Origin of the sequence: Bradyrhizobium sp. 22, from assembly GCF_000482425.1 — a bacterium.
Lineage (GTDB): Bacteria > Pseudomonadota > Alphaproteobacteria > Rhizobiales > Xanthobacteraceae > Bradyrhizobium > Bradyrhizobium japonicum_B.
Window position 1 is genome coordinate 1,241,598 of record NZ_KI519399.1, and the last position, 55,903, is coordinate 1,297,500.

Consider the following 55,903-nt stretch of genomic DNA (forward strand, 5'->3'; position numbering starts at 1 on the left):
CGGCGCCGGCCTGTCCGAGGAGGCCAAGACCCGGATGGCCGAGATCAACGAGAGGCTCGCCCAGCTCGGCACCGGCTTCAGCCATCATCTGCTCGGCGACGAGCAGGACTGGGTCATGGAGTTGGGCGAGGCCGACCGCCAGGGCCTGCCGGAGAGCTTCGTCGCCGCCGCCAAGGCTGCGGCGGAAGAGCGCGGCATGGACGGCAAGGCCATCGTCACGCTGTCGCGTTCCTCGGTCGAGCAGTTCCTGAAGAGCTCGGCCCGGCGCGACCTGCGCGAGAAGGTCTACAAGGCCTTCATCGCCCGCGGCGACAACGGCAATGCCAACGACAACAACGCAACCATCGTCGAGATCCTGAAGCTGCGCGAGGAGAGCGCGAACCTGCTGGGCTATCCGACCTACGCCGCCTACCGGCTCGAGGATTCCATGGCCAAGACGCCCGACGCGGTGCGGGGCCTCTTGGAGCGGGTCTGGAAGCCGGCGCGCGCCCGGGCGCTTGCCGATCGCGACGAGATGCAGGCGCTGATCACCGCGGAGGGCGGCAATTTCAAGCTCGCCCCCTGGGACTGGCGCTTCTATGCCGAGAAGCTGCGTCTTCAGCGCGCCAATTTCGACGATGCCGCGATCAAGCCGTACCTCGCGCTCGACCACATGATCGAAGCCGCCTTCGACTGCGCCACGCGCCTGTTCGGCGTCACCTTCGAGGAGCGCAAGGACGTTCCGGTCTGGCACCCTGACGTCCGGGTCTGGGAGATGAAGGACAGGGACGGCAAGCACAAGGCGCTGTTCTATGGCGACTACTTCGCCCGGCCGTCGAAGCGCTCCGGCGCCTGGATGACCTCGCTGCGGGACCAGCAGAAGCTCGACGGCGAGGTCGCGCCGCTGGTTCTCAACATCTGCAATTTCGCCAAGGGCGCCGGTGGCGAGCCCTCGCTGCTGTCGCCCGACGATGCCCGCACCCTGTTCCACGAGTTCGGCCACGGCCTGCACGGCATGCTCTCCAACGTGACCTATCCGTCGCTGTCGGGCACCGCCGTGTTCACCGATTTCGTCGAGCTGCCGTCGCAGCTCTACGAGCACTGGCAGGAGCGGCCCGAGGTGCTGCAGAAGTTCGCCCGCCACTACCAGACCGGCGAGCCGCTGCCGGACGACCTGCTCCAGCGCTTCCTTGCCGCGCGCAAGTTCAACCAGGGCTTTGCCACGGTCGAGTTCGTCTCGTCCGCGCTGATCGATCTCGAATTCCACACCCAGCCGGCCGCCGCCGCGCAGGATGTCCGCGCCTTCGAGCGCCGCGAGCTGGAGAAGATCGGCATGCCCGAGGAGATCGCGCTGCGTCACCGCCCCACGCAGTTCGGCCACATCTTCACCGGCGATCATTACGCCGCGGGCTATTACAGCTACATGTGGTCCGAGGTGATGGACGCCGACGCCTTCGGCGCATTCGAGGAGGCCGGGGACATCTTCGATCCTGCCGTGGCAAAACGCCTGCACGACGACATCTACGCCTCCGGCGGATCGCTCGATCCGGAAGCCGCCTATGAGGCCTTCCGTGGCCGCCCGCCCGAACCCGACGCGCTGCTGCGCCGGCGCGGCCTGCTCGACAACGCCAAGGCTGCCTGATGAGAACGACGATGCGCCATCTGTCTGGACTGCTGCTGGCCGCTGGCCTCTCGCTCGCCGCCGGCGCGGCGAGCGCGCATCCGCATGTCTGGATCACCGCCACCAGCGAGCTGCTCTATGCTGCGGACGGCACCATCACTGGCGTCCGCCACGCCTGGACCTTCGACGACATGTTCTCGACCTATGCGGTGCAGGGGCTCGAGAGCAAGACCAAGGGCGCCTATACGCGCGAGGAGCTGGGGCCGTTGGCGCAGACCAATGTCGAGTCGCTGAAGGAATATGCCTACTTCACCTTCGCGCGAGCGGACGGCAAGAAGGAGCGATTTCAGGAGCCGGTCGACTATTTCCTCGACTACAAGGATACGGTGCTGACCCTGCACTTCACGCTGCCGCTGAAGAACCCGGTCAAGCCCAAGCAGCTGGTGCTCGAAGTGTTCGACCGTTCGTTCTTCATCGACTTCAAGATGGCCAAGGACCATCCGGTCAAGCTGGTCGGCGCGCCCGCCGGCTGCCAGATGAAGCTTGACCGGCCGGGCGACGGCACCGCGACCGCGCAGAAGCTCAACGAGCAGACCTTCATGAATGGCGAGAACACCAATTTCGGCGCGATGTTCGCCAACAAGATCACGGTGGATTGCCCTTGAAGCCGCCACTCCCTCCGCTTGCCCGCTGGCTGCTCGCCTGCACCGCCGTCCTGCTGGCGATCAGCGTGGCCGATGCCGCGCTCCATCACGTCCTCGCGCAGAATCCGTTCGGCGCGCCGCGCCCGGCGCAGGCCGCCGAGCCCGAAGCCAGCGGCATCATCGGCTGGCTGCTGGCCAAACAGTCGGAATTCTATCGGCAGATGTCGTCCACGATCCGCGCCGCGAAATCCGACGGCTCGGCGGTGTGGACGCTGCTCTTCATCTCGTTCGCCTACGGCATCTTCCACGCCGCCGGCCCCGGCCACGGCAAGGCGGTGATCGCGTCCTATCTCGTCGCCAACCGCGAGACCGCACGGCGCGGCATCGCGCTGTCGTTCGCCTCGGCGCTGATGCAGTCGCTGGTGGCGATCCTCATCGTCGGCATCTCGGCCTGGGTCCTGAATGCGACCGCCAAGACCATGTGCAAGGCCGAAGGGGTGATCGAGATCGCGAGCTACGCCCTGATCGCGCTGTTCGGGCTGCGCCTGGTCTGGGTCAAGGGGCGCACCTTCATCCGGGCGCTGCAGGCGGCCCAGCCGGTGCCGGCGATCGCCGGCGTGCCGCACCATCATGATCATCACCATCATCATGATGCCCACGATCATCACGGCCACGATCATCATCACCACGATCACGGCCATGCGCACGCCGATGCCCATCACGGACATGGCCACGTTCATGACGAGCATTGCGGCCATTCCCACGGCCCCACGCCGAGCGAGCTCTCCGGTCCCGGCGGCTGGCAGCGTGGATTTGCCGCGATCCTCACCGTCGGCATCCGTCCCTGCTCCGGCGCCATCCTGGTGCTGGTGTTCGCGCTCGCCCAGGGCCTGTTCTGGGCCGGCATCGCCGCGACCTTCCTGATGGGGCTCGGCACCGCGATCACGGTCGCGGCCATCGCGGTCGTGGCCGTCTCCGCCAAGGACATCGCCGCGCGCCTCAGCGCCGGGCGCGACGGCGGCGGCGCGCTGTTCATGCGCGGCATCGAATTCGCGGCCGCCGGCGTCGTGCTGCTGTTCGGCGCGGGCCTGCTGTTCGGCTACATCGCCGCCGAGCGGACAACGTGTTTTTGAGGGTGCTCTTTCTTACCCTCCCCTGGAGGGGGAGGGTCGCTGCGCATGAAGCGAAGCGCAATGCGTAGCGGGGTGGGGTGACGGTCTCTCCACATCCAACAGTGCCCGAGGGGAGAGATCACCCCACCCCGCTCGCGCTGCGCGCGATCGACCCTCCCCCTCCAGGGGAGGGTAGAAGCGCGGCGCAGCGTCGTAGCTCCGCCTTTGCGAAATCCCTCCGGTCCGCTATTCAGTCTTTCAATCAACAAGAACGCTCGGGGACTCCATGTCGCGCGAACAATTCTGGTTCTTCCACCCGTTCCGGGTGCGCTATTCCGAGATCGACGGGCAGGGCGTCGTCTTCAACGCGCATTATTTGACCTATTTCGATACCACCATCACCGAATATTTCCGCGCGCTCGGCTTTGACCAGTATGCGGATGCGCAGGCGAGCGGCATCGATTTCCACGTCGTCAAATCGCTGATCGAGTACAAGGCGCCTGTTAGGTTCGACTGGGAGCTCGACGTTGGCGCGCGCGTGGCGCGGATCGGCAATTCCAGTCTCGTCTTCGAGCTCGCCATCTTCCTGAAGGGCGGCACCGAGGCGCTGGTGACCGGCGAGATCGTCTGGGTCTACACCAACCAGGAGACCCACCGTCCCGTCACGATCCCGGCATCCATGCGGGCGCTGATCGCGACGCGGGAGCGGCATCTGGCGGCGAGAGACCTCACACCGGCAGGAACCGCTTCAGGGCCGGCATGAAGAAGATCCCGAGATTGATCGCAAAGCCGGCGGTCCATAGGATCGAGCGCAGCGTCGGCCGGTTGCCGAGATAGGTCAGCACATAGGCGAGGCGGACGATGAGGAAGAGGGCTGCGAGTTCGTCGACGAGGCGTTGCGGCGAATCTCGGTATTCGGCGAGCAGCACCGCGAAGGCGAAGAACGGGAAGGTCTCGATGCCGTTCTGGTGCGCGCCGAGCGCGCGCTGCGAGAGGGGATCCTCGTAGAAGGCAGGGTCGCGCGGCCGGGAATTGTCGAAGCGGCGAAACCTGATCCATTTGACCGCGGCGATCGTAGACAGATAGAGCAGCAGCGCTCCAAAGACGCACCATTCCGCGAGTGTCATCGTCGTTCCTCGGCCTGGGTGCGACCCTAACGAAATCGGCCTCATCTTGACAAGTTCGAACCAAAGCGCGACCCACACAGCCATGACCAGCGTCGTCCCCATCGAGACCGGAAGATCAGCCGCTCAATCCGCGTTGCCGCGCGTCGGCGTGCTCCTGGTCAATCTCGGCACGCCCGACACCGCCGATGCGCCGGGCGTGCGGGTCTATCTGAAGGAGTTCCTCAGCGACGCCCGCGTCATCGAGGACCAGGGCCTGATCTGGAAAGCCGTGCTGAACGGCATCATCCTGCGCAGCCGCCCCCGCACCAAGGCGCTCGACTACCAGAAGATCTGGAACACCGAGAAGAACGAGTCGCCGCTGAAGACCATCACGCGGTCGCAAGCCGACAAGCTGGCGGCCTCGCTGTCCGACTACGCCCACGTCGTGGTGGACTGGGCGATGCGCTACGGCAATCCCTCGATCAAGTCGGGCATCGACGCCCTGATCGCGAAAGGCTGCGAGCGCATCCTGGCGGTGCCCCTGTATCCGCAATACTCCGCCTCGACCTCGGCGACCGTCTGCGACGAAGTGTTCCGCGTGCTCGCGCGCCTGCGCAACCAGCCGACGCTGCGGGTGACGCCGCCCTATTATGAGGACGCGGCCTATATCGAGGCGCTCGCGAGCTCGATCGAGACCCATCTGGCGAGCCTGCCGTTCAAGCCGGAGCTGATCGTGGCGTCCTTCCACGGCATGCCGAAATCCTATGTCGAGAAGGGCGATCCCTATCAGCAGCACTGCATCGCCACCACCGAGGCGCTGCGCCGCAGGCTCGGCATGGACGAGACTAAGCTGCTGCTGACCTTCCAGTCGCGCTTCGGCAATGCCGAGTGGCTGCAGCCCTATACCGACAAGACCATGGAGCGGCTCGCCAAGGAAGGCGTGCGCCGCATCGCGGTGGTGACGCCGGGCTTTTCCGCCGACTGCCTGGAGACGCTGGAGGAGATCGCGCAGGAGAACGCCGAGATCTTCAAGCACAATGGCGGCGAGCAGTTTTCCGCGATTCCCTGCCTCAACGACAGCCAGCCCGGCATGGACGTGATCCGCAGCCTGGTGCTGCGCGAGCTCCAGGGCTGGATCTGACGTTGCGCCTGGGTGGTGATGCCGACGTTACTCGCGACCGCTGAACCGGTAGGGTATCGATCCCGACCAATGACAACGCGGGAAAGGCCTTTTCCTGCCTTGGAGGAAATATGAGCGGTTTCGATATTTTCGCGATTGTTCTCGTCCTGCTCGTCATCGTCACGCTGGTGGCCGGCGTCAAGACGGTGCCGCAGGGCTATGACTGGACCATCGAGCGGTTCGGCAAATACACGCAGACGCTGAGCCCCGGCCTCAACCTGATCGTGCCCTATTTCGATCGCGTCGGGCGCAAGATCAACATGATGGAGCAGGTGATCGACATTCCCGAGCAGGAGGTGATCACCAAGGACAACGCCACCGTGACGGTGGACGGCGTCGCCTTCTACCAGGTGTTCGACGCCGCGAAGGCGAGCTACGAGGTCGCCAACCTGACCCAGGCCATCACGGTGCTGACCATGACCAACATCCGCTCGGTGATGGGCTCGATGGACCTCGACCAGGTGCTGTCGCATCGCGACGAGATCAACGAGCGCCTGCTCCGCGTTGTCGATGCCGCGGTCTCGCCATGGGGCGTCAAGGTCAACCGCATCGAGATCAAGGATATCGTGCCGCCCGCCGACCTGGTCGAGGCCATGGGCCGGCAGATGAAGGCCGAGCGCGTCAAGCGTGCCGACATTCTCGCCGCCGAAGGCCAGCGCCAGTCCGAGATCCTGCGCGCCGAGGGCGCCAAGCAGGGCCAGATCCTCCAGGCCGAAGGCCGCCGCGAGGCCGCCTTCCGCGACGCCGAGGCACGCGAGCGTTCGGCGGAGGCGGAAGCGAAGGCCACGCAGATGGTGAGCGAAGCCATTGCCAAGGGCGATGTTGCCGCGTTGAACTATTTCATTGCCGACAAATATATCAAGGCGTTCGGCCAGTTCGCGGAAGCGCCGAACCAGAAGATCATCATGCTGCCGATCGAGGCCACGAGCATGCTCGGTTCGCTCGCCGGCATCGGCGAGATCGCCAAGGCGACGTTCGGCGAGAGCGCGGCCTCGGGGTCCGCCGCCGCCCGCCGCCCCGGCTCGGTGCCTCCGACCGGCAGCACGCCGCCGGCGGTGCCGCCGCGGCAGGGATAGTCACCGGCGCATGACCCTTCGCCAGGGCCTGCGCCAATGATGGAAGGTCGCGTCATGACCGACATGTTCGTATCGCTCGGCACCTGGAACTGGCTCATCTTCGGCTTCATCCTGATGGCGCTGGAGGTGCTGGCGCCGGGCATTTTCCTGTTCTGGTTGGGGCTGGCCGCGCTGCTGGTCGGGCTGATCTCGTTCGCCGTGACCACGTCCTGGCAGCTGCAGCTGGTGATGTTCGCTTTGTTCACCGCCGCCGCCGTGGCGGTGTGGCGTCGCCTGGCCAGGCCGAAGCCGGATGCGAGCGCCAGCCCCTTCCTCAACAAGCGCGCCGAGGCCTTGCTCGGGCGTGAGTTCACGCTGGAGAAGCCGATCATCGACGGCAGCGGCACCATGCGCATCGGCGACACCGTGTGGCGCGTGGCAGGCCCCGACACGCCCGCGGGAACGCGGGTGAAGGTGGTGCAGGTCGATGGCGCCAACCTGACGGTCGCCGCGGCGTGAGGATTCTTCGCCTCTCCCCGCGCGCGGGGAGAGGTCGGATTGCATCGCAGATGCAATCCGGGTGAGAGGGACTCTCCGCGAGTCCATCTTTCACCGTCTGCGCGGAGGCTTCCCCTCACCCCGACCCTCTCCCCGCAAGCGGGGAGAGGGGGAAGAGCTCTTCCACCTCTCCGCAAACCGGTGCAGCGGCATGACCATCTCGCACAAGTCCTGCCCGAGCGCCGTCAGCCCATAACCTCCGCCTTCGCCAAGCTCGACGAATCCCGCCTCGCGCAGCTCCGTCAGCCGTGCCTGCAGCACCGTCGGCGAGGCCTCGTCGCAGGCGGTGCGCAATGCGCGGGAGGTGAGGGGCCCGCCGCGCAACTCCCACAATATCCGCAGGCTCCAGCGCCGGCCGAGCAGGTCGAGCAGCGCCATGATCGGTCGTCCGGTGCGCGAGCCCCGCACCGGGGGCGTCCTAGTGTCTGCCTGCTTGGCCATCCTGCCCTCTTGCGGTTTGCTACAAATAATGTAGCGTTATGCTACGGTAATTGTAGCAACGAAGGACGGCTGATGTCCCCATCCACGCCGCGCATTGCGCCGCTCACTCCGCCTTATCCCCCGGAGATCCAGGCGCAGTTCGACCGCATCATGCGCGGCGCGCCGCCGCTGCTGCTGTTCCGGGTGATGGCGGCCCACGGCCGCGCCTGGGACAAGTTTCGTGCCGGCGGCCTGCTCGATCCCGGCCCGCTCTCACTGCGCCAGCGCGAGATCGTCATCGACCGCACCTGTGCGCTGAACAAGTGCGAATATGAATGGGGCGTGCATGTCGCCGTCTTCGCCGCGCCGGCGAAGCTCACCGAGGACGAGATCTGCGCGACCGTGCACGGCGATGCGATGTCGGCCTGCTGGTCACCGGCGGAGCAGGCCCTGATCGCAGCCGTCGACGCGCTGCACGCCCGTGCGACGCTGGATGACGAGGAATTTGCCGCGCTCTCCGCCCACTATGACGAGGCGCAGATCCTGGAGATCATGCTGCTGTGCGGCTTCTATCGCACGGTGTCGTACCTGGCGAACGGGCTGCGGCTGCCGCTGGAAGGCAACGCCGCGCGGTTTCCGGCGCCGCTCTGACCGCCGTCATTGCGCTTGCAATGCCGAGAAAGGAGCTGCGGCGGCCATACCTCGCTGTCATTCCGGGGCACGCGGAGCGTGAACCGGAATCTCGAGATTCCGGGTTCGATGCTTCGCATCGCCCCGGAATGACGGTTCTTGAACTACGCCACGCCCGCCCGCAGCAGGTCGTGCAGATGCACGATGCCGACAACCTTGCGGGCCTCGGTGACGACCAGCGTCGTGATCTTGCGGGTGTTCAGCACCTCGATCATCTCGGTGGCGAGCATCGAGGGCGGCACCGTCTTCGGCTGCCTGGTCATGATGTCGTCGACCGCCATGGTCAGCAGGTCGGGCCGCATGTTGATATGGCGGCGCAGATCGCCGTCGGTGATGATGCCCGCGATGCCGCCGGCCTCATTGACGATGCAGACGCAGCCGAGGCCCTTGGCCGACATCTCGACCACGGCGTCCGACATCTTGGTGCCGAGCGGCTTGACCGGGATTTCCGCGCCCGTGCGCATGTAGTCGCGGACGAATTTCAGCATCGCGCCCAGCTTGCCGCCGGGGTGGAAATGCGCGAACTCCAGCGCGGTGAAGCCGCGGCCTTCGAGCAGCGCGATCGCGAGCGCGTCGCCGATCGCCGCCTGCATCAGCGTCGAGGTCGTCGGCGCCAGATTGTGCGGGCAGGCCTCGCGCGCCTTTGGCAGCTCGATCACGATGTCGGCGGCCTGGCCCAGCGACGACGACGCGTTCGAGGTCACCGCGATCATGGGAATGGCGAAGCGCGCCGAATAGTTCACGAGGTTCTTCATCTCCGGCTGCTCGCCGGACCAGGACAGCGCCATGATGACGTCGTCGGTGGTGATCATGCCGAGATCGCCATGGCCGGCCTCGGCGGCGTGCACGAAGAACGCGGGTGTGCCGGTCGAGGCCAGCGTCGCGGCGATCTTGCGCCCCATATGGCCTGATTTGCCGAGCCCGGTGACGATAACGCGGCCCTTGGCGTTGCGGATCAGCTCGACCGCTCTGGCAAAGGTCTCGCCCAGCGGGCCGCGCAGAGCGGCTGCGAGCGCGTTGATGCCGCTGCTCTCCGTCTCCAGGGTGCGGAGTGCGGATTCGACGCTGTCGGGGAGAGGGCCGGATGATGCGGTCATCAGCGGTTTCGAACTCGGCATGCTCTGGTCCAGGAAGGAGGGGGCGTTCGCCCGTCGGCGCCTCATTAGCACGCCGGGGCTCCGGAGGCGACGCGCGCGCCTGGGCCCTCAACCGGTCATTAACCATAATTGTTTTAACTCCATTAACGATGGTTCCCGCCAGCCGGTGGGCGCGATCGCGAAAGTATTTGATTTCGTTGGAGTTATTCCATCGTGGGGTCGTCTCCTGGCACCGGCCGGAGCAAACGCGCGCAATTCCTGCGCGCGGCTTTGCCGTGTCTTGTCCCCTGCCTTGCGCTGACGGCTCTCGAAACTGCCCCCGCGGTTGCCCAGAGCCTCACGCCCGATCTGTTCAATCCCAACCGCGGCGGCTTCGCCTCGCCCGAGACGCTGCCGACCCGCCGCACGGCGGGCGTGCCGCAGGCGCCGTCGGATGCGTTGCCGGCGTTGCCCGATCCAAGTGCCGATCCGCGCAAGGCGCGCGAGAGGCCGGCTGCCTCCCGCATCGGCCAGGTCCCGACTTACGGCCTTCCCGCCGCCACCGGCGCGAGCGGCTCCGGCTACGATTCGCTCAACCGCAAGCGACAGCAGCCCAAGCTCTATCCCGGCCAGCCGAAGCCGAAGCGCGCGGCCGGTCCCGGCTCGCCGGTGCCGACCACGGCGCCGCCGCCGCCCACACTCGGCCTGCCGAAGATTGCACCGCCGCCGTCTGCGTCCGCGAACAAGGCGCCGGTGCCGGCGGCGATGGCGGGCACCGTGCCCGGCCAGCCGCTGCGCCGCCGCCTCAAGGCGGATGACGATCCGTTCGGAGCCGTCGGCGACTATGCCGGCAGCTTCCTGATCAAGGGCGGGCTCGAACTGTCCACCGGCTACGACACCAATCCGACGCGCCTCAACAAGCCCGTGGGGTCGCCAGCCTATGTCGTCGCGCCGGATCTCCTGGTGATGTCCGACTGGGAGCGCCACGCGCTGGTGGCCGACCTGCGCGGCTCGTTCTCAGGCTACACCAACAATATGCCGGCGACGATCAACGGTCTTGCCTCGCCTTCGCCGGTCGAGGCCAACCGCCCGGATTTCACCGGCCATGTCGACGGCCGGCTCGACGTCGACCGCGACCTCAAGCTGACCTCGCAGCTGCGCCTGCGCCTCGCCACCGACAATCCCGGCAGCCCGAACGTGCAGGCCGGCCTGCAAAGATATCCCGTTTATGCCGCCTACGGCACCACGGTCGGCTTCGACCAGACCTTCAATCGCTTCCAGGTCGCCGCCGGCGCCACCGTCGATCGCACCGCCTATACGGATTCCAAGCTCACCGACGGCTCGACCTTCAGCAACGACGACCGCAACTTCAACCAATATGGCGGCGTCGGGCGTTTCTCCTACGATCTGAAGCCGGGGCTGAAGCCGTTCGTCGAGATTCAGGGCGACACCCGCGTCCACGACCAGGCCGCCGACCGCAACGGCTACTTCCGCGATTCAAACGGCGGCTACGCCAAGGTCGGCTCGTCCTTCGAGTTCTCGCGCATCCTCACCGGCGAAATCTCGGTCGGTTATGCCGCGCGCAACTACACCGACCCGCGCCTCAGCCAGCTCGCAGGCTTTCTCACCACGGGCTCGCTGATCTGGAACGCGAGCGGGCTGACCACGGTGAAGTTCTTCACCGACACGCAGATCGCCGAGACCACGGTCGCCGGCTCCTCCGGCGTCCTGGTGCGCACCTATTCGGCCGAAGTCGATCACGACTTCCGCCGCTGGCTCACTGCCGTCGGCAAGTTCACCTACGGCACGCTCGACTACCAGGGCCAGAACCGCAACGACAAGACCTACTCGTTCGAGAGCAATTTGATCTACAAGCTCAACCGCAACATCTGGGTCAAGGGCACGCTGCGGCATGACATCCTGGAGTCGAGCGTCGCGGGCTCGAGCTCGCAGGGGACGGTGGTGCTGGTCGGGGTGAGGTTGCAGAATTAGGGGCGCCTGCTTGCGCGTGAGACGAAGCCGAAGGCACCGCTTTCTCCGATCGTCATTCCGGGGGCGCGCCATTTGGCGCGAACCCGGAATCCATCGAGCGTCGGCGTATGTGGATAGATGGATTCCGGGCTCGCGCTTCGCGCGCCCCGGAATGACTGGGTCAACTACCTCGGCAGGTCCGTCTTCCCCATCAGGAACGTGTCGATCGACCGTGCACACAGCCGGCCCTCGCGGATGGCCCAGACCACGAGCGACTGGCCGCGGCGCATGTCGCCGGCGGAGAACACGTTGGGACGCGAGGTCTGGTAGTCCAGCGTGTTGGCCTTGACGTTGCCGCGCGGGTCAAGCTCGACCGAGAGCAGCTTCAAGAGGCCCTCGTGCACGGGATGGACGAAGCCCATCGCCAGCAGGACCAGCTCGGCCTCGAGCTCGAACTCGGTGCCGGCAATCGGCTTGAACTTGTCGTCGACGTGCACGCAGTGCAGCTTCTTGACCTTGCCGTCCTCGCCGGAAAACTTCTGCGTCAGCACGGCGTATTCGCGCACCGCGCCTTCGGCCTGACTGGAGGAGGTCCGCATCTTCAGCGGCCAGTTCGGCCAGGTCAGGCCCTTGTTCTCGCGCTCGGGCGGGGCGGGCATGATCTCGAGCTGGGTCACCGAGAGCGCGCCCTGGCGCAGCGAGGTGCCGATGCAGTCAGAGCCGGTGTCGCCGCCACCGATGACGACGACGTGCTTGCCGCCGGCCAATATCTCCTGGACGCCGCCGAGCGGCTCATTCGAGACGCGGCGGTTCTGCTGCGGCAGGAAGTCCATGGCGTAGTGGATGCCGGCGAGCTCGCGGCCGGGGATTGGCAAATCGCGCGGGGCTTCCGCACCGCCGGTCAGCGCCACCGCGTCGTACTCGTTGAGCATCTCGCGCGGATCGACATTGCCGTCCGCGCCGACATGGCTGTTGTAATGGAAGGTGACGCCTTCGGCCTCCATCTGGGTGATCCGGCGGTCGATGACGCCCTTCTCCATCTTGAAGTCGGGGATGCCGTAGCGCAGCAGGCCGCCGGCCTTGGCGTACTTCTCGTAGACGTGCACGTCGTGGCCGGCGCGTGCCAGCTGCTGGGCGCAGGCCATGCCGGCCGGCCCTGCGCCGATCACGGCGACCTTCTTGCCGGTCTTGTGCGCGGCGACTTCAGGCTTCAGCCAGCCATTGTCCCAGGCGCGGTCGACGATGGCGCATTCGATGGTCTTGATGGTGACCGGGTTGTCGTCGATGTTGAGCGTGCAGGACGCCTCGCACGGCGCCGGGCAGATGCGGCCCGTGAACTCCGGGAAATTGTTGGTCGAGTGCAGATTGCGCGAGGCTTCTTCCCAATTGCCCTGGTAGACGAGGTCGTTCCAGTCGGGGATCTGGTTGTTGACGGGGCAGCCGGGCGTGCCGGGCGCGACCGAGCCGGTGCCGTGGCAATAGGGAATGCCGCAATTCATGCAGCGCGCAGCCTGGTCGCGCACCTCTTTCTCGGAGAGGGGAACGACGAATTCCTTGTAATGCTTCACGCGCTCGGCAACCGGGGTGTACTTGCGGTCGCGCCGTTCGATTTCGAGAAAACCCGTGATCTTGCCCATTAAACCCGAAGTCCCTGCCGCTTAGTTTTCTTTACCGTCGTTCCGGGATGCGCGCGTCGCGCGCAGACCCGGAACCTCGAGGTTATCTTTGCGAGATTCCGGGTTCGCGCTGCGCGCGCCCCGGAATGACGCGAGTTGGAAACTACGCCCCGATCGCGATTTTCGGCTCGGCGTCCGCGTTGGCGGCCATTTCGCGCAGCGCGCGCCGGTACTCGACCGGCATCACCTTGCGGAATTTGGGCAGCCATTCCTTCCAATTGGCGAGGATGTCGGCGGCACGCTTGGAGCCGGTGGCCTTCGCATGGCGCGAGATCAGCACGTGCAGCCGCTCGACGTCGGAGGCGAGCAGGTTCTTGAACACGTCGACCCGGCCGTGCGCCTCGAGGTCGCCGGCGTGGTGATAGGTGCCGGCGTTGATCAACTCCTCGGACAGCACCGGTTCGAGCTCAACCATGCTGAGATTGCACAGCTTGTCGAAGTCGCCGGTCTCGTCGAGCACATAGGCGATGCCGCCGGACATGCCGGCCGCGAAGTTGCGCCCGGTCTTGCCGAGCACGACCACGATGCCGCCGGTCATGTATTCGCAGCAATGATCGCCCGCGCCCTCGACCACGGCGACCGCGCCCGAATTGCGCACGGCAAAGCGCTCGCCAGCGATGCCGCGGAAATAGCACTCGCCCTCGATCGCGCCGTACATCACGGTGTTGCCGACGATGATGCTCTCCTCCGGCACGATGCCGGAGTTCTTCGGCGGCTTGACGATGATCTTGCCGCCCGAAAGGCCTTTGCCGACGTAGTCGTTGCCTTCGCCTTCGAGCTCGAAGGTGACGCCGTGGGCGAGCCAGGCGCCGAAGGCCTGGCCGGCGGTGCCCTTGAGGCTGACATGGATGGTGTCGTGCGGCAGGCCGGCATGGCCGTAGATCTTGGCGACGGCACCGGACAGCATCGCGCCCGCCGAGCGGTTGGTGCTGTTGATGCTGGCCTCGATCTTCACCGGCGCGCCGCGGTCGAGCGCAGGCTGGGCCTGCTCGATCAGCGAGCGGTCGAGCACCGCCTCCAGATGATGGTTCTGGCGCTCGGAGTGATAGATCTTCTGGCCCTTCTCTTCCTTCTGCTTGACGAACAGCTTGGAGAAGTCGAGGCCCTTGGCCTTCCAATGTGCGACCAGCTTGGTCTGGTCGAGCAGCTGCACCTGGCCGACCATCTCGTTGAAGGTGCGGAAACCGAGCGAGGCCATGATCTCGCGGACTTCCTCCGCGACGAAGAAGAAGTAGTTGATGACGTGCTCGGGCTGGCCGGTGAAGCGCTTGCGCAGGACGGGATCCTGGGTCGCGACGCCGACCGGGCAGGTGTTGAGATGGCACTTGCGCATCATGATGCAGCCGGCCGCGATCAGCGGCGCGGTGGCAAAGCCGAACTCGTCGGCGCCCAGCAGCGCGCCGATCACGACGTCACGGCCGGTGCGGAAGCCGCCGTCGACCTGGACCACGATGCGGCTGCGCAGCCGCTCGCGCACCAGGGTCTGGTGGGTTTCGGCGAGGCCGATCTCCCACGGCGAGCCGGCATGCTTGATCGAGGTCAGCGGCGAAGCGCCGGTGCCGCCCTCGAAGCCCGCGATGGTGACATGGTCGGCGCGCGCCTTGGCAACGCCCGCGGCCACCGTGCCGACACCGATCTCGGAGACCAGCTTGACCGAGACGTCGCCCGTCGGGTTGACGTTCTTGAGGTCGTAGATCAGCTGCGCCAGATCCTCGATCGAATAGATGTCGTGGTGCGGCGGCGGCGAGATCAGGCCGACGCCCGGCGTCGAGTGCCGGACCTTGGCGATGGTCGCGTCGACCTTGTGGCCGGGCAGCTGGCCGCCTTCGCCGGGCTTGGCACCCTGCGCCATCTTGATCTGCATCATGTCGGAATTGACCAGATATTCCGTGGTGACGCCGAAGCGGCCCGAGGCGACCTGCTTGATCGCCGAGCGCATGGAATCGCCGTTCGGCATCGGCTTGAAGCGGTCGGCTTCCTCGCCGCCTTCGCCGGTGTTCGACTTGCCGCCGATCCGGTTCATGGCGATCGCGAGCGTGGTGTGTGCCTCGCGCGAGATCGAGCCGAAGCTCATCGCACCCGTGGCGAAGCGCTTGACGATATCCTTGGCCGGCTCGACCTGGTCGAGCGGGATCGGCTTGCGCTTCTCTTCCTCCGCGTTCTTGATCCGGAACAGGCCGCGCAGCGTCAGCAAACGCTCCGACTGCTCGTTGAGGATCTTGGCGAAGGCGCGGTAGCGCTCCTGCGAATTGCCGCGGGCGGCGTGCTGCAGCAGCGACACCGACTCGGCGGTCCAGGCATGGTCCTCGCCGCGGCTGCGATAGGCATATTCGCCGCCGACATCGAGCGCGTTCTTGTAGACCTGCGCCTCGCCGAACGCGTCGGCATGACGCCGCACCGCTTCCTCGGCGATCTCGGCAAGGCCGACGCCCTCGACGCGGGTATGCGTGCCGGCAAAGAACTTGGCGACGAAGTCGGCCTTGAGGCCGACGGCGTCGAAGATCTGAGCGCCGCAATAGGACTGGTAGGTCGAGATGCCCATCTTGGACATCACCTTGAGCAGGCCCTTGCCGATCGACTTGATGTAGCGCTTGACGATTTCGTAGTCGTCGAGCGAGCCGGGCAGGCGATCCTTCATCGCGATGATGGTCTCGAACGCGAGGTAAGGATTGATCGCCTCCGCGCCGTAGCCCGCCAGACAGGCGAAGTGGTGCACTTCGCGCGGCTCGCCGGATTCGACGACGAGGCCGACCGAGGTGCGCAAACCGGTGCGGATCAGGTGATGATGCACCGAGGCACAGGCCAGCAGCGACGGGATCGGCACCCGGTCGGTGCCGACCATGCGGTCGGACAGGATGATGATGTTGACGCCCTCGCGCACCGCGCTCTCGGCGCGCGCGCAGAGCTCGTCCAGCACCTGGTCCATGCCGGCCGCGCCGAGACCGGCGTGGAAGGTCGTGTCCAGCGTCCGCGACTTGAAGTGGGTGTCGGCCACGTCGGAGATCGAGCGGATCTTTTCCAGGTCCGCGTCGGTCAGGATCGGCTGGCGTACTTCGAGACGCTTGGTGGTGGCCATGCCCTGCAGGTCGAACAGGTTCGGCCGCGGTCCGATGATGGAGACAAGGCTCATCACCAGCTCCTCGCGGATCGGGTCGATCGGCGGGTTGGTGACCTGCGCGAAGTTCTGCTTGAAGTAGGTGAACAGCGGCTTGGCCTTGTCCGACAGCGCCGAGATCGGCGTGTCGTTGCCCATCGAGCCCGCCGCCTCTTCGCCGGTGGCCGCCATCGGCGTCATCAGGATGGCGATGTCTTCCTGGCTGTAGCCGAACGCCTGTTGGCGGTCGAGCAGCGACAAATTGGAGCGCACGCCTGTGGTCGGGACCTTCGGCAGCTCTTCCAGCACGATCTGGGTCCGCTCCAGCCACTCCTTGTAGGGATGGCTCTTGGCGAGCTCGGCCTTGATCTCGTCGTCGGGAATGAGGCGACCCTGCTCGAGGTCGACCAGCAGCATCTTGCCGGGCTGCAAGCGCCACTTGGTGACGATCTGGTCCTCGGGGATGGTCAGCACGCCCATCTCGGACGCCATCACGATGCGGTCGTCCTTGGTGACGAGATAGCGCGCGGGCCTGAGGCCGTTGCGGTCGAGCGTGGCGCCGATCTGGCGGCCGTCGGTGAAGGCGATCGCGGCGGGGCCGTCCCACGGCTCCATCAGCGCGGCATGATATTCGTAGAAGGCGCGGCGCTTCTCGTCCATCAGCGGATTGCCGGCCCACGCCTCCGGAATCATCATCATGACGGCGTGCGGCAGCGAGTAGCCGCCCTGCACCAGGAATTCGAGCGCGTTGTCGAAGCAGGCGGTGTCCGACTGTCCCTCATAGGAGATCGGCCAGAGCCGGTTGATGTCCTTGCCGTACAGCTCGGAGCTCACCGAAGCCTGCCGCGCCGCCATCCAGTTGGTGTTGCCGCGCAGCGTGTTGATCTCGCCGTTGTGCGCGATCATGCGGTAGGGATGCGCCAGCGACCATGCCGGGAAGGTGTTGGTCGAGAAGCGCTGGTGCACCAGCGCGAGCGCGCTCTCGAAGTCCTTCTCGTGCAGATCGGGATAATACTTGCCGAGCTGGTCGGCGAGGAACATGCCCTTGTAGATCACGGTGCGGCAGGACATCGAGCAGGGGTAATAGCCCGCAAGCCCGCGGTCGCGCCGCTGGTAGATCGCCTGCGAGATCGACTTGCGCAGGATGTAGAGCCGGCGCTCGAACTCGTCCTCGGTCTTGGCGGTGCCGTTGCGGCCGATGAACACCTGCATGCAGGCGGGCTCGGTCGGCTTCACGGTGACGCCGAGCGAGGAATTGTCGGTCGGTACGGCGCGCCAGCCGAGCAGGGTCAGGCCCTCTTCCTTGATTTGGTCGGCGATGATGCTCTTGATGACGGTGCGCCAGGCCGTGTCGCGCGGCATGAACAGCGCGCCGATGGCGTATTCGCCGGGCGCCGGTAGCGTAAAGCCAAGCTCCTTGGCCTTGCGGCTGAAGAAGGCGTGCGGGATCTGCACCAGAATGCCGGCGCCGTCACCGGCGCGCGGGTCGGCGCCGACGGCGCCGCGATGCTCGAGATTGCAGAGGATGCTCAGCGCGTCCGAGACGATCTCGTGCGACTTCTTGCCCTTGATGTTGGCGATGAAGCCGACGCCGCAGCTGTCCTTCTCCAGGCTCGGATCGTACAGGCCTTCGGCTTCGGGGCGCCAATTGTGCTCCTGAATCGGTGAGGTGATCGGATCGGTCGTTTTCGAGGCGACCGTCGCCGACAGCTGTTCTGCCACGATGTTTCCGCGCTCGAATTGCGACCCGTTCATTGTTCCTGTCCTCTCCGTGCGGCAAGCTGTCTCACCGCCATCTTCGGCGCACCTTGGGCGTTCCGCGGCACCCGCCTCTGGGTTACCGCTCGTCCTTTGCGAGCCGCATTTTCTTAAATTCAGGCCTAGGCGTTCTTCGTCCCCGAGAACGGCTTTGCCTGGTACCTTCCTGGGTCCCGAGAGCACCAGAATTCGCTGCAATCCCTGTGCCGGGATCGCGAGCAAAATTGAGACAGTCTTCCTGTCCTAACCATCACCTTGCCAAATTTTTGTCTAGCACACAAGCGTGCGGAAGTCCCGATTCCCCTCAAGTCGATCAATCGCTTTCCAAAAGTTGCGCGGCCGCGGTTTTGAAGGGAACGCGCCCTGATCCGGCCCTGTAGACGCCGAAATCCTCAATGAAGCTTCGCCTTGGCCCTTCGAACCGAGCGCCGCGCCGTCAGAAGCGAAAGAGCGCGAGGCATCCGGGGCCTGACAGGAGCGTATCGACCATGAAGTTTTTCACAGGATGTGTGGCCGCTGCCGCGCTGGTGCTGGCTGCAACCACCGCTCGGGCCCAGGTTCCAGCCGTCGGTATCGGGGGCGGGGGCTATATCGCGGTGTCGGATTTCGACGGACCGTACGGGCCGGGCGAAGCCGCGCCACTCCCGCCGCCGCGTTACGGCTACGGGTACGGCTATGAGGAGCGCGGCCCGGCGCCTGCGCTGTTGCCGGCCACCGAGGTCTATGCGGTCCTGCGCGACAACGGCTTCTCGCCGCTCGGCATCCCGCGCCTGCGCGGCAGCGTCTACACGATCGCGGTGGTCGACCGCCGCGGCGAGGATGGCCGGCTGGTGATCGACGCCCGCGATGGCCGGATCATCCGCTTCCTGCCGGCCACTGACGCCTACGGCATGGCACCCGCCTATGAGGAACGCGCGGTCGCCCCTTACGGGCCGCAAACCGCGCTGCCGCCGCCAGCCATGGTCCGCAGCGGCCCGCCGCGCCCGCCGGCCGCGATCCCGCATGTGGCATCTCGCACCGTGCCGCTGCCCAAGGCCGCCCCACGACGCGGCGAGACGCCGGCCGCCGTCGCCAGGCCGGCCGAGCCCGCGCCGCAGCAGGCTCGAGCGCCGCAGGCTTCCGCACAGCAGGCCGCTGCCGTGCAAGCAAAGCCTGTTGAGGCCGCTCCGGAAGCCGGGCCGACCGTCGGCCAAGCCAAGCCGGCCCCACCGATCCTGCCCACGCAGAGCATGCCGGCCGCACAGGGGCTGGACTAGCGCTGCAAGTTTGGCGCGACGCTCGCGGGGACGACCTCGGGAGAGATTGAGCAAGACAAGAAGCGCCCGAAAATATCGGGCGCTTCGGTATAAAGGCGGCCTCACCTCAGCTCCGCGGATAGCCCGCCGCTTCCAGGATCAGATTGGCCACCTGCTTCGGATGCGACACCAGCGAGAGATGGCCGGCGTCGAGCTCGATCGTGGTGGCGTGCATGCGCTTGGCGAGGAAGCGCTCGAGATCGGGGTTGATGGTGTCATCGTTCTTCGACACCGCGTACCAGCTCGGCTTGCTGTGCCACGCCGCTTCCGTGGTGCGGCCGGCGAAGATCGAGGCCGCGGTCGGCCATTGCACGGCATAAAGCTCCTTGGCCTGCTCAGGCTTCACGCCATTGGCAAAGTACTTCAGGAAGGCGTCTTCCGAAAGCTTGGTATAGCCATCGCGCTCGACGATGCCGGCGCGGACCGGGCCGGTCGGAAACTGCTTCGACAGCGCGACGAAATCCTCGTTCGCATCGGGCGCGCGCGCGGCGACATAGACGAGGCCAGTCACTTTCGGATCGGTGCCGACCTGGCTGATCACGGTGCCGCCCCAGGAATGCGCGACCAGCACCGTGGGACCATCCTGCTCGGCCAGTGCGCGCTTGGTCGCCTCGACAGAGTCGGCCAGCGACGACAGCGGATTCTGGACCGAGGTCACGTGCAGGCCAGCGGCCTGGAGGATCGGGATCACCTCCGACCAGCTGGAGCCGTCGGCCCAGGCACCGTGCACCAGCACGACGTTCCTGGCCTTCACCGTTTGCGGTGTCTGCGCCTGCGCGAGGCTGAGGGGAGCCGCCAGAAGGCTCGCGGCGACGAAAAGGCTGCGCCAAAGTGACATGGTCGTTCTCCGTCTCGTTTTTTGGGGTCGATGCCCAAAGGACGGAGCGCGCGGCGGCCGCGTTACGCGTCCTCACCGCTCTGTGATGCAGCGCAAAATAAAACGCCCCGGGGCACCGGGGCGTTTCGTAACCTGGAAGTGACGCGCGGTTTACGCGGCGGCTTGCGCGGCCGAGTTCTCGATCACCTGCGCCTTCGGGGCGCCGGTGTTGATCGCGATCTGGCGCGGCTTCTTCGCCTCGGGAATCTCGCGGACGAGATCGACGTGAAGCAGCCCGTTCTCGAGCGAGGCGTCCTTCACCTGCACGAAGTCGGCGAGCTGGAAGGCGCGCTCGAAGGCACGCGCGGCGATGCCGCGGTACAGCACTTCGTTCTTGCTGTTCTCGTTGGCGACCTTTTCGCCCTTGATCGTCAGCGTGTTTTCCTTCGCGACGATGGAGAGCTCGTCCTTGGCGAAACCCGAAACCGCAACGGTGATGCGGTAGGCGTTCTCGCCGGTGCGCTCGATGTTGTAGGGGGGATAGCCGGGGCTGCTGCCGTCCGAGCCGGCCTGGTCGAGCAGGCTGAAGAGGCGGTCGAAGCCGACGGTGGAACGATAGAACGGGGTGAGATCGTAGCTACGCATGGTCAAGTCCTCCATTGAGCGACTGTTGGGTAACCCGCCCGCCAATCGGGCCGGGCTTTCATCTGTGTGCAGCCTGATGTTCCGGTTCCGAAACACTGGTAGCGGCCTGCACGAAGGTGATATGGGTGGAACGAGACGGCGTTCAAGAGGGCGGCATTTGCGCCTTTTCGGCGCTTTGGCCCCTTGATTTGCAGCACTTCGCGCCCAAGCACCTCCAAACATGACGCTGGTCTCGATCCCGTCCAACCCCGTCCCCGAAGACGTTGTCAGCGGCACCATTAAGACCCCCGATGGCGTCGAGCTGCGCTTTGCGCGCTGGGCTCCGCCGGCGAACCGCAAGGGCACGGTCTGCGTCTTCACCGGGCGCAGCGAGCAGATCGAGAAATATTTCGAGACCGTGCGCGACCTGCGCGACCGCGGCTTTGCAGTGGCGATGATCGACTGGCGCGGGCAGGGCCACTCCTCGCGCCGCCTGCGCGACCCGCGCAAGGGCTATGTGCGCGATTTCTCCGATTTCGAGATCGACGTCGAAGCCTTCGTGCAGCAGGTGGTGCTGCCGGATTGCCCGCCGCCGTTCTTCGCGCTGGCCCATTCCATGGGCGGCACGGTGATGCTGCGGGTGGCGCATGCCGGCAAGCGCTGGTTCGATCGCATGGTGCTGTCGGCCCCGATGATCGACCTGCCCGGCCGCACCACCTCGTTTCCGGTCCGTGCGCTGCTGAAGACGATGCGCCTGCTCGGGCAGGGCGGCCGCTATGTCCCCGGCGGCAGCGACCGTCTTACCGGGCTCGATCCCTTCATCAACAATCCCGTGACCAGCGATCCCGTGCGCTATGCCCGCAATGCCGCGATCCTGGAGGAGGACCCGACGCTCGGTCTGGCGTCGCCGACGGTGGCCTGGGCCGATACCGCCTTCCGCGCCATGCACACCTTCAAGCGCGCCAACTATCCCTCCGAGATCCGGCAGCCGATCCTGATGCTGGCGGCCTCCAACGACACCGTGGTCTCGACCGCGGCGATCGAGGAGTTCGCCTATCATCTTCGTGCCGGATCCCATCTCGTGATCGCCGGCGCCAAGCACGAGATTCTGCAGGAGCAGGATCGCTACCGTTCGCAGTTCTGGGCCGCCTTCGACGCCTTCGTGCCGGGCACGCCGCTGTTCAAGTGAGATAGACCCGCGAAGGCGGTGCGCTCCTCGCCCCGTTCTTACGGGGAGAGGTGACGAACAGCTACAGCGTCTTCAGATACTCGATCAGATCGTAGCGCTCGGCGTCGTCCTTGAATGCGCGGCCGATGACGCCCGGCCGTTTCGGCTCGCCGTCCTTGCGCTCGAAGGAATGGCCGAGCACGCTGTTGCCCTGGATCGGCTTGCCGTCGGATCCCGTCGCAGAGAACTCCGTTTCACCCGTCTTGCAGGTTTCGTTTGCGGTGACCGCAAAGCCGACGGTCACGGGATCATAGTCGCGGCGGCCCATGCAGAACCTGGTCGGTCGCTCGCTTGCGGGCTTCAGCAGCCAGTACAGCGAGGGCACCGAGCCGTTGTGCAGATAGGGAGCCGTGGCCCAGATCCCGTTCAGCGGCCGCGCGCGATAGCGCGGATCGGGCGCCGGATTGAGACAGTTCTTGCGCGCCAGATTCCACAATCTCGCCCGCTCGGCGTCCGAGACCTTCTCGTCGTCCATCCATTTGCGGGCGACGAGGTCGACCACCGTCATGAGGCCGAGCGCATAGACCATCTCGTTGGGCGATTTGCTCGCGGTCGGGACCTCGCATTGCCACCATGTCTGGAGGTCGGCCGTGTTCACCTTCAGGAAGGCGGGCACGTCGACGACCCTGTTGCTGAGAATCAGGGACTGCTCGGGATCCGTGTTGATCTCCTTGAGTGGAATCGTCACCGCGTTCAGGACCTTGCTGTCGCCGCTCGGCTCCCAATGCTTCGATGACCAGAAAGCGTCGGTATTGACGGCCGGCAGGTGACATCCGGAACACATCTCCTCGTAGATCTTGCGGCCGTTGTCGGCCTTCTTCTGATCGATCCTCCAGGCGTCACCGAGGATCTGTGACGGCCATTGCGGCGCAAGCAGACCGCCGAACGTCTTGTTGGGCCCGGGCGACTTGAACGGATCGGGGCCCCTCAGCATGTCCTCGATCCAGCCCAGCGTCCTGATATTGACCGAGGAGCGCCAAATCCTCTCCTCCGGATAAGCGTCGGACAGGTTGAGCAGCGCCGTCACGCCGAGCGCTTCGCCGGCATTGCGGATCAGCGGCTGCTCGATCGAGGCGTCGTATTGGGCGAACTTGAACCATGGCACGGTCCAGATCGCGGGGTAGCTGACCGGCGCGTCCTGGGCGTGCAGGTTCTTCTCGAAGCCCTTGACCCCGCTCAGCGCCAGATCCTGCGAGAACACCTGGTTGCCGATGCGGTTGAGGGCATCGAGGCGGCCGAACCCTTCGACGGTGTCCTGCTGCTTCTTGCCGTCCCAGGTCTTCTTGCCCTCGATCGTCGCCTCATAGGTCTTTTGCCAGTCGATCAGGAACGTGCCGATCGCGCTGAGCTTCTGCTTGAGCGCGGCGCGGTCCGTCTTGCTGGCATTGGGGCCGAGCACGCGATCGGCGAAGCGCTGGAAGCGGAACGGGACGTACAGCGTATAGGCGATCGACAGGCCGGTGGAGAGCTCCAGCTTCTTCAGGTCGGTCATGGCCGGGCCGCCGTCGAAGCGGACGTCCACGCCCTGGTAGTGGATCTGGCCGGTGTGGCAGGCCGCGCAGGTCAGCCCGATCATGTCGTCCTCGCGGCGGCCGGTCGCGGGATCGACGACGCCGGTCATCCGCGCGAAGCCGACGGGCAGGCCGTCAACGTTCTCCGCTGGCGTCCACCTGGTCGACCAGTCCGGCACCTGCGTCGTCTCGTAGACATTGGCGTAGCCGAAGCGGCGCAATGTCGTCGTGTCGGTCTGGATCGACTGCGGACTCGGAATGAAGCCGAATCCCTCGAGATAGCCGCTGTCCTTCATCAAGCCTGGCTTCGAGAACAGATGCAGGCGCGGCTGCTCCAGCGCCACGAACCACTCATAGGGAACCGGAAAGGTCGCGGTGCCCTGGCTGGCATGATGGAACCAGTGCCGGTCCTTCAGCGACCAGTTCTGCTCGAGCCAGAAGGCGGCCTTCGTTTCCGGGACTGCAGGCAAAGGCGGCGGCAGGAGGTTCACGAGGATGCCCTTCTGGGGCAGCATGGCGCGGACCTGGTTGGGGAATTCGGCGACCGCGACGAGGGCGACGAGGCCAATGGCGATCAGCACGGCCGCCAGCTTGAGGGCGCCCCGCACCACGCGCTGGCAGGTCGACCGCACCGGCGGGACCAGAAGCCGGTTGATGCGCGCAGGGAATTGGCGCTCGTTGAACAGCGTGCGCACGTCGGCGACGCTGAGATAGCGATCCTCGCCTGTCCCCTTGCCGATGATCTTCAGGAGGATCGGCCATTCGAACTTCATCAGCAGCGGGTAGTACCAGCGCGCAGCGCTGCCGGCGCGCTTGAGATTGTCGCGCATGAAGAGCTTGATATCCGAGGCGTTGAGGCCGAGCTCGGCGCCGCCGTTCGGATCGGTGTAAGTCCGGCCGAAGCTCGCGAACCGCGTAATCTCGTCCTCGTTGACCTTGCCGTCGACGCCGAGGATGCGCGAGCCGGCGCCGCGCTTGTCCAGCGGACCGCCGCGTAGCGCGTCGAGCTGCGCGCCCGAGAAGATGCTCTTCAGGATGTGCTTGAAGCCGTTGGCGATCAGCGCAACGCCGCGGACCTGGAGGCGGGCAGAGGCCTTCTTCAGCCCGGTCTCGCCGGTCGCATTCGCGATCGTCTCCGAGAGCTTGCCGAGCGGGACAGTGCCGCCCGCGACGAAACCTTCACCGACGAGGCCGCGCAGGAACGGGCATGGATTGTTCGGCGACACCGGGATCGAGGGATCGAAGGGAGGCTTCGAAGCGGGATCGTGCATGGCCCAAATCCTGAAAACAGCGAATCGTGAAATGGCGCGCCGATCAAGCGCGGAAAGTCCTAACAAACCGACAGCACAATATACTACTTCAGCGTGTGACGAAGTGTGGCCGATTTCACTGTCGTGTCAATAAGAGCAGGCGTGAGGCCGCCAAGGACCGGAATGGTGTCCCCCGGGCGCCCGTCAGGACTCGGCGGCGCGTTTGACGTCGCTCTGCACCAGGGTCAGCTTGCCGAGCGGCACGCCGGCCTTCAGCAGGCCCTCGCGATAATGGGCGAGATGTTCGGGCTTTTTCCAATGGAAATTGCGCAGGTGGCGGTCGACGTTGAGAGTCGGGTAGTTGCTCATCAGCACGTGGGCGGCTTCGCTCGCCTCGTCGCCACGCCCCAGTTGCGCCAACGCGGCGGCACGAATCGCCAACGCCTGCATGTGGTTGGGGTTGATGTAGAGCTGCTCGCGCGCCCATGACAGGGTCGCGTCATATTGGCGCAACAGATAGTGGCTGAAGGCGTTCAGCGCCGCCCATTGATAGCGCGGGTCGCTGTTGTCGCGTTGCGACGCCATTGAAAACAGCTCGATCGCCTCGCGGTGCTCGCCGATGACGAAATGGCAGATACCGAGCACGCCGCGTGCGCCGTTGTCGTAGGGGTTCAGCGCGACGGCACGCTTGGCGGCGTCCATCGCGGCCTCGTAATGGCCCTCCATGGCGTGGACCCAGGACAGGATCGAGAACGCGAAGGAGGAGCGCGGATCGAGCCGGACGCTGGTTTCGGCGAGATTCATCGCCTCCGCCCACATCTCCCGGGTGCCCTTGACCCAGCCGAACTGGATGCTCTGGATCTGGATCGTGGCGAGATAAGCGTGCGCGATCGACAGTTTTGGATCGAGGCGGATGGCCTCGCGAAACAGGTCGATGGCGGCGGCCGAGTCTTCCTGGGTCAGCCGGTAATAGTGCGACAATCCCTTGAGAAAACGGTCCCAGGCGGTCACATCCGTCGACAGGCGCGCCGGCGCGGAAGCTTCGGCCCGGACGATCTCGGTGGCGATGGCGGCGGACAGGTTGGTGGTGATCTCGTCCTGCATCGCGAACAAGTCGCCGATGTCGCGGTCGTAGCGGCCGGTCCAGAGCTGCTCGCCGGTTTCCGGCGCGATCAGCTCGGCGGTGACACGGATCTTGGCGCCGGCGCGACGCACCGAGCCCTGGATCAGATAGGTGGCGTCGATCTCGCGCGCGATCAGGCGCGTGCTGGTGTTCTTGCCCTTGAAAGCGAAGGTCGAGTTGCGGCTCAGCACGCGATAGAAGGATTGCAGCGACAATGCGTGGATCAGATCCTCGGTGAGGCCGTCGGAGAAATATTCGTCCTGGGCGTCGCTGAGATTGGCGAAGGGCAGCACGCCGACGATCGCCGTCCGGTACTGCTGCGAGAGGGCGGATGCTTCGCGGAGCTCGGGGGCGAGCGCCGGCGCGCCCTCGGGCGTCCAGGTAAAGACGCCGATCGGATCCTTGATGTTCTTGAAGCGGTGGTTGCCGGCATCGACCAGCGGCACGGTGAGATGCTTGCTGGCCTCGCGGAAGGCCTTGGCCGAGATGGCGAAGCCGCCCGGGCTCGCCACCGATTCCAGGCGGACGGCGATGTTGACATCGTCGCCGAACACCTCGTCGTCGTCGGCGATGACGTCGCCCATGTGGATGCCGAGGCGGAACTGCATGGCGCGGTCGGCGGGCAGATGATGGTTGCGCTCCGCCATCAACGTCTGCATCGCGATCGCGGCCTCGGTGGCGCCGACGATGGAGGCGAATTCCAGCAGGAAGCCGTCGCCGGTGTTCTTCACGACGCGGCCGCCGTGATTGAGGATGATGGGGTGGATCGCGGCACGATGAGCCTTGAAGGCAGCATGGGTACCGGCCTCGTCGCTGCCCATCATGCGCGAATAGCCGGCGACATCGGCGCAGACAATGGCAGCCAGACGTCTTTCCATATTCTCGCAGCTCCAAGGGAGGACAGACCGGCCACGGCGTGGCAGTCGCCTCGAATCCCGCATTTCAAGAACCCTGCCTTTATAGAGCAGATGCAGCCGGGCGATAGTAGGATCCGCATTGCAAATTCGAGGTAAATCCCACCCAGTTCCGGCGGTGGACGGCGCGGGACGAACCGACTAAGTGGTGGCGACCGCCCGGACGGCGGCAGGGATACTTCGCATGCTGGGCATTCACGAGATCTGGCTGTTCATCCTGTCGGGGGTGCTGCTCAACGTCACGCCCGGGCCCGATTCCGTCTACGTCATCGGCCGCAGCATGCAGATGGGCTGGCGGGGCGGCGCCGCCGCCGCCTTCGGCATCAGTTGCGGCTGTTTCGTCCATGTTGCGGCCGCGGCGATCGGCCTTTCGGCCCTGCTGATGGCCTCGTCGACCGCCTTCTCGATCCTGAAGCTGGTCGGTGCGGCCTATCTCGTCCTGACCGGGCTTCAGATGCTGTGGTCGCGCCCGGTGCTGGCAGCGGCGATCGACGAGCCGATGCGCCGCTCGCTGCGGCGGGTCTTTCTCCAGGGCGTCTTCACCAACGCGCTCAATCCCAAGGTCGCGCTGTTCTTCCTGGCCTTCCTGCCGCAATTCGTCGCAGCCGATGCGCCGCACAAGCCGCTCGCCTTCCTGACGCTCGGCCTGATCTTCATCTTTACGGGAACGCTGTGGTGCCTGGTGCTGGCGGCGTTCGCGGCGAAAGCCGCCCACCGGCTGCGCCAGTCCGAGGGCGCGATCGCCTGGGTCAACCGCGCGCTCGGCGGCCTGTTCATCTATCTTGGCATCCGCGTCGCCATGTTGGAGCGCCGGTAACTCGTTCGAACGGATGCGACGCGGCCCCGATCGAGGCCGCATCTCGGGAGGTTTCGATGATTCGTGGAAGCTGCCTGTGCGGTGCCGTGCGTTTCGAGATCGACCAAGTGCGTGCATTGACGCACTGCCATTGCGTCAATTGCCGCAAGCTGGCCGGCGCCGCCTTCGCGACCTACGCCCATGTCGATGCCGACAAGTTTCGCTTCGTGGCGGGCGAGGACATGACGGCATCTTACGAATCCTCGCCGGGCAGCATCCGCTATCGTTGCAGGACCTGCGGCTGCCCGACGCCGGGCAAGGCGAGCTATCTCCCGACCGTCAGCATTCCCGCTGGCCTGCTCGATGACGACCCGGTAGTCCGGCCTCGCCTGCACGTCTTCACCTCGTCGCGCGCGTCGTGGTGGACAATCCAGGACGACCTGCCCCAGCACGAAAAATGGGTGCCGGGCTACGGGCCGAAATCGTAAGGCGTTTAAGCGAACTCCTTCGCCAGCGCGCTGCCGGCGAGATAGAGGCCGAGCAGGATCATCGCGATCAGGAACCAGCGACGGAACGACTCGGCCGGCATCCGCGCCCGTACCGACTGGCCGACGAACATGCCGGCAAAGGCCATGGCGAGGCCCACGGCGCCCGGCACGGCATTGCTCGGCGTCAACAGCCCAACGGCGGTGAGGTTGAAGGCGAGCGCCAGCGTCGCCGTCGTGAAGAACACGCCGAGCGCCTGCACCAGCTCGTCCTTTTCCATGCCGATGGCCTGCATGAACGGCATCGAGGGGATCACCTGGACCCCGGTCGAGGCCGAGATCATGCCGGTGACGACACCGACCACGCCGCCGACCCATTTCTCGTTCCTGGGCGCGACGTGGAATTTGAATTTGTTCAGGCCGATCACCGCATAGACGACGAGCAGGACGCCGAGCACGATCGTGCCGTAGCGCGCATGCGGGCCGGTCAGCGCGCCGGCATTGAGCCAGCAGCCGATCACGGTGCCGAGCATCAGCGGCCACAGCCGCCGCAGGATGTCGCGCAAATACGGGCCGACGAAGGTCTGCCAGATGTTGGTGACGATGGCGGGCACGATCACGATGGCGATGGCGCGGCTCGGTGTCATGCTCACCGCAAGCAGGCCCATGGACACCGTCGGCAGGCCGAGACCGATCACGCCTTTGACGAATCCGGCGATCAGGAAGACGGCGGCGATGAGGATGAGGAGCGGGTCGATCATATCGGGCACATTGACCGAAGCCGCGCCGGCGCACAATCTGGAGGTTACGGAGGAAGCCTTCGCTTGAAGCGAAGGCTGGGAGACCTGCCATGCGCTTCGACCTCATCGACCTTCAGCTCTTCATCGCGGTCGCCGACCAGCGCAGCATCACCCGCGGCGCGGAACGCTCGCATCTGGCCCTGGCCTCGGCCAGCGCGCGCATCAAGGGGCTCGAGCACGCGCTCGGCGTCGCTCTGCTCAAGCGCGGCCGCAGGGGCGTCGAATTGACCGCGGCCGGCGAGAGCCTGCTCGATCATGCCAGGCTCGTCATCCACCAGATCGAGGCCATGCGCGGCGATCTCGCCGGCTTTGCCTCCGGCATGCGTGCCAGCGTGCACTTTCTCGCCAACACGTCGGGCCTGTCCGAGCATCTGCCCAAGGCGTTGGCCGGCTTCCTGCGCGAGCATCGCGATGTCGCCGTCGACATCGAGGAGCGCGAGAGCACCGACATCGCGGCGGCGATCACCGCGGGCGCGGCCGATCTCGGCTTCGCCGCCGAGCACGCGCTGCCCGACCATATCGAGCGCTTCGTGTTCAGCGAGGACCGCCTGACGCTGGTGACTGCGCGCCGCGGCCCGTTCGCCGGCCGGCGCCAGATCGATTTTCAGGAGGCGGGAGCCTGCGATTTTGTCGGGCTGACCAGCGCCACCGCGTTGCAGATGCACATTTCGAAGCATGCGGCGCGTCTCGGCATGCGCCCGCATTTCCGCGCGCGGCTGCGTGATTTCGACGCGATCTGCCAGATGGTGGCGGCCGAGGTCGGGGTCGCCCTCGTGCCCGAGGCCGCCGCCCGTCGCTGCGCCAAGCTGATGCCGCTCGCGGTCGTTCGGCTGCGCGATGCCTTCGCCAACCGCCGCCTGGTGATCTGCGCGCGCAGCTTCAAGGCGCTGCCCCGGCCGGCGAAGATGCTGGTGGAGCATTTGAGGGCAGAGGCGGTGTAAGGCGGCGCTTATCCTCTCCCTCCAGGGTAGGATGAGACCCACCTACCGCGCCGTCTCCGCTCCCGCGTCGGTCATGCAAGCTCGCGCTCGCGACTGTTACTGGTTCAAAAGCTTCAGCGCTTCTTCGTGCACCCTGGCGTCGCCGGCCGCGATGATCCGGCCGCCGCCCGGGGCCGGCCTGCCTTCCCAGGTGGTGACGACGCCGCCGGCGCCGGTCACGATCGGGATCAGCGCTGCGATATCGTACGGCTTCAGCTCGGTCTCGACTACGAGGTCGACGTGACCTGCGGCCAGCATGCAATAGGAATAGCAGTCGCCGCCATAGCGCGACAGCCGCGCGCCCTGTTCGATGCGGCCGAAGATGGCGCGATCGCTCTCGTTCATCAGCAGGGGGCTCGTGGTGTAGGACGTCGCTTCCGCGAGCGAGGCGCAGCGGCGGACTTGGAGCCGGCGCTCGCCGGAGGGTCCCTTGTAATTGGCCGAGCCGTTGTCGCCGGAGAAGCGCTCGCCGATGAAGGGCTGATGCATCATGCCGAACACCGGCGCGCCCTTGTGCAGCAGCGCGATCAGCGTCCCCCAGATCGGAAAGCCGCCGATGAAGGATTTTGTGCCGTCGATGGGATCGAGCACCCAGACATAGTCGGCGTCCTCGCGCTCGCTGCCGAATTCCTCGCCGACGATGCCGTGCTGGGGGAAGTTGGCCTTGATCAGCCGGCGCATCACCGCCTCCGCGGCGCGGTCGGCTTCGGTGACCGGATCGAAATCCTTGGTTTTGCTCTTGTCGTCGATCGACAGCGAGGTGCGGAAGAACGGCAGGATGGTTTCGCCGGAGGCGGTGGCGAGCCGTCCGATGAAGGCGGAGAAGTCGATCACCGTCACAGGCCAGGTCCTCGAAGCGAAAGTGGGATGAAGCTCGCCTCCTGCCTAGCTCAATTCGCCTCCCGCGGGCAGCGCTGTCTTGGCTTTGCACCCTGGTATTTTGGATGCCGCAGCGCGTCGCTCCTCATAGCCATCCCTTTCAGTCATCCCTTGGCCAAATATCGATCACAACGTTGAAAACTTAGTTCCGCCCCTGCCTCGTTCGTATGCAAACATCTATCAACCCATTGAAATTCCTTATCAAAGAAACTGAATCTGGGTTTCCCTGGAAGCAACTGAGCCATGTGCGTATTGCATGGGAAATGGCTCAAAAGTCCTTGCACTTTGTGCGGCGCGGTCGCATATTGTTGCGGTGCGGTAGCGCTTGGCGTTACCGCTGCCCTCCTTGGGCGTTTCCTCCCTAGACTTGGGCCGCTTGCGTCATTCGCGAGCGGCCCTTTTTTCTTGCCGCCGCCGTTTTCGTTTTGGGCGCGCAAGCTTGCGAAGCGAAAACGCGATCGCGCTCAGAACATCGTCATTGAAGAGAGAGGCCGGCGACTATTCCGCCGCCGCCTGGAACGGGCCGAGATCGCCGAACGGAATCGTGGTCGCCAGCACGTCGGCAAGAACGCCGAAATCGGTCGCCACCTGCGCAAAGCGCGGACCGCGCTCGCGCCGCCGCTCGTCCATGTAGATTGCGCGGTTGAGCTCGAGCTGCACCGCATGCAGGCCGCTCGCGGGATTGCCGTAATGCTCGGTGATGAAGCCGCCGGCATAGGGCTTGTTGCGGCCGATCGAATAGCCCAGGCCGGTCAAGGTCTCCTCGACCCGGTCGGGCAGAAGCGGCGTGCAGCTGGTTCCGTAGCGGTCGCCGATCACGACGTCGGGCCGGCGCGGCTCGTCGCGGGCCACGCCGACCGAGGGCATCGAGTGGCAATCGACCAGCACCACGGTGCCGAACATCTGGTGCACCTTGTTGATCAGCCGGCGCAGCGCGCGATGGTAAGGCTTGTACAGCGTCTCGATCCGCCCCAGCGCGTCGTCGACGAGAATGCGGTCGCGGTAGATCTCCTGGCCGTCGCCGACCACGCGCGGAATGGTGCCGAGGCCGCCGGCGACCCGCATCGAGCGGGTGTTTGCGAAGCTCGGCAGCCGCCCGGTGAACATGCGCGGGTCGAGCTCATAGGGCTCGCGATTGACGTCGACATAGGAGCGGGGAAAGTTGACCCTGACGGTCGGAAAACCGCGCTCGCTCAAGTGGCCGATCAGCTCGTCCATGAAGGAATCTTCGGACCGCCGCAGCGTCAGCAGGTCGATCCTGGACGCCGCGAGGAATTCGTCCGGATAGGTCGAGCCGGAATGGGGCGAGTTGAAGATGACCGGCGCGCGCCATTGCGCGGGCTCCACGATCTCGAAGGCTGGCGACGTCTCGCCGTCAAACCGGGTCATCTTCTCAGGCTTCGTCCCTTCGCGCCGGGATCTGGCAGGGAGCCAGACCGCATTGATTCGGCCGACGGATGCGGCTCTTATGTGTCGCCATTGTCCGGAATCGCAACCATTCTGCCAAGCGAAAAGATGTACCGGTCCATTGGAACACGTCTTAACCGTGCGGGCAGGGAAGCGGGGACGCGGCGGCGCGGCTCGATTGATTCGAGCCGCTTTCCGGTTCACAAGAGTGCGGCAGCGCAGCCGGCCCAGGGTAAAGATTTTCACCCCAAATTTACCCTCTGTCGGGCTTAGTGACCTCTGCTGATATCCTCTGGGGATGCGACGATTCCTGCCATGCCAAAGATCCTGCTCGCCGAAGACGACAACGACATGCGCCGTTTCCTGGTCAAGGCGCTGGAAAACGCCGGTTTTCAGGTCTCGTCCCATGACAACGGCATGGCCGCCTATCAGCGGCTGCGGGAAGAGCCGTTCGAGATGCTGCTGACCGACATCGTGATGCCGGAGATGGACGGCATCGAGCTTGCCCGCCGGGCTTCGGAACTCGACCCGGACATCAAGATCATGTTCATCACCGGCTTTGCCGCAGTCGCCCTGAACTCGGATTCGGACGCTCCCAAGAACGCCAAGGTGCTGTCCAAGCCCGTGCACCTGCGCGAATTGGTCAGCGAAGTGAACAAGATGCTGGCGGCCTGAATAGGCCCCGTTCCGTCCTTGCACAGGGTCCCTTGAGCCGTTATAGGGACCCCACCCGACGCAAGTGGACTATTAGGGCGCGTAGCTCAGCGGGAGAGCACTACCTTGACATGGTAGGGGTCACAGGTTCGATCCCTGTCGCGCCCACCACGCTTCGCCAAAAGGCTTCGCGTGGCGCAGCCACGCCCAATAACGGCGAAGCGTGTCCGGCGTAGCTCGAAGAGCGAAGACGGACTGGTGCGGGCTTGCTCGGTCTGGAACACGCCCTACCGCCAGGCATTGGTCCGTCATGCCAAAGCCCCCCACAAAATCCTTCAAGCGCGGCGATCACGTCAGCTGGAATTCCGAGGCCGGCCGTGTGCGCGGCCATATCCAGCGCGTGCACAGGAGGGACGTCGACTACAAGGGCTACACCCACCACGCCAGCCCGGACGATCCGCAATATGAGATCAAAAGCGACAAGACGGATCACGTCGCCTTGCACAAAGGGCGCGCCTTGCGGCTGTTGAAGAGCTGACGGCGCCGTGAGCCGAGTCGGCGAGGCGTCCATGGCTCATCCGTTCTTCACCATCGGTCATGCCACACGTTCGATCGAGGAATTCGCCCGATTGTTGCAGGACAGCTCGGTCACGTTCGTGGCCGACGTTCGCACCGTGCCCCGCTCCCGCACCAACCCGCAGTACAATCGCGAGACCCTCCCTCAGTCGCTCGCGGCCGTTTCGATCGGCTACGAGCACATTGCCTCACTTGGCGGCCTGCGCAGCCGCAAGCGCGAGGTGCCGCGCGAGACCAATGCGTTCTGGCAGAACGGCAGCTTCCACAATTATGCCGACCACGCCATGAGCGCGGCCTTTCTTGAAGGGCTGGCGCATCTGCTGGCTCTAGGGCAGGTGCAGCGCTGCGCCATCATGTGCGCGGAGACGTTGTGGTGGCGATGCCACCGGCGGATCATCACGGATTACCTGATCGCAGCCGGCGAGACGGTGTTTCACATTCTCGGACCCGGGCAGGTCAAACCGGCCGAGATGAATCCGGCGGCGCGGGTCGCAGCTGGCGGCCATCTGACCTACCCTGCCGAGAGTTAGCCAATTCTCGCCCACGAGGTTATGCTGACGCTGCACCCTGGCTACGATGTGGCCATGCGACACGAGCCCGGCCATGAGCATATCCGTCATCGAGCAAGCCAAGATCCAGGCGCAGGTGCTGGTGCCGCTGGTTAGGGCGCTCCAGGCCGAGCTCGGCGAGGCGCGCGCCAACGCGCTGGTGCGCAAGGCGCTCGGCGATCTCTATCGCGGCTTCGGCGAGCAATTCTGGAAGGCCAAGAATCAAGACGAGAACGACGCGGATCTCGGCAGGGCGGTCTCATCGGCCTTCAGGACCTACGCGCGCGACGACGCGCTCGCCTATGATGTCATCGAGCAGTCGCACGACGTCTTCGCCTTCGACGTGACGCGTTGCGCCTACGCCGAGTTCTACAAGGCGCTCGGCGAGCCGGAGCTGGGCTTTCTCCTGGTCTGCACCGCCGATTTCGCCACCGCGGAAGGGTTCGGTCCCGACGTCAGGCTCACGCGCACGCAGACCATCATGCAGGGCGCGCCTCATTGCGATTTCCGCTACCGGCGCGATGGAGGCGGATCGCAGTGAGGGGAAAGACGCGGACGATCTGTCTCGCCGTGGCGATACTGGCGCGGAGGTGTGGTAGCGTTGAGCGCCATGTTGTCGCCTCACATTCCGTCATTGCGAGCGCAGCGAAGCAATCCAGAATCTTTCTGCGCTTCGTCCGAATCCGTAACTGTCACCCTGAGGTGGCCGCTTCTTCAGCGGCCCTTGAGGGCAACGGCCCCCGCTATATCGGGGGTCGTTCATCCTTCGAGGCTCAGCGCAGTGCGGACGCACTGCGCTGCTCACACCTCAGGATGACGAAGTTGAGAGTCTGCTCCCGAGCAGCATGTCCTTCAGCCCGGTCGGATAGAGGCTCGGACCGCCGTCTACGTCGAGATCAGCAAGGTCGAACCAGCGCGCGACAATTTCTTCGCCATTGTCCTCGCGGAAGTCGATGCAGTCCTGGCCGGCGAATGCGCCATCCGGAAACGCGACCTCCGCGATGAACATCACTTCGTGCCCGGTCGAGCCTTCGTGCACAAAGATGTTCTCCATCGCCCGCGACTCGCTCGTGATGGCGACGTCGACGCCGAGCTCTTCTTTGAACTCGCGCACCAGCGCAGCCTGCCAGCCTTCGCCGAACTCGATCTCGCCGCCGAGCGGCCGCACGCCCTTGATCCGGCCCGCATCGTCGCGCACCTCGGCCGCCAGCAGCCGCCCGTCCCGCCAATGCAGGCCGAGTGCGACGACGCGGATGTGGGGATGGGGGCGCCACGTGGTCATGGAGGCATGGTTAGGCCGTCTCATCAGCTTTCGCAACGAGGGTAGAGCGGGTTTGAAAGCGAGGCGGCTGCTGCTTGCTCCGCCATTGCGAGCGCAGCGAAGCCATCCCCTTTGCGGCACAGCTCCGTCGCTGGGATCAATGCGTTGATCCTGATCAAGGTAGTCGCAACCAGATGGGGCAAGCTCAACGAGAAGGTGCAAACCGGGGGATTGACCGTGCGAGCCTGTCTCTTTGCGCTGACGTTCGTGATCGGCCTTCTCGGATCGTCCGTGGTGCATGCGGGTTGCTGGCCGAGCGATAGCTTCAAGATCTTCTGCTGGATCGACACCAAGGGTGTGGATTGTTCGGCGCACCACGCGCTGACTAGCGCCAAAGTAGTGACGTCCTCATATCCGAGCCAATCCATCTATGAGTTCGAAACCACGCATTGGTGGACTGGTCCTGCCATCACGGCGTGCCCCCCGAGCAAGACGATCAAGTACATCAGCGTTTGGGACCGCGCGACGGGCAAAGCGGAGGAAAAGGCGTCAATCGGCGGCTGGTCGTCATGGTCACGCTACATCTATTGCAGCAATAACCCATGGACCGGGCAAGGCCCGTCGACGGTGCCTATTTGCTCAGGGCCCGCCGACGACCCAAATGTGGGGCAGCCAGTGACCTCGGCGATGCTTTCGCAAAGTCAGAGACTGAATCTGCTTCAGGTCCAGGAACCGCTCCACACGAGGTGCCTGCAGGTCGAACCCGATCCATTCAGTCCGACATGGCTTACGGGAAAGCCATTGTCGAGGTCGTCGTTTCGCACCATGAATATCAAAAAATCGAATGGCATCGCTTCTTCCAGGAATTCTATTCCTCCGACGGTTGGAAGGAAGTTCCCGCGCCCAAGACGAAGATCCCGTTGTTTTCGACAAAAAAATACACCGAGCGCCGCGTCGCGACCACGACAGGACGGTTCTGGCTCAACAAGCAGGGACGTTGGAAGATCGTCGCAATCCCGAAGCCGACCTCGTTCGCCGCCCAGCTGGTCGCAACGACCGAAACCAACGAATGCCCGGGGGCTCTATTCAATATCCAATAACGGCAGATCGACGAAAAGGCCGCTCCCGAAGTGCGTGTTGTGACGTCGACAGCCATGTCCGGGCCCGCAAAGGCCCCCAGCTCCGCCAGCCTGTCTGTTGTGAAGGGCCGGTCTGCGCAATGACGTCGCAGCAGAAGGTCGTGGTCGGCCGCAGCCTCTCATAGCCAGGGAGCAAGCCGCCGGTACTCTGAGCTAGATCAAGCTGTCCGGAACTCGCGTGAATATGCTCAGTCAGCATCAGTTCGGAGAGTTCAAATGGCAGTCCAGGACGTCTTGCTCGCTCTCACCAGCTATCCTCACCCGACCCCAGTCGCGGTGATCGACCGCGCCGTATTGCTGGCTTCTCTCCTCGACGCCCGCGTCGCGACGATCTCCTGTGAAATTCATGTCCAGGTGCCTGGCAGCTTCGGGCAGATAAACCGCTGAAGGCGGCGAGCGGATTATGCCCATGGACGCCCAGCCGTTCGAGCAGGAGAACAAGAAATCCCCGGTGTTTCATGCCAGGGGTCTTTCGAAGACCTATCGAATGGGTGAGATCGAGGTGCATGCGCTACGCGACGTCGACCTCGACATCTTCGAAGGCGAGTTCGTCGTGCTCCTCGGGCCGTCCGGATCGGGCAAGTCGACCCTGCTGAATATCCTGGGGGGCCTGGACAGCCCGACGTCGGGCGAGGCTCATTGGCGCGATCATAATCTGGTCGGCGCGACTGATGCGGAGTTGACCCGGTACCGGCGTGAACACGTGGGCTTCGTCTTTCAGTTCTACAATCTCATTCCCAGCCTGACGGTGCTCGAGAATGTCGCGCTGGTGACTGAGATTGCGGACAAGCCGCTCGAGCCGCGGGAGGTGCTTGCGCTCGTCGGGCTCGAAAAGCGGACCGATCACTTTCCCTCGCAGCTGTCCGGCGGCGAACAGCAGCGCGTTGCGGTTGCCCGTGCCATCGTCAAGTCGCCGGATGTGCTCTTGTGCGACGAGCCGACGGGCGCGCTGGACTACGAGACCGGCAAGGTGGTGCTGGCGGCGATCGCGCGAGCCAACGAGCGCCTCGGCACCACAACGATCATCATCACGCACAATGCTGCAATCGCGGGCATGGCGGATCGCGTCCTGCGGCTCGGCGGCGGGCGGATCGTCGGCGAGGAGCGCAATGCGCATCGGCTCTCGGCAGACGAGGTGCACTGGTGAGCCTGCTCGATCGAAAACTGCTGCGTGACATCGGCGCGATGCGGGGCCAGGTGCTGACGATCGCGCTGCTGGTCGCAGCCGGCGTCGCCGTCTTCATTGGGTCGGTCTCCACTTACGAATCGCTCAATGCGGCCGTGGAGCGCTTCTACGGGGCTGCGCGGTTCCCGCAGATCTTCGTGACGCTCAAGCGGGCGCCGCTGTCGATTGTGCCGCAGCTCGAAGCGATTGCCGGCGTTGCCACGGTCGAGCCCCGCATCGTCCGTGAGGTCATCGTCGATTGGCCCGCTGTATCCCAGCCGGTGTCGGCGCGGTTGGTGTCGCTCAGCCGTGCGGGCGACGAAAGGCTCGCCCGCCTTCATTTGCGCCGTGGCACGGCGCCCGAGCCGGGCTCTGCGAGAACTGCAGCGATTAACGAAGCGTTCGCGGAAGTCAACGGAGTGAACCCCGGAGACGACGTCCGCGTCCTGCTCAACGGGAAGGTGGAAGCCTTTCACGTCTCCGGCATCGCGCTTTCGCCCGAATATGTCTATGCGGTCAAGCCGGGCCTGCCGATTCCCGACGATCGGCTCTATGCGATCCTTTGGGTCGACCGCAGTGCGGCGGAAGCCGCCTTCGATATGAAGGCAGCCTTCAACGACGCCGTCATTTCGCTGGCGCCGGGCACCGATCCGAAGCCGGTTATCGATGAATTGGACCGGTTGCTTGAACAGTACGGATCGGTCGGCGCCGTCCAGCGGCGAGATCAGCCTTCCAACCGCTTCCTCGAGGATGAACTGAACCAGCAGAAGGTGATGTCGATTACGATTCCGTTCATCTTCTTCGGGGTTGCGGCGTTCCTGCTCAACAGCGCTCTGGGGAGGATCGTGGTGGTCCAACGCGAGCAGATTGCCGCGTTGAAGGCGCTGGGCTTTCCAACCTCGGCGCTGACCGTGCACTATCTCAAGCTCATTCTCGTTATCGTGCTGATTGGATCTGCGCTTGGCATAGGAGCCGGCTGGAGCTTCGGGAAAGCGATGATTGCAAGCTACGAAAGCTTCTTTCGCTTGCCCGACCTGCCGTTTCGGCTGACGCCGTGGTCGTTGGCGCTCGGGATTGCGATCAGCCTGGCTGCGGCATCGCTTGGCGTCCTGACAGCGCTGCGGCAGGTCGTCCGGCTGGCGCCGGCGGTCGCCATGCGGCCGGCGGCGCCCTTGGGCTTTCGCCGCTCGTGGATCGAAGCACTTCTGCCAAGCAACGCGATCAGATCTCGCCTGCTGATGATCTTGAGGAACACCGCCGGACGTCCACTTCGTTCGCTGCTGACGGTCGCCGGGGTCGCCTTTGCCGTCCCAATGATGGTGCTTGGAATCTTTTGGCGCGACGCGATCAACGAGATGATCGACCTGCAGTTCAACCTGGTGGAGCGCGGCAACGCGACGGTGACGTTTCCGCACCCCATGGACCGGACCATCATGCGGGACCTGGCTCGTGAGCCCGGTGTCTTGGCGGTGGAAGGACAGCGCATCGTGCCGGTGCGACTACGCGCCGGGCAGCAGAGTTATTTGACCTCGGTGATCGGTCTATCCACGGGAGATGAGCTGCGGCGGCCGCATGATGCCATGCTGCGCCCGATCGCGGTCAGCCCCGACGGGATGACGCTCACACGGCGGCTTGCCGAACGGCTCGACACGAAGCCCGGTGACGTCCTCACGATCGAGGCGATGGAAGGACGACGGCGCAAGCGTGATCTGCCGGTCAGTGCCATCGTCGACGAGGCGATCGGAATGGCATCTTACATGGAGATCGAGACCCTGAATCGCTTTACCGGCGAGGGTGCGGTGATTTCCGCGGCGAGCCTGTATGTCGAGCCGACTGCGATGATGGCCTTGGGGCAAAGGTTCAAGAGCTTGCCGACCATCGAATCGGTCACGATGAAGGCGTATGCGCTCACGTCGTTCATGGAGAAGATCGCCGGTCTCGTGTTCGTGACCGCCGGCATCCTTGCGGCCTTCGCCACCATCATCACGGTAGGGGTCGTCTACAACAGCGCGCGCATCAGCTTGCAGGAGCGCGCATGGGAGCTGGCCAGCCTGAGGGTGCTGGGCTTTACGCGCGGCGAGGTTGCGAGCATCCTGTTTGCCGAGTTCTCTATCGAGATCGTGCTGGGGATTGTGATCGGCCTGCCGCTCTCTCATGCCATTATCGGACTGATCGCCAGATTTCACTCCAACGAGAGCTTCCAGATACCTGCCGTGATCGCTCCGCAGACTTATCTCGTTGCCGTCGGCGTCGTCCTCGCTGCGGCTGCCGCCAGCGCCGGTATTGTCAAAGGCCGTGTTGATCGAATCGACTTGGTCGCGGCTCTCAAGACCAGGGAATGAACATGCACGTCACGGGCCGTCATGCCGCAATTGTTGCCGGACTCTTGGCCGCCGCCGGATTTACGGCCTGGCTCCTGATTCCAGCCTCAGTGCCGGTCGAGACGGCAGCTGTGACAAAGGGGAGGTTCACCGCCACCGTCGATGAGGATGGCAAGACGCGCGTCCGCGAGCGGTACGCGGTCGCCGCACCGCTTGCGGGGCGGCTGAGCCGGATCCGGTTCAAGGTCGGCGATGAAGTTCAGGTCAACGACGCCGTCGCCACGATCACCCCATCCCCGGCTCCCCTGATGGACCCCCGGACCCGCCGAGAGGTCGAGGAAAGATTGGGAGTGGCCGAAGCCAATCTGGAGCGCGCCAGGGCGGTCGTCGAGCGGGCCAAGGCGCAGAGCGATCACGCCAACACTGATTTGACCCGGGCACGGACGCTGGCCCAGCAAGGCGCGGCGACGACGCAGGCGCTCGAGCGTGCAGAGCTTGCGGTGCATCTCGCCGACCGCGATCTTCGAGCGGCGGAATTTCAGAATCATGCCGCCGAGCATGAGATCAGCCAGATGCGTGCATTGCTGGCCCGCTACGGCAACGATGGCAACGGGCACCCGGATAGCTGGAACGTCGTGTCGCCTGTTGCCGGCGTGGTGCTGAAGGTCGCGCAGGAAAGCGAAACGATCGTGCAGCCGGGTACACTCTTGCTTGACGTCGGCGACGCCGGCGATCTCGAAATCGTTGCCGACGTTCTCAGCACCGATGCGGTGGAGATCCGCCCCGGAGCCGACGTCAGCATCGACAATTGGGGCGGGGAGGGAAAGCTGAAGGGTCGGGTGCGCCGGGTCGAGCCGGCGGCTTTCACGAAGGTCTCGACTCTCGGGGTCGAGGAGCAAAGGGTCAATGTTCTCGTCGACATCCTTTCGCCCCGGGAGCAGTGGGCGCGACTTGGAGATGCCTATCGGGTGGATGTTCAGATCACCGTCCTCGCGCGGGACGAAGCCACGATCGTCCCATCGGGCGCGCTGTTTCGTCGGGGCGAAGGCTGGAATGTCTATGTTGCGAAGGGCGGGCGGGCCGAACTGCGTCAAATCGAGCTCCTGCGCCGCTCCGGCCGCTTCGCGGCCGTCGCTTCCGGCCTCGCGCCTGGTGAAGAGGTGATCGTCTATCCCAGCGACCGAGTTGCGCCGGACGTGCGTATCGCACCCAGATCACCTTGAAGAGATCGCCGGCGGTGGCGAATGCAGTCGCCCTCATGCGCCGACATCGGCCGCGATGACGAGCACGTCGAGAGCCTTCGGCTCCGACCTAACCGACCAGATATTCTTCACCGCCGCCTCGTCCATGCGATCCCGTTGCCGGACGCCTCGCTCGGCAGCGCAAAAGCCGTCCTTGATTTGCAGCCGCGTCGAAAGCACCGCGTCGGTCCCAGCCAGTGCGCGGTCGGCGTCACGCAGAGCAGATGCACGCTGACTTCCGAGAAGATGCGAGGACATCTCGATACCAGCGTGATGCAATACGTCGGTACCGTTTCCGCGGGTCGCGCCGCGGACCAAGTCAACCGCGCTTGCTGACCCGGGCGTAAGGGACTAGTTTAAGTTGTACGACACATCGCGCATAGTTAGCTTGTTACTGGGCCGGTCGAATGTACGGTCCAAAGGAAGGATGCTCCCGTGGATCTAAAGGATCCTCCCAGCGAGCAGGCAATCATCGCAGGGCTTGGCAAACGCACATTGGCCGAGCGTAGCCGATGGTTGGCTCCGGCAGCCGGCAGCGGGAGCAAAGCAGTCTTCACAGCTCTGGCAGCGCTTTATCCAACGCATAATGACATTCAGTACGAAGTGCTCGACGCGATGAAGGAGCTCAACGCGCGCATGGATGGCGCGTGTGCCGCCGAATTCAGCGCCGCGCTGCAGGCCGAATACGGACGCCTGCCGGCGGATTCTCCGGCGATGCAGTCCAGGTTCCTGCTGGATTTGCTGTGCTACGCAAGACGTGCTCCGAAAGGTCTGCAACCTCTTGTTCAATGGATACGCGGCCTGGCCGAGACGAAGGGGCTCCAGGTTGCGGATCCGCTTGCCCAGAATATCCTGGCTCTCGCCGATCTCGCTCTCGGGGCGTCTGGCGATGCCGCAGCCCTCAAACGCGCCGTCGAGGCCTGGCTTGCGGGCAATATAATGGAAGGGGACGAACTCATCGCAGTTTGCGCGGACCTGCGGACCCCCGAACTCTGGGACCCCTTGCAGAAAGTACTGCGCGCAGAGCCCGAGCGTGACGATTGGCTGGCTTTGGCGCTGGCATATTTCAACTACGCCGCGGCGTTGAAGCGGCCACCCGACCCCGATCTTTTGGCCCGCTACCGGGAGTTGGCGGCCATGCCTTTCCGTGAATAGCAACGTCTTTGTGTGTCGTTTCAGGTCTGAGGAGATTGCAGCCGTGGGCGAGACGATTCGAGAGCACCTCACCACCGAGGATGTACGCCTCTCCAACACGCTTCTGAAGGCGCTCAAGGGCAACGACCGCAAGCCCTATGAAGACTGGCTGAACAGGCCAGAAAACTATCAGCTGCGCGGTGCCTTGAAGATACTCGAAAAGGGACTGGAGCATCGTCTCAATTGGGACGGCGTCATCCATAGTCTGGTGCCCAAAAAAGAAAAAGCGACTATCGGCCCGTCGCTCCACGCCTTTCTGAAACGTACAGACACCATCGTGATGTTCACCGATGGTTTCAGCTCACATCGCTCCACGACGTTCGGCGGCCACATCAACGGCGGGTGGCAGGAGGGCGAGGATACCTACATTGGCCAAGGCAAAGAGAGGTACAAATCTCGCAAACGCAATGTGATTTGGATTTCGAGCGATCTGCGCAGTTCACCGGCGGCGATCGCGATGCTCATCGCGCACGAGATCGGTCACGGCATCGCCACGGAGTATCGCGACAATTATCCGATACCCCCCTATTGTGATCCGAAAGTCCTCGAAAAGCCGCCCTATAGTCTGTTTCCGTATGATCAACGCGACGACGACGATCGGCTCTGCTATCCGCTGGAAGGACTGCTGGCCCGGGAGATGGGGCTAAACCCGGATATGAACGTCCAGCAGCATACGCCCATGACCGACGAAGCGCGCCGATGGTATCGGCACGTATTCGGCAACTACACGACAGCCGCTTTTCGCGACAAGCTCAGACTTGGGACCGTATTTGAACGGGAGAGAATATACTCGAAAAAGTCCCATCGGTGTGGGATGCGCTGCAAGTTCTTCGGCGAGTATGGCTACTGTGACCATGTCGTGAAGATACCCCCGTGCTGGCAGTATGAGCAGCATCTTGAAGGGTGGAACACACCCGACGATGGTAAAGGGGACAAGCTGCCCGACGGTTTCGTGCCCGCCCCGAAGCGGCCTCACCCTTCGACAAACTAAGGCTGTGAAGTGCCTCGAGGAGACAGGCCTTCGCTTCTTAACTGGCCAGATACTTCTTCACCGCCGCCTCGTCCCATTCGATCCCGTTGCCGGGCTTCTCGCTCGGCAGGGCAAAGCCGTCCTTGATCTGCAGCCGGGTCGAAAGCACCGCGTCGGCCCAGTCGACATATTCCAGCCAGTGCGCGGTCGGTGTCACGCAGAGCAAATGCGCGCTGACTTCCGAGAACAGATGCGAGGACATCTCGATGCCGGCGGCATGCGCGAGCGCGGCGGCGCGCAGCCAGCCGGTGACGCCGCCGATGCGCTGCACGTCGGGCATGACGTAGTCGCAAGCTTCCGCGGAGAGTGCCGCCTGCATCGAAAAGGCGCTGTCGAAGTTCTCGCCGATCTGCACCGGCGTATGCAGCGCGTCTGCAATGCGGGCGCAGCCGGCATAGTCGTCGTGGCGGATCGGCTCCTCGATCCAGGTGAGGCCCTCGTCGTCGAGCATCTCGCCGCGGCGGATGGCCTCGGTCACCGTCAGCGCCTGATTGTAGTCGCACATCAGCGTCACCTGGTCGCCGACGGCCTTGCGGACCGCACGCACGACGGCAAGATCCTCCCGCGCATCGGGCCGGCCGACGCGGATCTTGGCGGCCTGGAAGCCTTCGGCCAGCAGCTTGTGGGCTTCCTCGACGGCGGCGCCGGCCGGCATGATGCCGAGCCCCTTCGAATTGTACGCCTTGACCGGCTTCGGTGCGCCGCCGAGCAGGCGCGCCAGCGGCAGGCCCTTGGCTCGGGCGAGCGCGTCCCAGGCCGCCATGTCGATGCCGGACTGGGCCAGCCGTTGCAGGCCGGCGAGGCCCAGCAGCGTGAAGCGCTGCGCCAGCTTGCGTTCGATCTCGAACGGCAGCAGCTCGTCTCCGGCGAGGAGATCTGACATCTCCGTGACCATCGCCGCCAGCGGCTTCAGGGCCGAGGGTGTGAGCGAGAACAGATAGGCATGGCCCACCGCGCCCTGATCGGTCTCGCAGTCGATCAGCACCAGCGGCGCCTTGGCGACCGCGCCGGTCGCGGTCTGGAGCGGCAGGTTCATCGGCACGATCACGGGGCGCGCCTGGAAGCGCTTGATGCGGATGGTTTCGGTCATGGGCTTCTCCCGGCCGGGCGGATGCAGATCGATGCCGATCTTAAGCATCCGTGATCAAACGAAAAGCGATTTGCTGCGACATCATAAAATGGGGTTGCGCCGGCCTGCAATTATGGGCTCTGTGCCGCCGCATTCCCTGCCACGGATTCTGGCAATTTGCGGCAAATCGCACAGAACGGAGCCACAGCGTGAAACGAGAGATCTCCGAAGAGCAGCGCAAGAACGGCATCCTCACCGGGGCCGTGATCGCCTTCCTCCTGCTCGCTTTGCCGCTCGCCGTGTGGCTGGACCTGACCGAACTCAGCAAGACGGCATTGCGCCGGCAGGCGATCGATCTCAATTCGGTGATCACGAGCGTGCGCGGCTATTACGCCTCCAACGTGGTCGGACGCGTGCTGGCCAACCCAAACGGGACCACGAAGGTCGTGCACAATTACGAATCCTTCCCCGGCGCGATCCCGATCCCGGCGACGCTGTCGCTGGAGCTCGGACGGGTGATCGGCGCGCAGCAGGAGAACATCACCTATCGCTTCGTCTCGGACTTCCCGTTCCAGAACCGGGCGCCCCACCAGCTCGACAAGTTCGAGAAGGACGCGCTGGAGGCGCTTCGAAAGGACCCCGAACAGAAGATTGTGGACTCCGAGACATCGCTGTTCAACGACAAGGTTCGCCTGGTCGCGCCGGTCACGATGGGCCCGGCCTGCGTGAGCTGCCACAACAGCCATCCCGAGAGCCCGAAGAAGGACTGGAAGGTCGGCGACGTCAGAGGCATCCAGGAGGTGATCATCGCGCAGCCGATCGCCGCCAACATCTTCTCGTTCAAGTTCCTGCTGGCCTATTTCGTGATCGCAGCCGGTAGCGGCCTGGCGTTCCTGTCGCTGCAGCGCCGCCAGGCGCGTCGCATCAAGGGCATGAACAAGGAGCTCGAATCCGCCAACGACTTCCTGGCCTCGCTCTCGATGAAGATCTCCCGCTACATCCCGCCGCAGGTCTACAAGAGCATCTTCTCGGGCCAGAAGGACGTCACCATCCACACCGAGCGCAAGAAGCTCACCATCTTCTTCTCCGACATCCAGAATTTCACGGCCACCGCGGAGCGGCTGCAGCCGGAGCAGCTGACCCAGCTGCTCAACGAATACTTCACCGAGATGTCGGCGATCGCGCACGATCATGGCGGCACCATCGACAAGTTCATTGGCGATGCCATGCTGATCTTCTTCGGCGATCCCGAGACCAGGGGCGATCGCGCCGATGCGCAGGCCTGCCTGCAGATGGCCTGGCGCATGCAGCAGCGCCTGGCCGAGCTCAACGCGAAATGGCGGGCGTCCGGCATCGAGCAGCCGTTCCGCTCGCGCATGGGCATCAATTCCGGCTATTGCAATGTCGGCAATTTCGGCAGCGCCGACCGCATGGACTACACCATCATCGGCGCCGAGGCGAACCTCGCCGCGCGCCTGCAATCGATCGCCGAGCCCGGCGGCATCGTGCTGAGCTACGAGACCTTCGCGCTGGTCAGCGACATCGTCCGCGCCCACGCTTTGCCGGCGATCACGATGAAGGGCATCAGCCGCGAGGTCATTCCCTATTCGGTCGATGCACTCGATGACGGGGCGGCGGAGCGGAGCGGCATCATCACCGAGCGCGCGCCGGGGCTCGAGCTCTATCTCGATCCTGCAATGGTGAAATCGGGCGACGCCGCGCGCGTCCGCTCCCTGCTGGAGAACGCGCTGGCCTCGCTCAAGCCGGCGTGAGAGTGCGGGTCGGCCGCTACGGCAGCCCTCGCGCCTCCAGCTGCTTCACCAGCAGCAGCGTCGGCTCGGCGAGGCTGTCGCCGGAGCCGTCGAGACCGAAGGCGCTCGCGATGCCGTCGCGGCTGCGCAGCAGCGCGCTGCGCGGGCAATGGCCGGCGCCGCAGAGCGTCTTCTTCAAGGTTTCGCCCTGTGCGACGGTGCCGGCGGAATCGTCGGCGGCCCAGGCCAGCACGATCGGCACATCGACGTTGAGAATGCCCGGGAAAACCGAGCGCTTGTTGTACTGGCCCGGGTCGCTGCCGAGATAGGCCTTCTCGCTGTCGCTCGCGTCCTTGCCGGCGCGGTAGATGCCGGACACCAGGACAACGGCGGCGACATCGGCGCGGTCGGTCTGAAACTCGGGATGCGCCAGCAGGGTGGCGACGTGGAAGGCGCCGGCGCCGTAGCCGACGGCGACGATCTCGCGGCGATCGCCGTTGAACAGGTCGATGTTGCCGTGGACCCAGGACAGCGCCGCCGCCACATCCGAGGCGCCGGCCGGCCAGGTCGCCGCGGGCGCCAGGCGATAATTTACGCGGACCCCGATCATGTCGTTGCGCGCGGCAAAGCACATCGCCTGGTCCTGGATCTGGCGCGACAATTCCGGGGCGGCGTGGTCGCCGGTGAACGTGTCGCCGGTCACGAACAGCAGCACCGGCCGCGGCGTGTCCGCCTTGGTGGCGCTGGCGGCGACATCGAGCACGTTGGCTTCGCTCTCGCCGTAGCGCAGGCCGCGGGTGAAGGTGACCTGCTCGCACAACCGCGCGGTGCCGCCGGCGGTGGTGTCGGAATCGGTGAGGCCGACCCGGACGAGATCCGAGGGGCCCGTCGGCCTTGCCGGCGATACGACATGGGCAGACGCCGCCGTCATGGTCAGTAGCAGGAAAACAGTCAGGTAATTCTTCATGGTGATGCCGGCCTTCGGGGCCCATATCGGCCCGCTGATGTGGCCCGTCTTTTCAATTCGCCTCATTTGTCAGCCGGCCTTGAGGCGAATTCGCGGCACCTCCCGCCGATCCGCGGCCGGCGCGGAACGGGCTGCCGGTGCGGCAAGCAGCCGCGCCAGAAGGGCACCTTCGAGGGCATAGAGCGCTTGCGCTCTACTGTGCATGGGGTTGTTTTCGCAATTTTAGCTTGGAGGGCCTGTCAGGGCCCGGTTCATGGTCCGGAACGTGATGGAGTAACGGCGCGCCTCGACCGGCGGGATGCTGTGCTCCCATTGCGAGCGCGCCTCGCCCTGCATCATGTAAAGGGAGCGTGGCCGCGCCTCGAGCGTGTGGCGCTGCCATCTGTCGCCGCTTCGGCGGCGGAAGCGGAACTTGCAGGCCGAGCCCAGCGACAGTCCGAGGACCTCCCTGAACTGCGGCTTGTCGCGGTGCCAGCCGATGCCGACGCCGATGTCGTATTCGGTGCAGAGCACCTGCCGGACGCTGGCCTCGGGCAGCCCCGCCCAGGCCTCGACCCGACGCGCGACCGGCAGCAGCCAGTCCGGGATCGGCTCCGCCTCGGCCAGCCGCTGCAGCGAATAGTCATAGCGGTAGCCGAAGGACGCCACGCGCCGGTTGCCCTCGAACGCGCCGAACTGGAAGCGCTGCAGCGGCAATGCTGCGATGCGGCCGATCAGATCCTGCTCGACGGCGGCTTCGATAAAATTGTCGACATGGCGAAGCCCGGAAGGGCCTGCTTCCGGCTCAGTGAACAATCCCAGCTGCGTCATTCCTCGCATTTCCGTGACGGAACCTTTTGCCGCCCCAAGCGACTTACCTAGGACGCGGGAAGTAACGTGCGAGAGGCTGTCATGGCACAGAAGCATACCGCAGATCCGGCAGAGATCATGCGGGCGACCGGTCATCCCGAGCTGGAATATGCCGCCGGCTGGACCATCGCCGGGCTGGTCACCATCGGGACCATCGTCGCCGCCTGGGTGTTCGCGATCTAAGCAGATCCGGAAAAGTGTGAAGCGGTTTTCCGGATAGATCATGCCCAAGCTAGGAAACTGAGGTGTGATGATCTCATCGCACCTCAGGCCGCCGGAAACTGGAGCTCGAAGGCCGCGCCTTTCTCGGTCGGCTTGAGGCTGATCGAGCCGCCATGGCTCGCCATCACCGCGCGGGCGATCGCAAGCCCCATCCCGGTGCCGCCCTGGTCGCGGCGGGTGGTGAAGAACGCATCGAAAATCCTGTCGCGGTTCGGCGCCGAGATCGGCTCGCCGTCGTTGCTCACCGTCAGACGCAGGGTCGTGCGCTCGAAGGCTGCCTCCAGCCGGATCTCCCTCGCCTTGTGCCGCACGGCGTTGTCGGCAAGATGCGACAGCACGATCAGCGCCTTTTCGCCCGACATGGCGATGGAGCGGTCGAGGCTGCCGCTGGCCTCGATCGCGCTTTCCGGAAACCGGGTCCTGAGATCGGCGATCACCGGCGCGAGCTCGGTGCGCTCGTTCTGCGGCAGGCTCTCGGCGCGGGCGAGCTCGCGCAGCCGCTGCGCCATCGCCTCCAGCCGCTGGGTGTCGGACAGGATATTGGCGATGAAGGTGTTCTGCTCGGACGGCGTCAGGCTGCCCGCCTTGCCTTGAACCGAATCCTGCAACAGCTCGGCCGCGCCCTTGATCGAGGTCAGCGGCGATTTCAGCTCGTGGGTGAGGTGGGCCGAGAACGTCGCGATATAGTCCGAGCGCCGCGCCAGCTGCTCGGCCATGCCGAGGAAGCTGTGCGAGAGCTGGGCGAACTCGCGGGTGCCGTAATGCCGCAGCGGCTGGAACGCCTCGCGGTCGCCACGGCCGATTCGCGCCGCGCGATCCATCAGCTCCCGCATCGGCAGGGTGATGGTGCGCGAGAACACGAGACCGATCGCGATGGTGCCGAGGACGACGGCGAGACCGGCCAGCACGAACTTGGCCCGCTCCTGGTACAGATGGTCGAAGATGTTGCTCGGCGTCCGCGTCGTGTAGATCACGCCCGCGACGCGGTTGTTGACGATGACGGGCATGGCCGAGAACACGTGCATGCCGAGGCCGCGGCTGAAGGAATAGATCGGCGGCGGCGGCTTGTCCGGCACGCGGTTGCGCAAGGTCGCGCGGTATTGCCCGTGCAGCGCGTCCGCGACCTCCTCGATATGGGCAAGCGACTGCCCGACCTCCTGCCGCCCGGCAATGACGACGCCTTGCGGATCGAGGATCCGAAAGCCCGCCAGCGTCACCTTCTGGGTCTCGCGGATGATCGGCGTCAGTCTTGCGCCGATCTCGACATAGCCGGGCTGCGCAGGGCGCGATGCGGGCAGCGCATCCGGTCGGCGCCGCAGCAGATCGTTGGCGGTGAGATCGAGAGCGGGCCGGATCGGCGTCACGGGGTCGCCGGGATCGGGCAGCACGTTCGGCGGCACTTCGGCCCCGAGCGTCAGCCCGCTGTCGAGCCGCGCCAAAACTTCCTGCGCGTAGATCGTCGCCAGCACGCGGCTCTGCGCGATCAGCTCGGCCTGGGTCTGGCGGATCAGCTGATTGTCGTAGAGACGGAAGAAGAACAGGCCGACCAGCGGCAGCACGGCGACGGTGGCCAGCACCGTGAAGATCACGAGGCCGAGCGACGGCCGCCATTTGTCGGGCGCCGCCTTCATGCCTCTTTCTCGCAGCGGCCGAGCTTGAAGCCGACGCCGTGAATGGTCTCGATCACGTTGTCGCAGGCCAGCGCCGCGAGCTTGGCGCGGATGTTGCGGATGTGGCTGTCGATGGTGCGGTCGGAGACCTGGATGTTGAGCTGATAAGCCGCCCGCATCAGCTGCTCGCGATTGAAGACCGACGTCGGCCGGGTCAGGAACGCACGCAAGATGCCGAACTCGATCGCGGTCAGTTTCAGCGGCGTGCCGGCGAAGGTCGCGACATGCTGCTCGGGGTCGATCAGCAGTCCACCCTGGGTCAGCGCGGCGGGGCCGGCCTTGGTCTCGCCGTTGCGCGGGTTGAGTCGGCGCAGGATGACGTTGACCCGCGCCACCAGCTCGCGCGGGCTGAACGGCTTCGTCACGTAGTCGTCGCCGCCGATCTCGAGGCCGAGGATGCGATCGATCTCCTCGTCGCGCGCCGACAGGAACAGGATCGGCACGTCGGACGTCTTGCGGATCTCGCGGCAGACGTCGAGGCCGTCGAACTCGGGCATGCCGATGTCGAGCACGATCAGGTCGGGCTTGTCGGCGGCCGCACGGCCGAGCGCCTCCTTGCCGTCGCGGGCCTCGATCACGTCCATGCCGGCCTTCTTCAGTGCGACGCGGATGACCTCGCGGATGTGGCCCTCGTCGTCGACGATGAGAATGCGATGCGCCAAGAAAACTCTCCGCTCACCCCGCCGGCCGGCTGCCGGACTGATCCTTCGCCAGCGCGTCCAGCCTGCGCTGAAGCCGCCAGCTCCGAAAGCCCCAGCTCCGCCAGGCCAGATGCTGGCGCTGCTGTTCTACAAGGCGGTCGCGTCGCGACACAAGGCAGCTCTCGCTCGAGCCGGGCCGGAGCGCGATGGCCCTGTCGATGGCCGGCAGTGCCTGTGGTCCGAGCGTCAGGAGATAGTCGATGTCGATTTGCAGGCCGTTGCCCGACGCTTCCCGGCTGTGCGTGACATTATAGTCGGCGATGAAGGCATCGAAGTTCACCAGCGAGCAGCCATAAAGCACGGTCGCGAGCGCGATCAGATTGGCGCCGACGAGCCATTTGTTGGACCGTTGGAGGGCGATGCGGGCCACGATCAGGACCAGTCCGAGTGCGACCAGCCCCATCCAGATGAAGGCCGCGATGCGCCAGTAGGTCAGCATGTAGACGTTCACGTAGAGATCGAGGCGCAAGATGGAGGAGGCGACGAGAAGCACGTTCTGTCCCACCCAGAGATAGACCAGCGCCCGGATCACCGTCGAGTTCTCGGCCGGCCCGCCCGGGCGCATCGCCACCAGCACGAAGGCCGCGGCGAGCAGGGCGGTTACGATCAGCGGATAGGCCCCGCGATGCGCGTAGCCGGCATAAGTCAGATTGTCCGGCAGTGCCACATGACCCCAGAGATAGATGCCGTCGAGAACGGACTGCGCCGCGAACAGCAGGTTGAACAGGATCAGCGAGCGCAGGATGGTGGAGGAACCGAGGAATTCGGCTGCGACAACGGGCGGCGGCACGAGGCCGTCGGCCACAGCGGTGTCGATGATCGGCCTGCGCCGCCAGCGCACGTGAATGAACGGCCAGACCAATGCCAGCATCAAGGCCCAGAACAGGACGCGCGGGATGCTGACATAATGAAGGATGAGCTTCGGATTGAGCAGGGACACCCATTGCTCGATCACCGGATTGGCCGCGGCGAAGAGCGCGACGAAGACCGCGCTGAGCGCTGCCGGCAGCAGCCAGCGCGCGATGCCGCGGGTGAGCGCCGACGCGTTGAACGCCTGGGGCGTATCGAGAAAGAACCTGAAGGGGCCGAGCAGGACGAGGTTGCGCAGCGCGCGGCCACGATCGGCGAGCCCGGTCGTTTCGGCGTTGGTCGCGAGCAGCAACGCGATCATCAGTGATGCGACCAGGATCAGGAACGACAGCGTGTTGAGCTCCTCGATCACGGGCACGAGACCGGCAGCGAGGACGGCCGAGCCGATCATGGCGCGGCGCAAGTTCAGGGTCGCATGATTGAAGAGCACCGACACGCCGGCGATCGCGATCGCAAACAGCGCCAGCGACAGCCCGGCCCGCTGCCCGTAGAACAGCCAGTCGGCGAGCGCGGCCAGCACCAGGGCGAGGCCGACCTTGGCCGGGATCGAGGAATGACCGATCGGCTTGATTTCCTCTGCGATCGTCGAAGCCAGGCTCGTCATGTCCAGAAGACCTTTCGCGGTGGTTGGCATGACGAACTGTGAACGCCTCTCGTGCAGAATGCGGGACCATCGTCTGCACGGCTTCAGGAGTCTTCTGCAGATTTCGTGCAGGCGCGCTTTTGCCTCTCGCGCAGCGCCAATCGCTTTGATAGGTGCGAAGCGTTCGCCCTCATAGCATGTGGCACATCATGCAAATCCTCCGTCGTCTCGGTCTCGTTCTGCTGTGGTTTGCCGCGCCTGTGGTCGCGTTCGCGGCCGTCAACAAGAACGATCCCTATCTGCTCGTGCTGCGCGGCGCCGGAAACATCGCGCTTGTCGCCGCAAGCCTCCTGATCATCGCCGTTCTGCTGCGGCGGGGACATTGGCGCCCCATCGCGGGCAAGCTGCTGGTCATGCTCTGGTGCCTGCCGCCGGTGCTGATGTCCGCCGCGCATCTGAAGTTCGAGTTGCGCAGGCACGACGTTCTCAACGCCGGCGCCGCCGAGGCGCGCCAGCTCGGGGCCCACTTCATGGTGGGCTATTCATCCTTCCCGGAAGTGGCGCGCCTTGCCAGGCAGGGACTGATCGGCGGCGTCTATGTTACCCGGCACAACATCCGCTGCGGCACGGTCGAGTTGCTCCGGAGCGAGATCGCCGCGCTGCAGGACATCAGGCGCGCAGCCGGCCTGCCGCCGCTGGTCGTCGCCGCGGACCAGGAGGGCGGCATCGTCGGGCATCTCGCGCCGCCGCTGACGAAAGTGCCGGCCCTGGCGACGCTCACAGGGCTTGCTCCCGACGACCAGCAGGCCAAGGCGGAGGAGTTCGGCCGTATCCATGGCCGCGAGCTCGCCGGGCTCGGGGTCAATCTCAATCTCGCCCCGGTGCTCGATCTCAAGCCCCCGGCGCGGCGCAACCGGCTCGATTTCCACACGCTGATCGGCCAGCGCGCGATCGCGAGCGATCCGGCCGTCGTCAGTACGATCGCGAGCGCCTATGTGCGCGGGCTGGAAGCATCCGGCGTCGGCGCCACGCTCAAGCATTTTCCGGGTATCGGCCGCGTACGCGCCGACACGCATCATTTCAGTGCCAATCTCGACACGCCGGTCGAGGAGCTGGAAGCGACCGACTGGCTTCCGTTCCGCGAGGTGCTATCGCATTCGCGTAGCGCGCTGATGGTCGGCCACGTTACGCTCACTGCCGTCGATCCCGATCGCGCCGCCTCGCACTCGAAATCCGTCGTCCAGGGCATCATTCGCGACAAGTGGAACTACCAGGGAGTGGTGATGACCGACGACCTCGTGATGGGCGCGATCTACCAGAACGACGTCTGCAAGGCCGTGGTCGAGGCGATCAATGGCGGCGTCGATCTGCTGCTGGTCGCCTATGACGGCGCGCAGTTCTATCGCGTCTTTGCCTGTGCCCTGGACGGGGCGCGGCAGGGCAGGCTTGACGCGGCCATGCTGCACGCGAGTGAGACGAGGCTGACGAGGGGCCTTCTGTCCGAGAAGGCGGGAGCCGCCTCGCTCAAGAGAAGCAGTACGCGAGGCTAGTCGAGGTATCGCCCCGCGCGCGATGGCGCGAGGCGATCGAGTGCTGTCGTCGCAGCTGTCCTATTCCGCCTGCTCCAGCGCGGCGGGCATCTTCGCCACCGACATCAAGGACCGCGCGACCTGATTGAGCAGGAGATCGGCGTTCTCTTCCTCGGCGAGGGATTTGGAGAGCAGGGCGACGATGGCGCTATGCCGGAGCTGCTGCGCCAGGTTGCGTGCCGTGGTGTAGCCGGACATCTCGTAATGCTCGACGCGCTGGGCGGCCGAGATCAGCGCGAGGTCGGCGGCTGCGTCCTCCTTTTCCTGGCCTTCCTTCATGACCTCCTGGCCTTCCTCGATCAGGCCCATCATGCCCTTGCAAGGCTTGGCGCGAGCGGTCTCGCCGAGCAGCTCGAAGCATTCGTTGATGCGTTCGACCTGATTTTCGGTCTCGGCCAGGTGTTGCTCGAACAGTTCGCGCAGCTGGTCGAAGCGGGCGGATTGCGCCATCTTGGGCAGCGCCTTGGTCAATTGCTTCTCGGCATGGAGAATGTCACGCAGCTCATGGAGCAGGAGATCGGTCAGCCCGGCCTCGTCGACGGGCGACGAACTCTCCGCGACAATCGGGCTGGCTATGCCGGGATCCGAGGACTGAAGCGCGGGCGATTCCGTGAACACCCAGTCCTCTCCTTCGTTCCAGGGGCCGCGGGTGTCGATCTCGCCGTGGTCGCCGCTGCCCGTGGAGTCGTTGAAGTACTGGTTCACGAGGCCGGGCGTCGGCGCAATCCTGCCGACACTGAAGGCAGGCTTGGACAGGCTTTCGAGCGCGCGCGCGAAGGCCTTCATATGCGTGATCTCGCGCGTCATCAGGAATTGCAGCGCGTCCTTGGAGCCGGCGTCGTCGCAGAAATTGATCAGCCGTTCGTAGACGATCTTCGCCCGCGCCTCGGCGGCGATGTTGCTGCGAAGATCGACATCGAGCTCGCCGGTGATCTTGAGATAGTCGGCGGTCCAGGGATTGCCTTGCGAGTTGAACAGGTTGACACCACCTCCGCCGGCGATCGCGATGAGCGGATCGGCTTCGGCGGCCTGACGGTCGTTCTTCGAAGGCGCAAGATGCATCCGGGCAAGGCAGCCGACGACTTCGAGATGGCTGAGCTCTTCGGTCCCGATGTCCATCAAGAGGTCCTTGCGATCGGGGTCCTCGCAGTTCAGCCCTTGAATCGAATATTGCATCGCAGCCGCGAGTTCCCCGTTGGCGCCGCCGAATTGCTCGAGCAGCATATTGCCAAAGCGCGGATCTGGCTCGTCGACGCGCACGGTGAACATCAGCTTCTTGACGTGGTGATACATGGAATGACTCGCGCTGTGAGGGAAACGATGCGCGTCAACCGGTGCTCGGAATGTTCGTTCCTAACCGAGCTCGAGATTCAATTCGCGCTTCTACGTCTCCCGCGCGATCAATCCGTCGATCATCGCGCGCACCAGGGCCGCGATCTCCTTGCGCAGCGCCGGCAGCGGCACGGCAACCAGCTTCTGCTCCAGTCCGAGCGCCACCATGCCATGCACCGCCGAGAACAGGCTGCGCGCGGTGACGCCGAGCTCCTCGCGGCTGCGCTTCGGAAACAATGCGGCCAGCGGCTGGTAGATGTGGCGGAACAGCTGCATCTGATCCTGGACGGACCAGTCGGGGACGACCTTGTCGGCTTCCATGCGGTGCTCGAACAGCGCGCGCCAGAGCTGGAGATTGTCGGCCGCGAAATCGCAATAGGCGAGGGCGATGCGGACCAGCGTCTCCTGCGGCGACGGCTCGCCCGCGCCCTCCGCGGCGCTGAGCGCCTGGTCGAGCCTTTGCAGGGTACGCGAGCCCACACGCAGGATCAGCTCGTCCATGTCGGCCACGAGGTTGTAGACCGCGCCATTGGCGCAGCCGATCTCGCGGGCGAGATCGCGGGTTTTCACCCCCGACAATCCGCGATCGGCAATCATGCGCTCCGCCGCCAGGATCAGGTCGGACCGGAGTTTCTCTCGACGTTCCAAGGCCTTAGACATGTCGGCCAAAAATTTGAGCGATGCTCATATTTTTCTTGAACCTTGTTCAAGTTCCTTGCTACAAAGCATATGTGAGCAACGCTCATAACAGGGAGCTGAAGATGTTCAAGACTGTAGTGACACTGTTCCGCGGCAGCGTGGCCGCTGCGGGCGAAGAGCTGGAAGACCGGACGGCCCTGCTCATTCTCGACCAGCAGATGCGCGATGCGGCTGCCGCCGTCGAGCGCAGCAAGCGGACGCTGGCGCTGGCGATCGCGCAGGACCAGCAGGAAGGCCGCAAGCTCGAGGCGACCCTCGGCCGCATTGCCGACCTCGAGACCCGCGCGGTCGCGGCGCTCGACGGTGGCCGTGACGACCTCGCCAGGGACGCCGCCGAAGCCATCGCGGGCCTGGAGGCGGACCGCGATGCCGCGATGACGGCCCGCGCGCTGTTCGCGACCGAGATCGCGCGGCTGAAGCGGC

Annotated in this window: 52 protein-coding genes and 1 tRNA gene (2 of these 53 only partly in view); 30 read left to right on the forward strand and 23 right to left on the reverse strand. The window is 65.1% G+C overall.

Annotation, left to right across the window (positions count from 1 at the left end; translation table 11 throughout):
* The 4 genes from K410_RS0107185 to K410_RS36575 all read left to right on the forward strand — a co-directional run.
* Positions 1–1,621, forward strand: partial view of a M3 family metallopeptidase gene (locus K410_RS0107185; RefSeq protein WP_028134217.1) — the 3' portion only. 461 nt of this gene lie to the left of the window's left edge; the window shows 1,621 of its 2,082 coding nt (coding positions 462–2,082); the start codon falls outside the window, past its left edge; its stop codon occupies positions 1,619–1,621.
* An 11-nt stretch (positions 1,622–1,632) separates the two neighbouring features.
* On the forward strand, positions 1,633–2,265 hold the full coding sequence (locus tag K410_RS0107190; RefSeq protein ID WP_028134218.1) for a DUF1007 family protein: 633 nt from the start codon (positions 1,633–1,635) through the stop codon (positions 2,263–2,265).
* Entirely contained in the window at positions 2,262–3,377 is a 1,116-nt protein-coding gene (locus tag K410_RS0107195; protein ID WP_028134219.1) for a nickel/cobalt transporter, read from the forward strand. Before K410_RS0107190 ends, K410_RS0107195 begins: the two co-directional genes overlap by 4 nt.
* Before the next feature lie 265 nt (positions 3,378–3,642).
* Complete coding sequence (locus K410_RS36575; protein ID WP_049819958.1) at positions 3,643–4,119, forward strand: acyl-CoA thioesterase; 477 nt, start codon at positions 3,643–3,645, stop codon at positions 4,117–4,119.
* Here the strand turns inward: K410_RS36575 and K410_RS0107205 are convergent.
* On the reverse strand, positions 4,085–4,483 hold the full coding sequence (locus K410_RS0107205; protein ID WP_028134220.1) for an MAPEG family protein: 399 nt from the start codon (positions 4,481–4,483) through the stop codon (positions 4,085–4,087). The two genes, K410_RS36575 and K410_RS0107205, sit on opposite strands and share 35 nt — an antisense overlap.
* 82 nt (positions 4,484–4,565) lie before the next feature.
* On the opposite strand from K410_RS0107205, the gene hemH reads away from it, so the two are divergent.
* The 3 genes from hemH (at position 4,566) to K410_RS0107220 (ending at position 7,216) form a co-directional block, all read left to right on the forward strand.
* On the forward strand, positions 4,566–5,603 hold the full coding sequence (gene hemH / locus K410_RS0107210) for a ferrochelatase (protein WP_028134221.1): 1,038 nt from the start codon (positions 4,566–4,568) through the stop codon (positions 5,601–5,603).
* Between the two features lie 110 nt (positions 5,604–5,713).
* Positions 5,714–6,718, forward strand: a complete 1,005-nt coding sequence (locus tag K410_RS0107215) for an SPFH domain-containing protein (protein ID WP_028134222.1) — start codon at positions 5,714–5,716, stop codon at positions 6,716–6,718.
* Between the two features lie 54 nt (positions 6,719–6,772).
* Positions 6,773–7,216, forward strand: coding sequence for an NfeD family protein (locus K410_RS0107220; protein ID WP_028134223.1), 444 nt, complete (start codon positions 6,773–6,775; stop codon positions 7,214–7,216).
* Between the two features lie 90 nt (positions 7,217–7,306).
* Here K410_RS0107220 and K410_RS36580 read toward each other — a convergent pair whose 3' ends face one another.
* A complete protein-coding gene (locus K410_RS36580; RefSeq protein WP_049819959.1) occupies positions 7,307–7,696 on the reverse strand; it encodes a winged helix-turn-helix transcriptional regulator in 390 nt (129 codons plus the stop codon).
* A gap of 72 nt (positions 7,697–7,768) precedes the next feature.
* Here K410_RS36580 and K410_RS0107230 point away from each other — a divergent pair, with 72 nt between their 5' ends.
* Positions 7,769–8,326: a carboxymuconolactone decarboxylase family protein gene (locus K410_RS0107230; protein WP_028134224.1), complete on the forward strand. Its 558-nt coding sequence runs from the start codon at positions 7,769–7,771 to the stop codon at positions 8,324–8,326.
* Between the two features lie 143 nt (positions 8,327–8,469).
* Here the strand turns inward: K410_RS0107230 and K410_RS0107235 are convergent, their stop codons facing one another.
* Entirely contained in the window at positions 8,470–9,483 is a 1,014-nt protein-coding gene (locus K410_RS0107235; protein ID WP_028134225.1) for a KpsF/GutQ family sugar-phosphate isomerase, read from the reverse strand.
* Between the two features lie 192 nt (positions 9,484–9,675).
* Between K410_RS0107235 and K410_RS0107240 the strand changes: the two genes are divergently transcribed.
* Positions 9,676–11,433, forward strand: a complete 1,758-nt coding sequence (locus tag K410_RS0107240) for an outer membrane beta-barrel protein (RefSeq protein WP_028134226.1) — start codon at positions 9,676–9,678, stop codon at positions 11,431–11,433.
* A 164-nt stretch (positions 11,434–11,597) separates the two neighbouring features.
* Here K410_RS0107240 and K410_RS0107245 read toward each other — a convergent pair whose 3' ends face one another.
* Entirely contained in the window at positions 11,598–13,049 is a 1,452-nt protein-coding gene (locus K410_RS0107245) for a glutamate synthase subunit beta (RefSeq protein ID WP_028134227.1), read from the reverse strand.
* A 142-nt stretch (positions 13,050–13,191) separates the two neighbouring features.
* A complete protein-coding gene (gene gltB / locus K410_RS0107250) occupies positions 13,192–17,937 on the reverse strand; it encodes a glutamate synthase large subunit (RefSeq protein WP_028134228.1) in 4,746 nt (1,581 codons plus the stop codon).
* A gap of 491 nt (positions 17,938–18,428) precedes the next feature.
* On the opposite strand from gltB, the gene K410_RS0107255 reads away from it, so the two are divergent.
* The gene (locus K410_RS0107255) at positions 18,429–19,196 is read left to right on the forward strand and encodes a hypothetical protein (RefSeq protein WP_028134229.1); all 768 of its coding nucleotides are present in this window, start codon (positions 18,429–18,431) and stop codon (positions 19,194–19,196) included.
* A gap of 106 nt (positions 19,197–19,302) precedes the next feature.
* On the opposite strand, the gene K410_RS0107260 is transcribed toward K410_RS0107255, so the two are convergent.
* Positions 19,303–20,073, reverse strand: a complete 771-nt coding sequence (locus K410_RS0107260) for an alpha/beta fold hydrolase (RefSeq protein WP_028134230.1) — start codon at positions 20,071–20,073, stop codon at positions 19,303–19,305.
* A gap of 150 nt (positions 20,074–20,223) precedes the next feature.
* Positions 20,224–20,697, reverse strand: coding sequence for an Hsp20 family protein (locus tag K410_RS0107265; protein WP_028134231.1), 474 nt, complete (start codon positions 20,695–20,697; stop codon positions 20,224–20,226).
* A 220-nt stretch (positions 20,698–20,917) separates the two neighbouring features.
* On the opposite strand from K410_RS0107265, the gene K410_RS0107270 reads away from it, so the two are divergent.
* Positions 20,918–21,865: an alpha/beta fold hydrolase gene (locus tag K410_RS0107270; RefSeq protein ID WP_028134232.1), complete on the forward strand. Its 948-nt coding sequence runs from the start codon at positions 20,918–20,920 to the stop codon at positions 21,863–21,865.
* A gap of 61 nt (positions 21,866–21,926) precedes the next feature.
* Here the strand turns inward: K410_RS0107270 and K410_RS0107275 are convergent, their stop codons facing one another.
* Together K410_RS0107275 and K410_RS0107280 are read right to left on the reverse strand one after the other, a co-directional pair.
* Positions 21,927–24,686 carry a di-heme-cytochrome C peroxidase gene (locus K410_RS0107275; RefSeq protein WP_028134233.1) on the reverse strand — a complete coding sequence of 920 codons (2,760 nt, stop codon included), beginning with the start codon at positions 24,684–24,686 and terminating at the stop codon, positions 21,927–21,929.
* 183 nt (positions 24,687–24,869) lie between these two features.
* Positions 24,870–26,666, reverse strand: coding sequence for an adenylate/guanylate cyclase domain-containing protein (locus tag K410_RS0107280; protein WP_028134234.1), 1,797 nt, complete (start codon positions 26,664–26,666; stop codon positions 24,870–24,872).
* 220 nt (positions 26,667–26,886) lie between these two features.
* On the opposite strand from K410_RS0107280, the gene K410_RS0107285 reads away from it, so the two are divergent.
* A complete protein-coding gene (locus K410_RS0107285) occupies positions 26,887–27,519 on the forward strand; it encodes a LysE family translocator (protein WP_028134235.1) in 633 nt (210 codons plus the stop codon).
* A gap of 56 nt (positions 27,520–27,575) precedes the next feature.
* The gene (locus K410_RS0107290; RefSeq protein ID WP_028134236.1) at positions 27,576–27,986 is read left to right on the forward strand and encodes a GFA family protein; all 411 of its coding nucleotides are present in this window, start codon (positions 27,576–27,578) and stop codon (positions 27,984–27,986) included.
* Positions 27,987–27,991: 5 nt separating this feature from the next.
* Here K410_RS0107290 and K410_RS0107295 read toward each other — a convergent pair whose 3' ends face one another.
* Positions 27,992–28,744: a sulfite exporter TauE/SafE family protein gene (locus K410_RS0107295; RefSeq protein ID WP_028134237.1), complete on the reverse strand. Its 753-nt coding sequence runs from the start codon at positions 28,742–28,744 to the stop codon at positions 27,992–27,994.
* A gap of 89 nt (positions 28,745–28,833) precedes the next feature.
* Between K410_RS0107295 and K410_RS0107300 the strand changes: the two genes are divergently transcribed.
* Positions 28,834–29,724 (forward strand): LysR substrate-binding domain-containing protein, encoded by an 891-nt coding sequence (locus K410_RS0107300; RefSeq protein ID WP_028134238.1) that lies wholly within the window; start codon positions 28,834–28,836, stop codon positions 29,722–29,724.
* Positions 29,725–29,820: 96 nt separating this feature from the next.
* On the opposite strand, the gene hisN is transcribed toward K410_RS0107300, so the two are convergent.
* Together hisN and K410_RS0107310 are read right to left on the reverse strand one after the other, a co-directional pair.
* Positions 29,821–30,603, reverse strand: coding sequence for a histidinol-phosphatase (hisN, locus tag K410_RS0107305; protein ID WP_028134239.1), 783 nt, complete (start codon positions 30,601–30,603; stop codon positions 29,821–29,823).
* Positions 30,604–31,140: 537 nt separating this feature from the next.
* Entirely contained in the window at positions 31,141–32,031 is an 891-nt protein-coding gene (locus tag K410_RS0107310) for an N-formylglutamate amidohydrolase (protein WP_028134240.1), read from the reverse strand.
* 333 nt (positions 32,032–32,364) lie between these two features.
* Between K410_RS0107310 and cpdR the strand changes: the two genes are divergently transcribed.
* From cpdR to K410_RS0107335, 5 genes are all read left to right on the forward strand, one after another.
* The gene (gene cpdR, locus K410_RS0107315; protein ID WP_007597092.1) at positions 32,365–32,724 is read left to right on the forward strand and encodes a cell cycle two-component system response regulator CpdR; all 360 of its coding nucleotides are present in this window, start codon (positions 32,365–32,367) and stop codon (positions 32,722–32,724) included.
* A gap of 75 nt (positions 32,725–32,799) precedes the next feature.
* Positions 32,800–32,874, forward strand: a tRNA-Val gene (locus K410_RS0107320).
* Positions 32,875–33,013: 139 nt separating this feature from the next.
* The gene (locus tag K410_RS0107325; protein ID WP_028134241.1) at positions 33,014–33,241 is read left to right on the forward strand and encodes a hypervirulence associated TUDOR domain-containing protein; all 228 of its coding nucleotides are present in this window, start codon (positions 33,014–33,016) and stop codon (positions 33,239–33,241) included.
* Between the two features lie 31 nt (positions 33,242–33,272).
* The gene (locus K410_RS0107330; protein WP_028134242.1) at positions 33,273–33,809 is read left to right on the forward strand and encodes a DUF488 domain-containing protein; all 537 of its coding nucleotides are present in this window, start codon (positions 33,273–33,275) and stop codon (positions 33,807–33,809) included.
* A 73-nt stretch (positions 33,810–33,882) separates the two neighbouring features.
* On the forward strand, positions 33,883–34,368 hold the full coding sequence (locus K410_RS0107335) for an L-2-amino-thiazoline-4-carboxylic acid hydrolase (RefSeq protein ID WP_028134243.1): 486 nt from the start codon (positions 33,883–33,885) through the stop codon (positions 34,366–34,368).
* A gap of 267 nt (positions 34,369–34,635) precedes the next feature.
* On the opposite strand, the gene K410_RS0107340 is transcribed toward K410_RS0107335, so the two are convergent.
* Entirely contained in the window at positions 34,636–35,109 is a 474-nt protein-coding gene (locus K410_RS0107340) for an NUDIX hydrolase (protein WP_028134244.1), read from the reverse strand.
* Positions 35,110–35,132: 23 nt separating this feature from the next.
* Positions 35,133–35,516, reverse strand: coding sequence for a hypothetical protein (locus tag K410_RS40960; RefSeq protein WP_028134245.1), 384 nt, complete (start codon positions 35,514–35,516; stop codon positions 35,133–35,135).
* A gap of 174 nt (positions 35,517–35,690) precedes the next feature.
* Here K410_RS40960 and K410_RS40965 point away from each other — a divergent pair, with 174 nt between their 5' ends.
* From K410_RS40965 to K410_RS0107370, 5 genes are all read left to right on the forward strand, one after another.
* Positions 35,691–36,188: a hypothetical protein gene (locus K410_RS40965; protein WP_245269333.1), complete on the forward strand. Its 498-nt coding sequence runs from the start codon at positions 35,691–35,693 to the stop codon at positions 36,186–36,188.
* Positions 36,189–36,443: 255 nt separating this feature from the next.
* Positions 36,444–36,614: a hypothetical protein gene (locus K410_RS38315; protein ID WP_245269334.1), complete on the forward strand. Its 171-nt coding sequence runs from the start codon at positions 36,444–36,446 to the stop codon at positions 36,612–36,614.
* A 22-nt stretch (positions 36,615–36,636) separates the two neighbouring features.
* Positions 36,637–37,374, forward strand: a complete 738-nt coding sequence (locus K410_RS0107360) for an ABC transporter ATP-binding protein (RefSeq protein ID WP_028134247.1) — start codon at positions 36,637–36,639, stop codon at positions 37,372–37,374.
* Positions 37,371–39,734: an ABC transporter permease gene (locus K410_RS0107365; RefSeq protein WP_028134248.1), complete on the forward strand. Its 2,364-nt coding sequence runs from the start codon at positions 37,371–37,373 to the stop codon at positions 39,732–39,734. Before K410_RS0107360 ends, K410_RS0107365 begins: the two co-directional genes overlap by 4 nt.
* Positions 39,731–40,936, forward strand: a complete 1,206-nt coding sequence (locus tag K410_RS0107370) for an efflux RND transporter periplasmic adaptor subunit (protein WP_028134249.1) — start codon at positions 39,731–39,733, stop codon at positions 40,934–40,936. Before K410_RS0107365 ends, K410_RS0107370 begins: the two co-directional genes overlap by 4 nt.
* Before the next feature lie 33 nt (positions 40,937–40,969).
* Here the strand turns inward: K410_RS0107370 and K410_RS40970 are convergent, their stop codons facing one another.
* Positions 40,970–41,272 (reverse strand): hypothetical protein, encoded by a 303-nt coding sequence (locus K410_RS40970; RefSeq protein WP_245269335.1) that lies wholly within the window; start codon positions 41,270–41,272, stop codon positions 40,970–40,972.
* Between the two features lie 117 nt (positions 41,273–41,389).
* Here K410_RS40970 and K410_RS0107380 point away from each other — a divergent pair, with 117 nt between their 5' ends.
* Positions 41,390–42,109, forward strand: coding sequence for a hypothetical protein (locus tag K410_RS0107380; RefSeq protein WP_155253276.1), 720 nt, complete (start codon positions 41,390–41,392; stop codon positions 42,107–42,109).
* 43 nt (positions 42,110–42,152) lie between these two features.
* Positions 42,153–43,139 carry a hypothetical protein gene (locus K410_RS0107385; protein WP_028134252.1) on the forward strand — a complete coding sequence of 329 codons (987 nt, stop codon included), beginning with the start codon at positions 42,153–42,155 and terminating at the stop codon, positions 43,137–43,139.
* A gap of 37 nt (positions 43,140–43,176) precedes the next feature.
* On the opposite strand, the gene K410_RS0107390 is transcribed toward K410_RS0107385, so the two are convergent.
* Positions 43,177–44,268: an enolase C-terminal domain-like protein gene (locus K410_RS0107390; protein WP_028134253.1), complete on the reverse strand. Its 1,092-nt coding sequence runs from the start codon at positions 44,266–44,268 to the stop codon at positions 43,177–43,179.
* A 188-nt stretch (positions 44,269–44,456) separates the two neighbouring features.
* Between K410_RS0107390 and K410_RS0107395 the strand changes: the two genes are divergently transcribed.
* Entirely contained in the window at positions 44,457–46,019 is a 1,563-nt protein-coding gene (locus tag K410_RS0107395; RefSeq protein ID WP_028134254.1) for an adenylate/guanylate cyclase domain-containing protein, read from the forward strand.
* 16 nt (positions 46,020–46,035) lie between these two features.
* Here the strand turns inward: K410_RS0107395 and K410_RS0107400 are convergent, their stop codons facing one another.
* Positions 46,036–46,965 carry an alpha/beta hydrolase gene (locus K410_RS0107400; RefSeq protein ID WP_028134255.1) on the reverse strand — a complete coding sequence of 310 codons (930 nt, stop codon included), beginning with the start codon at positions 46,963–46,965 and terminating at the stop codon, positions 46,036–46,038.
* A 222-nt stretch (positions 46,966–47,187) separates the two neighbouring features.
* Positions 47,188–47,775: an alpha-ketoglutarate-dependent dioxygenase AlkB gene (locus tag K410_RS0107405; protein WP_028134256.1), complete on the reverse strand. Its 588-nt coding sequence runs from the start codon at positions 47,773–47,775 to the stop codon at positions 47,188–47,190.
* A gap of 81 nt (positions 47,776–47,856) precedes the next feature.
* Here K410_RS0107405 and K410_RS40260 point away from each other — a divergent pair, with 81 nt between their 5' ends.
* Positions 47,857–47,997, forward strand: coding sequence for a hypothetical protein (locus K410_RS40260; protein WP_164718835.1), 141 nt, complete (start codon positions 47,857–47,859; stop codon positions 47,995–47,997).
* An 83-nt stretch (positions 47,998–48,080) separates the two neighbouring features.
* Here K410_RS40260 and K410_RS0107415 read toward each other — a convergent pair whose 3' ends face one another.
* From K410_RS0107415 to K410_RS0107425, 3 genes are read right to left on the reverse strand one after another with little or no spacing between them, the layout of a single operon-like run.
* Positions 48,081–49,667 carry an ATP-binding protein gene (locus K410_RS0107415; RefSeq protein ID WP_028134257.1) on the reverse strand — a complete coding sequence of 529 codons (1,587 nt, stop codon included), beginning with the start codon at positions 49,665–49,667 and terminating at the stop codon, positions 48,081–48,083.
* Positions 49,664–50,368, reverse strand: coding sequence for a response regulator (locus K410_RS0107420; RefSeq protein ID WP_028134258.1), 705 nt, complete (start codon positions 50,366–50,368; stop codon positions 49,664–49,666). Before K410_RS0107420 ends, K410_RS0107415 begins: the two co-directional genes overlap by 4 nt.
* A gap of 13 nt (positions 50,369–50,381) precedes the next feature.
* Positions 50,382–51,881, reverse strand: coding sequence for a DUF4153 domain-containing protein (locus tag K410_RS0107425; RefSeq protein WP_049820227.1), 1,500 nt, complete (start codon positions 51,879–51,881; stop codon positions 50,382–50,384).
* 188 nt (positions 51,882–52,069) lie between these two features.
* On the opposite strand from K410_RS0107425, the gene K410_RS0107430 reads away from it, so the two are divergent.
* The gene (locus tag K410_RS0107430) at positions 52,070–53,410 is read left to right on the forward strand and encodes a glycoside hydrolase family 3 N-terminal domain-containing protein (RefSeq protein ID WP_028134260.1); all 1,341 of its coding nucleotides are present in this window, start codon (positions 52,070–52,072) and stop codon (positions 53,408–53,410) included.
* Between the two features lie 60 nt (positions 53,411–53,470).
* Here the strand turns inward: K410_RS0107430 and K410_RS0107435 are convergent, their stop codons facing one another.
* The gene (locus K410_RS0107435; protein ID WP_028134261.1) at positions 53,471–54,742 is read right to left on the reverse strand and encodes a DUF892 family protein; all 1,272 of its coding nucleotides are present in this window, start codon (positions 54,740–54,742) and stop codon (positions 53,471–53,473) included.
* A 90-nt stretch (positions 54,743–54,832) separates the two neighbouring features.
* Positions 54,833–55,441: a TetR/AcrR family transcriptional regulator gene (locus K410_RS0107440; RefSeq protein WP_028134262.1), complete on the reverse strand. Its 609-nt coding sequence runs from the start codon at positions 55,439–55,441 to the stop codon at positions 54,833–54,835.
* A gap of 101 nt (positions 55,442–55,542) precedes the next feature.
* On the opposite strand from K410_RS0107440, the gene K410_RS0107445 reads away from it, so the two are divergent.
* Positions 55,543–55,903, forward strand: the 5' portion of a protein-coding gene (locus tag K410_RS0107445) for a PspA/IM30 family protein (RefSeq protein ID WP_028134263.1). Its footprint extends 335 nt past the window's final position; only the first 361 of its 696 coding nucleotides appear in the window; its start codon is at positions 55,543–55,545; its stop codon lies off the right edge, out of view.

Excerpts from the sequence above, each read along its gene's own strand:
- cpdR (WP_007597092.1), top strand. The coding sequence starts at position 32,365 with ATGCCAAAGATCCTGCTCGCCGAAGACGACAACGACATGCGCCGTTTC.
- K410_RS0107295 (WP_028134237.1), bottom strand. The coding sequence starts at position 28,744 with ATGATCGACCCGCTCCTCATCCTCATCGCCGCCGTCTTCCTGATCGCC.
- K410_RS0107300 (WP_028134238.1), top strand. The coding sequence starts at position 28,834 with ATGCGCTTCGACCTCATCGACCTTCAGCTCTTCATCGCGGTCGCCGAC.
- gltB (WP_028134228.1), bottom strand. The coding sequence starts at position 17,937 with ATGAACGGGTCGCAATTCGAGCGCGGAAACATCGTGGCAGAACAGCTG.
- K410_RS0107290 (WP_028134236.1), top strand. The coding sequence starts at position 27,576 with ATGATTCGTGGAAGCTGCCTGTGCGGTGCCGTGCGTTTCGAGATCGAC.
- hemH (WP_028134221.1), top strand. The coding sequence starts at position 4,566 with ATGACCAGCGTCGTCCCCATCGAGACCGGAAGATCAGCCGCTCAATCC.
- K410_RS40960 (WP_028134245.1), bottom strand. The coding sequence starts at position 35,516 with ATGGATTGGCTCGGATATGAGGACGTCACTACTTTGGCGCTAGTCAGC.
- K410_RS0107370 (WP_028134249.1), top strand. The coding sequence starts at position 39,731 with ATGAACATGCACGTCACGGGCCGTCATGCCGCAATTGTTGCCGGACTC.
- K410_RS0107425 (WP_049820227.1), bottom strand. The coding sequence starts at position 51,881 with ATGACGAGCCTGGCTTCGACGATCGCAGAGGAAATCAAGCCGATCGGT.
- K410_RS0107390 (WP_028134253.1), bottom strand. The coding sequence starts at position 44,268 with ATGACCGAAACCATCCGCATCAAGCGCTTCCAGGCGCGCCCCGTGATC.
- K410_RS0107400 (WP_028134255.1), bottom strand. The coding sequence starts at position 46,965 with ATGAAGAATTACCTGACTGTTTTCCTGCTACTGACCATGACGGCGGCG.
- K410_RS0107205 (WP_028134220.1), bottom strand. The coding sequence starts at position 4,483 with ATGACACTCGCGGAATGGTGCGTCTTTGGAGCGCTGCTGCTCTATCTG.
- K410_RS40965 (WP_245269333.1), top strand. The coding sequence starts at position 35,691 with ATGGACCGGGCAAGGCCCGTCGACGGTGCCTATTTGCTCAGGGCCCGC.
- K410_RS40260 (WP_164718835.1), top strand. The coding sequence starts at position 47,857 with ATGGCACAGAAGCATACCGCAGATCCGGCAGAGATCATGCGGGCGACC.
- K410_RS0107255 (WP_028134229.1), top strand. The coding sequence starts at position 18,429 with ATGAAGTTTTTCACAGGATGTGTGGCCGCTGCCGCGCTGGTGCTGGCT.
- K410_RS0107405 (WP_028134256.1), bottom strand. The coding sequence starts at position 47,775 with ATGACGCAGCTGGGATTGTTCACTGAGCCGGAAGCAGGCCCTTCCGGG.
- K410_RS0107360 (WP_028134247.1), top strand. The coding sequence starts at position 36,637 with ATGGACGCCCAGCCGTTCGAGCAGGAGAACAAGAAATCCCCGGTGTTT.
- K410_RS0107335 (WP_028134243.1), top strand. The coding sequence starts at position 33,883 with ATGAGCATATCCGTCATCGAGCAAGCCAAGATCCAGGCGCAGGTGCTG.
- K410_RS0107190 (WP_028134218.1), top strand. The coding sequence starts at position 1,633 with ATGCGCCATCTGTCTGGACTGCTGCTGGCCGCTGGCCTCTCGCTCGCC.
- K410_RS0107260 (WP_028134230.1), bottom strand. The coding sequence starts at position 20,073 with ATGTCACTTTGGCGCAGCCTTTTCGTCGCCGCGAGCCTTCTGGCGGCT.
- K410_RS0107430 (WP_028134260.1), top strand. The coding sequence starts at position 52,070 with ATGCAAATCCTCCGTCGTCTCGGTCTCGTTCTGCTGTGGTTTGCCGCG.
- K410_RS0107330 (WP_028134242.1), top strand. The coding sequence starts at position 33,273 with ATGGCTCATCCGTTCTTCACCATCGGTCATGCCACACGTTCGATCGAG.
- K410_RS0107215 (WP_028134222.1), top strand. The coding sequence starts at position 5,714 with ATGAGCGGTTTCGATATTTTCGCGATTGTTCTCGTCCTGCTCGTCATC.
- K410_RS0107325 (WP_028134241.1), top strand. The coding sequence starts at position 33,014 with ATGCCAAAGCCCCCCACAAAATCCTTCAAGCGCGGCGATCACGTCAGC.
- K410_RS0107340 (WP_028134244.1), bottom strand. The coding sequence starts at position 35,109 with ATGACCACGTGGCGCCCCCATCCCCACATCCGCGTCGTCGCACTCGGC.
- K410_RS0107270 (WP_028134232.1), top strand. The coding sequence starts at position 20,918 with ATGACGCTGGTCTCGATCCCGTCCAACCCCGTCCCCGAAGACGTTGTC.
- K410_RS0107220 (WP_028134223.1), top strand. The coding sequence starts at position 6,773 with ATGACCGACATGTTCGTATCGCTCGGCACCTGGAACTGGCTCATCTTC.
- K410_RS0107440 (WP_028134262.1), bottom strand. The coding sequence starts at position 55,441 with ATGTCTAAGGCCTTGGAACGTCGAGAGAAACTCCGGTCCGACCTGATC.
- K410_RS0107245 (WP_028134227.1), bottom strand. The coding sequence starts at position 13,049 with ATGGGCAAGATCACGGGTTTTCTCGAAATCGAACGGCGCGACCGCAAG.
- K410_RS0107415 (WP_028134257.1), bottom strand. The coding sequence starts at position 49,667 with ATGAAGGCGGCGCCCGACAAATGGCGGCCGTCGCTCGGCCTCGTGATC.
- K410_RS0107310 (WP_028134240.1), bottom strand. The coding sequence starts at position 32,031 with ATGACCCGGTTTGACGGCGAGACGTCGCCAGCCTTCGAGATCGTGGAG.
- K410_RS0107435 (WP_028134261.1), bottom strand. The coding sequence starts at position 54,742 with ATGTATCACCACGTCAAGAAGCTGATGTTCACCGTGCGCGTCGACGAG.
- K410_RS36575 (WP_049819958.1), top strand. The coding sequence starts at position 3,643 with ATGTCGCGCGAACAATTCTGGTTCTTCCACCCGTTCCGGGTGCGCTAT.
- K410_RS36580 (WP_049819959.1), bottom strand. The coding sequence starts at position 7,696 with ATGGCCAAGCAGGCAGACACTAGGACGCCCCCGGTGCGGGGCTCGCGC.
- K410_RS0107280 (WP_028134234.1), bottom strand. The coding sequence starts at position 26,666 with ATGGAAAGACGTCTGGCTGCCATTGTCTGCGCCGATGTCGCCGGCTAT.
- K410_RS0107265 (WP_028134231.1), bottom strand. The coding sequence starts at position 20,697 with ATGCGTAGCTACGATCTCACCCCGTTCTATCGTTCCACCGTCGGCTTC.
- K410_RS0107235 (WP_028134225.1), bottom strand. The coding sequence starts at position 9,483 with ATGCCGAGTTCGAAACCGCTGATGACCGCATCATCCGGCCCTCTCCCC.
- K410_RS38315 (WP_245269334.1), top strand. The coding sequence starts at position 36,444 with ATGGCAGTCCAGGACGTCTTGCTCGCTCTCACCAGCTATCCTCACCCG.
- K410_RS0107285 (WP_028134235.1), top strand. The coding sequence starts at position 26,887 with ATGCTGGGCATTCACGAGATCTGGCTGTTCATCCTGTCGGGGGTGCTG.
- K410_RS0107230 (WP_028134224.1), top strand. The coding sequence starts at position 7,769 with ATGTCCCCATCCACGCCGCGCATTGCGCCGCTCACTCCGCCTTATCCC.
- K410_RS0107275 (WP_028134233.1), bottom strand. The coding sequence starts at position 24,686 with ATGCACGATCCCGCTTCGAAGCCTCCCTTCGATCCCTCGATCCCGGTG.